Origin of the sequence: Ruegeria sp. THAF57 (genome assembly GCF_903914075.1) — a bacterium.
GTDB lineage: Bacteria > Pseudomonadota > Alphaproteobacteria > Rhodobacterales > Rhodobacteraceae > Ruegeria.
Window position 1 is genome coordinate 1 of the sequence record NZ_CAIWNQ010000007.1, and the last position, 57,671, is coordinate 57,671.

Genomic DNA, 57,671 nt, shown 5'->3' on the forward strand with positions numbered 1-57,671 from the left:
GGGATGGAGCAGCCCGGTAGCTCGTCAGGCTCATAACCTGAAGGTCGTAGGTTCAAATCCTACTCCCGCAACCAGCGATATTTGCGAAACCGCCTCAGCCATGTCGGCTTGGGCGGTTTTTGCTTTTTCGTCAATTGCTAAGGCCAAGATACCGGCAAGATCTCCATGCAGATCCATGTCATATCCGTCTTCAGTAGGTGTCAGCACCACCTTGTCGATTAGAGCGCGTAGCGCCTCACCAGCTTCGCTGCGCACATCGGCTTCATTGAGAGCGTTGGCAAGATCGCGGACTTTGGAGTGGTAGACGTCTGACATGTTGGGATGCAGCGTCGGTTGGGGCGCTGGCACCGCGTTCAAGTCATTTTCCAATTGGGTTTTCCTCGCTTCCAACTCAGCCATTTTGTCTTTGACGGTCGACGCCGGCGCTCCGTCGATCAGTGCTTGAACCAGACGAGCCAGAGCGTGATTGGTCTTTGCGAGTTCGGCTTCTTTGGATGCGCGAGACGATTGGGACCTGGTTCTCAACCGGTTGGTCTCTGCGACAAACTCCTCGCAAAAAGCATTGAACAGTTCCGGGTTCATCAATTGGTGAGAAAGCGCAGAGAGAACCCTGTCTTCAACCTTGGTTCGTGCAATGGACTTGCGATTATCGCACGTACCTTTGCTGCGCGCGCTAGAGCAGCCGATGTGGGTTTGTGAAATCACAGACATGCCGCCACCACAGACACCGCAAGTAAGAAGACCTGATAGTAGGTATTTTGCCCGTCGGGCGCGGCCCAGTGCGTGTCCCCGGTTGGTCCGCTTAGGGAGAGCTGTTCGTTTTTGGCGTGACTTTGCAGCGTCTCAAAGTTCCTGTGGAATGATGCGCAATTCCGGTGTCAGCACTGAAATCCAGTCTTCAGGCGGGTTGAGTCGTGAAACCCGGAGCCCGGTTTTAGGATCCTTAAGGTACCGAAGCCTGTACCAAACCAGGCGGCCAACATAGAGCTCATTATTTAAGATGCCGGTCCCGCGGCTTATGTTGCCGTGAATGGTGGAAGCGCCCCACGCCTTTCCTCTTGGACCAGGAACACCGTCTTCATTGAGAGCCTGGGCAATTTTGCGTGGTGAAATGCCCGCCACATAGTCTTCAAAGATGCGGATGATTATGATTGCTTGGTCTGGATTGATTTTGCGTTCACCGGTTGCTTGTGACCCGTCGGCCTCCAGGCGTCGCACGACATCATACCCGTAGCTGTTCCCGCCTCCTGATCGCCCAGCTTCAACGCGACCACGCAGACCGCGACGTGTTTTGTCTGCGAGATCCTTTAAGAACAGAGCGCTCATCGTGCCCTTCAGCCCGATGTGCAACTCAGATATCGATCCTTCAGAAAGGGTGACAATCCGAACTCCTGCGAATGCCAGGCGCTTGTAAACGCCTGCGATGTCTTCCTGGTCCCGGGAAATGCGGTCTAGGGATTCCGCTAGTACAACTTCGAACTTGCCAGCTGACGCGTCTTGAAGAAGGGATTGAATGCCTGGGCGGATCAGGCTTGCGCCTGAAATCGATCGGTCACTGTAGCTATCCACAATGGTCCAACCTTCGCTCCCCGCGCGTTCGTGGCAAAGGCGGAGTTGATCTTCGATCGATGCGTCGCGCTGATTGTCGGAGCTGTAGCGGGCGTAGAGAGCAACGTGTGGTGTTTGTTCAATCATCTGCGACTCCGTCGTTTGTAGGCATTGGCGTTGGCAACACCGAACCCCATAGCGTCAAAATATTTTTTTGCAGCATCGTTCTGACGTGCCTGATTGTAGTGCCTCTCAGAGCTTCGAAGAGTGCTATGGCCCAAAATTGATTTTGTGACACCAACGTCCTCACCGCTGTGGGTTGCCACATAAGTCGCCGCGCAGTCACGAAAAAAATGCGGTCCAATGCGAACCGCAAATTTCTCTCTTGTGCGTTTGGCGATGACTTCGCCAAGTTCCTTGTAAGGCATCACCTGAACGCTGCGACCCACCCAAAGCTCTGAACACGCCGTTTTTCGCTCTTGTGCCGTTGTTTTTTGGCTCTGATAGGTCAGCAAAATGGAGCGTCCGACGTTCAAGTAGAATTCGAGGTCAGCCCGCAGGATTTCGGGGAACGGGCCTTCCCAGTGCTGCTTGGTTTTAGAAAGCTCCGGCGGGATGTGAATGCGCCATGCGTCCCCGACTTGTTTGATGTGCTGACCGATTTGAAGTGAGCCAAATGCTCGGATGCGAAGCGGGCGAAGAGCAAGGAAGCTGATCGCAAAACCATCTCGGACCAAGAGTGCACCGTGAATGGGACGAGTCTCAATCAGCGCGAGTCCCTCATTTTGTAGGTCACGCCCCAAGTTCAAAAGGTCGCAAACGGCAACAATCTTCGAGCTTTTGTTTCGAGAAGGCACAGCCTTCCAGCGCAAATTGCGCTCCATAGTGCACAGAACGGACCTGTCTACATTCGGCCAGGCAACCCGGCAGTAGCTGAGCAGGTCTTTAAAATACGTATGTACCGATACCGGACTGACTCGCACCCTTAGAAAATCCAAATAGGCAAGTAGGGTTGCTTCGCCAATGTTTGAAGGCACAACTGGCACATTTACATGCCTTTCAACAAGAAGCCATTTAAGGAACCTGCCTACAGTCAATTCTACCTTCTCCTGGGTAAAAGCACTCCAGGAAGCAGCCGGGCCACTTCCATCAAGTACGTTGCCTGGTGTCTTGGCGGCCACCCAGGCCTGCTTATCCTCGGGTGACCATTCGCAAAAGGGTAGGGTACTGTAGCTGATCTTGAGGGGCGCTATCATGATCTGCGCCTCCCATCACGTGATCCCGAGGCACCACCAAAAACGATCTCATCGTACAGGCTTACGGCTGCCTCAGTCTCCATACCCGCATAGAACTGGATGGTAGTTTGAATCCACTTATGCCCAAGAAGAACTCGCACCGTCTCGTAATCGCCAGGTCTCTTCTGCAGGTACAAAAAACCGCAAATGTGGCGAAACTGATGGGCAGTAAGCCTGATGCCCAGCTCACGCTCGCATGTCACGGAAATCATCTCTCCGAGGCCTTGCTTGGCTCTTGGTCCACCCTGCTTGCCAGGGAACAATACGTCGCACCCAGGGGCTGCAATCTGACGCCAAATCCGATCCAAGTAGCGATCGATCATTGACGCCACGCGGTCAGGTAACGGGTAGTCCAGTATCTTATGGTTTTTGACACGCAGGTTTTGGTTAAAAACCTTCTTTGGAAGGTTCTTAAAGCGCTGGATCAACTCAGGGTATTTGAGTTGGGCCAAGGTCTCGCGATTACGCGATGTCATCTCAGTTTGCTCGTAATGCACACGACGGCATAGTTCGCTAAAGGCTTTCATTGCAGTCTCATCGAGCTTGACCCAATGGCGTGCCCCGCTGCGCAAGTCGGTCGCGTAGATTTGGGTTTGCCGGTTTGGCTTGCCCTCTGTCCTCTCCAGATACCAGCCCAGAACAGTTTTGGCGTTGTCGTACTCCACAAGCACCGCCAAAGAGACGACCCGCTCAATTGGCAAGCCCTTGAGGACGAGAATCGATGCCGCACGCTTGAGGTTCTCAACCCGCTTCTGGGCTGACACTAAGCGTTGGGGCGGAAGGGTGCGAATTTGCAAGACATCGTCCGCGATTAGGAATTTATAGAAGTCCTGGAGGTCCTTCCGAAAGCTCTCGGGAAAGTCTTCGTGCGGGATTTGAAACCCTCTCGCCCGGTTCAGACCGGACAATTGCACCTTTGGCCAAGCCGGGACCTTGGTCGCGTACTCGTTCCATCTTTTTATTAGCATCTGAAACTTCGCGTCCGCCTTCGAGAGAAGACTGTGGTTGGCCACGCGATGATAGTATTGGTCTATGGTTTCCTGAGTCACCAATGAAGGTGGCACCCCGGTCTTGCTGCACCACCTCATGAAGCGGATTAGAACGCGACGATCGGGTTGTCTCAAGATCATTTCGTTTAAGATTGCCCATTCCGCGGTCAGAGGCGCCTTTAGGCGCAAAGGTTCGAGTTCGACACCGCTCACAATGAGCGCGAGACCAAACGCCGAACGGATGTTGCTAAACCGCTTTGGGCTCATACCAAACCGTCCGGGCTGGCCCTGTTCCAACGCAATTCGAAACGCTGCGATATTGATAGAGACCCCGCTTGGCGGCATGGCGAGCATCTTCGAGACCGCTTTGACAGCTGAGTCCATCGCGGACCTCTGACTTTTGGTCAGATGGTCATTGTTTTTAAGTTGCTTGAGCACACATTCTAGTGTGACTGGCTCGAACAGTTCATGTCTCATGTTGTCTCCTGAAGACAGATGTTGAAAATTGGGAAAACACTCGCTGAAGAAAATGACGTATTCTTACTGGAGGGTTTCCACGCGCAGAGATTGACCCACTGAAAACAAACAAGAAATCGGCGCTGCCGGTATGGTGGCGTGCGACGATCGGTTTTGTGCGTGCGCACAAAACTATCGAGGTCGTAGGGCGTAACCCTTACGACGCGTCCAACCTTCACCGAGCTTAGTTTGCCGAGCTCGATCCAACGAAAAACGGTGCGATGAGCTACACCAAAGTAGTTAGCAACGTCAGCAACACTGAGCATGCCTGCCAGGCCCTCTGGGTTCGGGTTATTGGTCACCGGCTTCATCCTCCAATTTGCCTTTTGACGGGTCAGAGAGACTTTCTTGCTCGTGATCGAGCCATTGCCTGGCCGCAGAACGAGCAATGACGCGCACGACATCGTGGAGTCGATGAACGAACTCCAGATCTTCTGACGATGTCTTATGCTGTGTTTTGTCTCTCATAGTCCGGTGTCTACGAGAGGGTCGTGCGGAGGGCAGGGGCAGAACGCAGGAAAAATATTTGGTCTGTTTTGCCCCTAGTCGGAACTTTGTCTTCGTTGTTTTACGTATCTCTTGATGGCGCTTTCCTTTAACTCGGAAAACTCGGAGGTCGCTTTTGATGACCCAAGTTTTGCAAATTGCGAAAACGTTTCCGTACAAAGGTCCACAAATGGACCGTCCTCACGAATGGGTGGAGGTTTGTCAAAAACTTCCTCGTAAAGATCAAAGAGCTTTCTCAATAGGTGATTTCGGGCCTTGTCGGCACCTCGACCCTTGGGCCTATGAGTATCTTCCAAATCTCTGCTCAATGTGGAAGCAACAACCTTGAGAATCTCAGACAAGGAGTGGATTGGCGATTTTACGTAGCGCAAGTGTTGTGGATCCAGGTTGCTGGCAACATCACGGTATTCCAATAACTCGCGCTCAATGTTTGGGAATTCACCTGAACGCTCGTCAGTGCTGCTTAGCGCGACTTCTGAAAAAATTTGTTTGCTTGCTTCTGAGGTCGTCAACGCTCCAAGCAGGAAGCTTGTATCCGAAGAGATGAACAGTTCATCTACAATCCAATCACAATCCTTTGCATGTTCTGCAGCGACGTTCAGAGCCTTCGATAACTCCTCCAGGTTTTTACGAGACTCATGTCGAACACTGCGATCCCGACTGTTGAAAGACCCTTGACAGCCAGCCTCTTTAAGCTCCTTCTTGAGCTCATACAGAACTTCCGCTTCCTCGAAGATGTTTTTTAAGCCCGTCTTGAAGAAGTATGCTTTTTCGTCATCAAGCCCCAGACGAACACAAAGACATTCGATATTTAGTTCTGAAATCGCGCTTTGAACAAAGTCACTAGAATGACAACCCTTTGAAGTTTCTGACGGCATCTCAGTTCCCTTTATCGGCTACTATAGCATCAGCACAGACTGTGCCGAACTAAGAAACGAGGCGCTTATTTTGAGCCATCAATATTCACTGCGGGACCTTTACCCAAAATCTCGAAAGGTCGGATTATTCTCTCAACGACCGCGAGATACATAGCGAGTGGGGTATCAACAAACTCGGAAAGACAAAGCCGGATCTAAATTGACACCCAAAGGCTCACACTGGACACCTCCAGTTACAGAGAGGTTAATGCCGGCGAGAGTCCATTTATTTACGTTGAGCTTCAAATTGCGAATTGCCGCTTCATGGCACAAATCAGACATCTTACAAAAACACTCAGATGACCGCACCGAGCCCAAAGCGGACCAAGTGCAGCGACAAAGCACTGGACGCGAGGGTTACATGACCACGTTGTCTTACGCCATAGACTTAATCGCACAAGTCTGAAGCTTCTATTGAATTCTGGGCCTTCGTGTAAACTGGCACTGCGTGGAAGAGAAATCAGGTAATTCGGTTTGCTTCAGTACAGGAAGGCTTCGATACGTTTTGAACCAAAAACTCAGCCCTACTATTTTCTTGCTTCGCCATGGTGAAACCGAATGGAATTTTCAAAAACGACGTCAAGGTCGGCAGAATTCGCCCTTGACCAAGCGAGGGGTCGCTCAGGCAGTGGCGAGTGCAAAAAGACTAAAGCACCGCCTATCCAGCCGTCACCCACTGAAGGTAATTTCAAGCCCACTTGGTCGAGCGGCACAGACGGCTTCCATAGTCGTCGAGGAACTTGGCCTACCCCCGGAAACCATCGAGTATGAATCCAGTTTGATGGAATGCAGTTTCGGTCAATGGGAGGGTTTGGCGGAAAACGAGATCAAAAGACGATTTCCCCAGGAATGGGAGGCGCGTTGCGCTGACCGCTGGAACTGTCCCGCACCGGGCGGAGAGTCTTATGTTGACGTACATAGCCGGGTTTCTGCGTGGTATTCCGGCAAGTCTTTTGAGGGGGCTGTCATAGTTGTTGGCCACGGCTTAACCCTGCGCGTCTTTCGAGGGATCTACTTAACCTTGTCCTCAGAAGAAGTTTTTGACATGAACGAACCTCAAGATGGTTTCATCGAGTTGCGATGCGGACATTCAACCTTCGTTGAGCACTGAGGTGTCGAAGTTCGTCACTTAATCCCATAATATCGGATTTCCGCTGGCTTCAAGCCTAGAAAAAAATTTCTGAATGAAAGGGTTAAGTCGATTTTTTTCAGCGCAAAGTGGCTATCGACCTAAGTCTGGCGTAACTGCGACGCATCGGTTCAAGGTAGCAACTCGCGAATTGATTTGTTCTTTCTAGGGTCGTTTTTTAGGTCTAAGAGCAAGTCTTCCAGCTCTGGCTGTTTGAGTGCTTTCGCAGCCCCTTTCGGCGAGAACCAATGCCTTTTTCTTTGGTGCCTTTCCTTCCACCGGCGCTTCACCTTATCGACGTAGAGAGGGTAGACCGTGGCTTTCACTTGGACACTGGTACCGTCGTTAAAAACCTTGGCGTACTCAAACTCACCGATCGGCTTGCGGGAAATTGTACCTTCTACACCAGCCTCCTCCAACGCTTCAATTTCCGCGGCGCGCCAGTCTTGCTCGCCGTCCATCGGCCAGCCCTTGGGCATGATCCAGCGCCCTGTGTCACGCGACGTGATAAGGAGCACCTTGAGGCGGCCGCCGAACAATTGCAGAGGCAGTGCTGCAACTTGTTCAGTACGCTGATCCACTATGGTTCTCGCCCTTCACAGCAGGTTAAAGTGATGATTTGACCGATCCTTTCCGATTGTGACTGGCAGAAACACAAAAAACGTCACGAATTAGCGACGAAGAATTCACTGGTTGCCGACATGCCATCCCATGCCTAAATCCGACAGATGCCTTTGAACCCGGCCGGGGTAGTCAGATACGATTGCATCCACGCGCAGATCGATCATCCTGTCTATTTCTTCGTTCTCATTGACCGTCCAAACGGCAACGCATAGGCCCAGATCTTTTGCGCGCGCCACATTTTCAGCCGTTACATCCGCGTAGTACGGGCACCAAAGCGAGCCGCCAGCTTGCTTGACCAAATTTGGAATTTCATCACGACGACCACGAAAGTCAGGGCAAACCGCTTTCGAGGAATCCTCCCCAACATCATCCGCGTTATTTGGAAGCTGTGTAAGGTAAGAAGACGGCATATCAGGAGCTTGTCTCTGACATTCCTCCAGAAGGTTCCAGTCAAAACTGTGCAGCACCGCGCGCGACGAAAGACCTTTGGCGCGAACTTCCTGTAGAACTCGCCCGACAAAGTTCTCCCTATGAAGCGGATCATGGGCCAAGTCAGGATCCGACTTCAGTTCGAGCATCAGATAGGCATCGCCATATTTTGGTTCACTTACCAAATCTAGCAAGTCCATCAGCCTTGGGACACGGACGCCATCCAATTGGGCCTGGTCTGGAAAGCGTTGGCCATAGGCAGAAAGCCCGTCTAACCGTCCAATATCGAATTGCTGTAACTGTTCGAAAGTCAGTGACGAAACCTTCGGTTCCTCCCCGGTCAGAAACAGGCCATCTGCGCCGCGAAAGCTGGGGGCGTGCAGACGATGATTATGGGTTATGACCGGCACGTCATCCGCCGTAAGGACAACATCAAACTCAAGAAGCGGGACACCGATAGACAGCGAGAAATCAAAACCAATCATGCTGTTTTCCGGCAAAACGCCTCTTGCCCCTCGATGGCCCACGACCCGGATCAGGTTTCCTCCACCACGGAAGGCTTCGACTTGAGGAAACGCCATTAGCCGTCCAGCCTTTCGCCGGTTGATTGGTCAAATAGATGCATGTGCTCTGGGACGACCGAGAACCGCATGTTCGGGTGCCGGCCTTCGATCGGGTGGACGCCCGGTAGGCTTATCGTGATCGCTCCGCCGCCTATCGCGAGTTGACCATGCAACAGAGTGTTGGCCCCTAACGGTTCCGCCATTTGAATCGTCGCTTCTAGCGGACCACTATCGTCCAACAACAGGTGCTCTGGGCGGATCCCCAACTTCAACGCGCTATCGGGACCCGCAGATGGGCCAACTTCTATTTCACTGATCTTGACTGTCCCGTTTTCACGCCGCGCATCAAATACATTCATCGCGGGGCTCCCAATGAACTGTGCCGCAAACAGTGTTCTCGGTGTTTCGTACACCTCTAGTGGAGTTCCAATCTGTTCGGCGATACCGCCGTTCATGACGATCATCCGGTCTGCCATCGTCATCGCTTCGACCTGATCGTGGGTTACGTAAAGCGAGGTGATGCCCAGCTTCTCTTGAAGCTCACGAATTTCCAGACGCATCTGTACACGCAGTTTAGCGTCTAGGTTCGACAGCGGTTCATCAAACAAGAATACTGCTGGTTCGCGGACAATAGCCCGACCCATCGCCACCCTCTGACGCTGGCCGCCGGAAAGTTGTCTTGGTTTGCGATCCAGTAAGGGTTCCAGTTGCAACAGCTTGGCAGCCTCGGTCACCTTCTCGTCGATCTTGCTCTTGGGTAGACCGGCGATCTTAAGGCCGTACCCCATATTCTGGCGCACAGACATATGTGGATAGAGTGCATAGTTCTGAAACACCATCGCGATGTCGCGATCCATCGGCTCTTTGTCGTTGGCTCGTTCCTCTCCAATTCGGATTTCGCCATCGGTCACGGTTTCGAGACCCGCAACCATCCGCAACAGAGTAGACTTGCCGCAGCCCGAAGGTCCGACGATCACGATGAACTCACCATCAGCAATATCGATGTCGATGCCGTGGATGACGTCCGTTGGGCCAAAGCTCTTTTTGACGTTCTCTAGGGTTACTGTTGCCATTTCTTACTTCTCGCTATCGACAAGGCCACGGACAAAGAGCTTTTGCATCGAGACCACCACTATGACCGGTGGGATCATTGCCAGAATTGATGTGGCCATGATGACTGGCCATTCGGCCACATCATCGCCGGACGGGAACATCTGTTTGATGCCCATCACAATGGTGTTCATTTCAGGATCGGTGGTGATGAGCAGCGGCCAAAGGTATTGGTTCCAGCCATAGATGAACAGGATCACAAACAGCGCCGCGATATTGGTCCTGCTCATTGGTACAACGATATCAATGAAGAACCGCATCGGGCGGGCGCCATCGACTCGAGCTGCTTCGGCTAGCTCATCTGGGATTGTAAGAAAGAACTGCCGGAACAAGAACGTCGCCGTAGCCGAAGCGATAAGTGGGAAGATCAACCCATAGTAGCTGTTAAGCATGCCGAACCCGGCGACAACTTCAAAAGTTGGAACAATGCGAACTTCGACCGGGAGCATAAGGGTCAGGAAGATCAGCCAAAAGAACGTCGTCCGCCCGGGAAACCGGAAATAGACAATCGCAAAGGCTGACAATAGTGAGATCACGATCTTGCCCACCGCAATACCAATGGCCATCACGAGGCTGTTGAACAACATTGTAGCGACCGGGACATTAACACCAGAAAACAGCGCGGCCTTGTAGTTTTCCCAGAACTGGTCACCCGGCACCAACGGCATAGGCGGTGACACGATTTCCGGCTGGGTAACGGTGGAGGCAACAAATGCCAGCCAGATCGGGAAAAAGATGATCAGCACTCCAAGGATCATCAATGCGTGGGTCAGCCAGATCCCCATCCCGCGTTTTTCGACCATTCCGTGTTGTTGGGCTGCCATCAGTAGTGCACCCTCTTTTCAACGTATTTGAACTGGATGACTGTCAGCAGGCCGACGACGATCAGCAGGATGACCGATTGCGCCGAAGACGAACCCAGATCCTGTCCCACGAACCCATCCGAGAAGACCTTGTAGACCAGAATGGTCGTTGCCTGTTGTGGTCCACCGCCGGTAATCGTGTGGATCACGCCGAAGGTTTCAAAGAAGGCGTAGACAACATTGACCACCAGCAGGAAGAACGCGGTTGGTGACAAGAGCGGCAGCACTATGGTGAAGAACCGCCGCCAGAAACGCGCGCCGTCGATCGCGGCGGCTTCAATCACAGACCTTGGAACTGACTGCAATGCCGCGAAGAAAAACAGGAAGTTATAGCTGATGCGCCCCCATGCCGAGGCGACAACAACCAGCCCCATGGCCTCGGTTCCGTTCAGGACGTGGTTCCAGTCATAGCCGAGTTGGCCGAGGTACCACGAGACGACGCCGACGCGTGTGTTGAACATGAACAGCCACAGCACGCCTGCAACAGCGGGGGCAACGGCGTAGGGCCAGATCAGCAGCGTCCGGTAAACGCCCGATCCCTTGACTAGACGATCAGCAATGACCGCCAGAAACAAGGCGGGGATCATTGAGCAAAGCGTTACGAGCGTTGAAAACACCGCCGTAGTCACAAAAGAGGCGCGGTAGAATTTATCACTCAGCAGGAACTCAAAATTGCCGAGCCCGACGAATTGGGACGACAACCCAAAGGGATCAGGTATGAACAGAGACTGCCAAACGGCCTGGCCTGCGGGATAAAAGAAGAATACGGCGGAAATGATGACCTGAGGAGCGATCAGCGCCAATGGCAACAGCCAGCCGCGAAAGGTGACGCGTTTTTCCATCCCGATAAACCACCGATTAAAGAAAATGCGGGCCTGAAACAGGCCCGCATCGAGTTAGGACTTATTGATTGGCGGATTCGAACCGGCGCAGCAGCGCGTCACCGCGCTCTTTCGCGCTATCCATCGCTTCCTGAGCGGTTTTTTCGCCGGACCAAACGGCCTCGAGCTCTTCGTCGATGATGCCGCGAATCTGATCAAACGACCCCAAACGCAGACCTTTCGAATTTGCAGTAGGCTCTTTCGCCGTCATTTGAATCACAGCGATATCAGTACCGGGGTTTTGCTCATAGAAACCGGCAGCTCGCGTAACATCGCCTGCGTCCGCCGTGATCGGCAGATATCCAGTATTCTGGTGCCACGAAGCCTGTACGCCCGACGAGGATAGGAAGCTGAGGAATTCACCCACGCCCTTGTATGCTTCAGGATCGTGGCCTTCCATCACCCAAAGCGAAGCGCCACCGATAATGGTGTTCTGCGGCTCGCTCACCAAGGCTTCCCAATAGGGCAGCGGACGCACATCGAATTCGAACTCGGCTTCGGAGCTGATGCCAGCGTAACCCGCCGAACTTTCGGTAAACAATGCGCATTCGCCAGCCCGGAAGTTTGCACCACCTTCATTTCTGCGCCCGGTATAGATGAACTTGCCATCCTTGGCCCAGTCACCCATTGCTGTCAGGTGTGCGACCTGCGCCGGACCGTTCAGCATCAGTTCAGTGTTCAGACCGGCAAATCCGTTGTCCTGCGATGCGAACGGAACGTCGTGATAGGCCGACAGGTTCTCGAGGTGGATCCAGCTTTGCCATGCTGTCACCAGCGGGCAGTCCTCGCCGCCAGCCTTAAGCTGCTCAAGTACGTCGCCGACCTTTTCCCAGGTCGATAGGTCTGTGTCCGGATCAACACCCGCCGCTTCGAAGGCATCGCGATTCACCCACAGAACCGGTGTGGACGAGTTGAAAGGCAGTGAGAGCATTTCTCCGTCCGTTGTAGTATAGTAACCTTTGACAGCGCCAATGTACGCGTCAGGATCGAACGATGCACCGCTTTCAGCCATCACTTCATAGACGGGTTTGATTGCACCTTCGGCCGACATCATCGTTGCAGTGCCCACTTCGAAAACCATTAGAATGTGGGGCTGCTCACCGGCGCGGAAAGCCGCAATTCCTGCGTTCAGAGTTTCTGAGTAATTGCCTTTGTGGCTTTCGACCACGACGAACTCATCCTGGCTGGCGTTGAACTCTTCGACCTGCGCTTTAACAAGCTCACCCAGTCGGCCGGTGAAGGCGTGCCAGAACTGAACTTCAGTTTGGGCCATCGCCGCCACGGGGGACAACGCAGTAGTTACGGCGAGAGCGCCGAGAAATTGCTTATTCATGTTTCCTCCCATGCATCAGTGTTGATGCTTCGTTGAATACCGACCGCAACGCGTAATCAGCACACATGACGATTTCCCGACGTTAACGTCACAATTTTATAATTCAAGCATTTAATTTTTGAGAAAAAAATAACATTACATTATAAACCTGCAAAGCAAACAACGAACCAGGTTCAAAACATGAGTCAAACTTTGAGGATCCGCCAATTGGAAGCGCTCATGGCAGTTTCTACAAATGGGTCGGTCACTGCTGCAGCTACGGATCTGGGGATAAGCCAGCCTGCGGTCAGCCGATTGCTTTCTGATCTGGAAAAATCGCTTGGCTTTCAACTTTTTGATCGCCGTGAAGGTCGCTTAGTGCCTTCGCAGGAGGTGCGTTATCTGCAACCCAGCGTAGAGCGTGTTTTGGAGTTGATGAAGCAGATCTCGGACGTTAGCCAAGACATAACCCAACGCAAGGCGGGACACATCCGCATCGCATGTTTGCCCGGGTTCGCCACCAGTCACCTTCCCAACGTCATAGCCAAGTTTTTAGAACATCGGCCAGGTGTAACAATGACGATCGAACCAGACAGACCGGAACGCATTCTGGAGTGGATGATCGGTGAGCAATATGATTTCGGAATCACAGATAGTTTTAACGGGCATCCGGCCGTCGAAAGCAGAGACATCGATGTCCGCACAGTTTGCGTGTTTCCTACCGGACATGAATTGGAAGAACTCTGCGAGGTGTCACCTACGGATCTTGCGAATGCCAAAATTATTCACACAAGGCGCGACAGCGACTTTTTTGGGAAACTTTCGAAAGCGTTTCAAAGCGCCAACGTCAAACTCAATTCCCACATCGAAGTCAGGCAGTTCACGGCGGCTTGTGAATTAGCTGTAAAGGGTGTTGGGATTTCCGTGGTCAGCGAGTTGGACGCCGTCCAATACGCAGACAACGGATTGAGCTACCGACCGTTCAAACCGCTCTTGTCACATACGCTTTCCCTTGTGCGTCCAATTTTGAAGCAACCGTCATTGGTGACGCTAGAGTTCATCGAGCAGTTCCAAGAGAGCTTAGCCCCGTTCAAGGTAGGCAAACTCCATCACTGACTGTAGGGCGGCAAACGCCGATGTTCGCTACCAGTAAGCCGTACATTTTCGATCTTCATAGCTTGAAACCAATACTTGAGCATTTGGAATAGCCTCCGAGATCGATCTCGGATTAACAGTCAAAAACGGCGAAAAGCCGAGTGGTTCTTCAATTGAGCATGGATGATTTAGTTCCTAATCCTAAGGCACTTTAGCGCCCGTTTTGTCCGCATTGCAGTCATTGAAAGGAATTGAGCGAGTGGCTGCTCCGAGCCCAAAGCGGACGTTTTCGGCATGCTTTCCTTGCTAAGGCTTATGGCAGTCAAAGAAGGGTTGGCGCGGTTCCAAAAGAGACTTCAGCACACCATATTTGCCAATCCAGTCACGGGCTCATTATTTGGCCAGAAGGGCAAGTTAGAACCCGATTTGGAGAAAAAGAACTTCGAGGAATTCATTAATAAACATTTATATTTAGGTGGAATTTGAGATCAAATTGACGCAAGGTAAGCCTTTGTAATGCATCAACAAATCAAACTCTTTTTGATCGCAAAAACAACCACTTCAGAAATGTGCGGCAAAGTCCTAAGCCATCTAGAGACGTTTAATTTTAAGCCGAGGCCTCCAAATAGCCATCAGCCTTTGAACTTCAACCGTGCCTGCGCGGGCGTGAGCTTCGTCCGTATGGCCCCTACTCAAACAGGATGGTCCCAATGAACTTTATTCTGCGTGGTAGCCTGGTTACCCAAATCACCATCGGCCTAGTTGCGGGTGTTCTGCTTTCCACTGTTTGACCCTCAGCCGGGTCAGCCGTCGGCTTGCTTGGCGATTTCTTCGTCGACGCATTAAAAGCCGTTGCTCCCGTTCTGGTGCTGATCCTGGTTTGCGCTGCGATTACCAACCACAAAAAAGGCAGCGACGCCCGTATGGGCCCCGTGGTGCTCTTGTACCTAATCGGAACCTTCGCAGCTGCTCTGGTTGCGGTTGCAGCGAGCTACATGTTTCCGGTTACTTTGCATCTGACCGGCACGCCCGAGCTTTTGGACGCGCCGGGCGGTCTTGCCGAGGTAGTTAAGAATATCTTGCTTAAAATCGTGGACAATCCAGTAAATGCTCTGGCAACCGCAAACTACATCGGCATTCTAGCTTGGGCCGTTGGTCTCGGACTTGTTTTCCGTCACGCCAGTGACACAACCAAGAACCTGATGTCGGATCTGGACGGCGCGATTACCAAGATCGTCGCAGCAATTATCCGGCTGGCTCCAATCGGTATATTCGGCATCGTGGCTTCGACGATTGCTGAGACCGGCTTTGACACACTTGTCAGCTACGGCCAACTTCTGGCGTTGTTGCTTGGCTGCATGGTTTTCATGGCGCTGGTTGTTAACCCGCTGATCGTGTTCCTGCGCATCCGCAAAAACCCATATCCGCTGGTATTCACATGCCTGAAAGAGTCAGGTGTTACCGCATTCTTCATGCGCAGCTCGGCCGCCAATATTCCTGTGAACATGGATCTTTGCCGCAGAATGGATTTGGATGAAGAAACTTACTCGGTCACGATTCCAATCGGTGCTACAATCAACATGGCTGGCGCTGCGATCACCATCACTGTGATGACGCTGGCCACCGTTCATACAATGGGTATTCAGGTTGATTTCATCTCGGCCGTGTTCCTGAGCATCATTGCCTCAATTGCTGCCACCGGGGCATCGGGCGTAGCAGGAGGATCACTGTTGCTGATCCCAATGGCGGCCAGCTTGTTCGGCATCGACAACGCAACGGCCATGCAAGTGGTGAGCATCGGCTTCATTATCGGCGTGTTGCAAGACTCTGCGGAGACCGGTCTGAACTCATCGACCGACGTTCTGTTCACCGCGGCGGGATCGTACAAACAAGGAGATCCTTACCCACGAAAGCTGGCCGAGGCACAGCTACCCGCTTAGGCACTGCGCGAAAGACTTCAACCGCTGGCACTGGTCGGCGGTTGAAGAACGGTTCGGTACGCAAGTCAAGCATCGGGTGCAAGTCACTGAACGATCGTATCGAGCCCAAACCTCAGTTTCGGCATACTTTAGAATTTTTGCTCAATTGTCGGTTTAGACGCACGCTTACTTTGGTCGGGGAGTTACGCTTGATGATCAGAGACGCTAAGGTTGCAGTCAAGTAAACAGGCAGGTAAACGATATGCGCAGTGCTATCTTCCCACATTTATTTACATTTTTCCTAGGCGCTATGGTCGTTGCTCAATCCGCAACGGCAGCTTCTCTCGGACAATACGAGGTTTTTGGCGTTGAAGACGGAGACATGCTGAAATTGCGTGCAGGACCGGGAATCGGGTTCAACGTGATAGCGGGCCATCCAAATGGAACCGTTTTGCGAGTTCACAGTTGCGAGCAGACCGGCGGCACCCGTTGGTGCCGGGTCTCCTTGAAACGTGCGCGTGGTTTAAAGGGATTTGTATCTTGGGCATATTTGCGAAAACTATGATTTTAGCTTTGCAGGGTGCCACCTTAGGTATCCAGGTCTTGTCAAAAGAACCTGAATTGAGGCGGTTAGGACGTTTCCCTAACTTCGGCAAACTTTGCACGACAGGTAGCGATTGAACTGGATTGCAGAGACTGTCTTCTATTGGGGCAGTTTCGTTCCCGAGACCCAGAACTCGTTCCGCCTCGATTGGACACTCGCAGCCAAGAAATCCACGAAAAGTCTGACCCGGGCCGTGTTCTTCAAGTCGCGATGTAGCAGTAACCAGATGCTTCTGTAGGGCATGGGTTTCTGAAACGGCGCTCTGATCAGGTTAGGGTGCCGATCTCCCAGATTGCACGCAAGGTAAGCCATGCCAAGCCCGGATGCGGCCAGCGTGATCAATGGGACAAGTTCAGATACTCGATGTTTAAGCGCGGCTTTTGGGTAGTAGCTGTTCTTAACCCAGTTCGCCGTGGTCGCCTCTTCTGGTTCGTGCCAGCCAATTAGGTAGAGCCCCTCACCACCGTTATCGGTGATCCGCTCAGCATATTCTCGTGTGCAATAGGCAGCCTGCGACATTTGCACGAGCTTTCGGCCCACGACATCATCCGTCACCTCACTTGCAACTCGGAGCGATACGTCCGCTTCCCGTCGCGTCAAATCACGAACGTCATTTGTGAAGTTCATGTTCAGGGTGATGTTTGGGTAGAGATCGGCGAAAGCAGCGAAATCGTCCATCAGAGATGTCATTGCCAGACCATGGGGCAATGTGATGTAGACCGTGCCAGCAGGTTGAGCATCGCGGCCGACAATCATTCGAGACGCCGCTGTCATTTCCGCCTCAACGCGTTCGGCGTGAGGCATAAGGTCTTCCCCAAGCTGGGTCAGCGCCAAGCCTTGCTTTGAGCGATCAAAGAGGCGGCTTCCGACACGTTCCTCCATAACCGATAGCCTCCGGGTCAGGGTCGTATGGTTGACCTGAATGCTATCGGCGGCGCCCCGCAATGTCCCAGTTCTTGCAACAGCAAGAAAATACTTCAGATCATCCCAGTTGAGAGAATGGCTTTCCTTGATCGACATGAATCTTGTGTTTCATTTTTGAAGCAGCATGTCCAGAAACACCTATCTACAGATCAATTTTCGGGCGGAATACCTTGGGCTAATCAAACGCAAACTCAAGGACTATGACCGATGAACCATATACAATCTGTGTTGATCACTGGCGCAAATGCCGGATTGGGTCGCGAGGCAGCCCGGCAGCTTGCGCTTCAGAAAGGTATATCCAAAGTCTATCTGGCTTGTCGTAACCCAATCAAAGCGGAAGCCGCAAAATCAGCGCTGGAACGTGAGACCGGGCGCAAGATCTTTGAAGTTGTCCTGATGGACGTGACCAGCCCGGCTTCGGTTCGCGCCGCAGTTGCCGCACTTTCCACCCCAATCGACGCGGTAATCCTGAATGCAGGAGGCACGGGCGGGCGGAACCCAAACAGCCTAACCAGCGATGGCGTGACAAATATCTTCGCAACAAATGTTCTGGGCCATGTGGTGTTGGTGGACACATTGTTGGAGCGCCAGTTATTGACGTCTACAATTCTATATGCCGGGTCCGAGGCTGCTCGTGGTATTCCCAAAATGGGTATGCACCGCCCAAGCCTGTCCGATGGGACGGTGGACGAGTTCAAGTCAATCGCCGATGGTACCAAATTCGGCCCCGACGGTGATCCGATGCAGACCTACGGCTATGCCAAGCTCACCGCAACCCTATGGATGGGAGCGATGGCGCGTCAAAACCCTCATATTCGCTTTGTAACCATGAGCCCGGGCGGCACGGCCGGAACGGCTGGCTTTGATGACCTGCCACTTATGAAACGCATTGTCTTCAAACACGTGGGCGGTGTGCTGATGCATCTGTTCGGCATGATGCACAGCGTTGAAGCCGGAGCAAAACGATATCTGGACGGGTTGCTGAACCTGGATTTCGAGACCGGCCACTTCTACGCCAGTAGAGCTGGTTATCCCACCGGTCCGGTTGTGGATCAGGCCAGCATTGACGCATCTCTTTCAGACATCACCAATCAGGACAACGCGAACAAGGCATTGCGCCAATTCGCCTAGAACGAAGGAGTAATGAAATGGAAACCACACTGAACATCCTCGTGATCCTCACAATCCTCATGCTGTCCGGTCTCGGCATCATGTCGATGTTTGCCCCCAGGCGCATGGTTGCTAGCTTTGCCATCAAGCCGGTTGGCACTGCCGGGCTCAGCACAATCCGTTCGGTGATCGGCGGGCTGTTTTTGGCCTCAGTGACTTTATTGGTGATCGGTCTGACCACCGGGCAGACGCTGGGCTATGCGGCTGTCGCGGTCCTGATGGCGGTTGTAGCTGCCGGGCGTATTGTCGGAATTTTAGCGGACGGGTTTGACAAAGCAGTTGTGCCACCCTTGGTCGCTGAACTGATGATCATCGGAGTTTTGGTCACCGCGAATTACCAGCTTTCCGCGTAGCCGGGTTTGCTTAAATCGGACGGCGGCGAAGTTGGAATAGCCGCCTTCCGATCAGCCAAGCACCAACTCTATGAGTTAACACTCTCGCAATATCCGCTTTGTAGGCACAGCGGACATTCATTCAAGTTGCAACGAAGGTCCGCTTCGAGCCCAAAGCGGACGGAGTTGTATTGCGTTTCCGTCCATGCGAGAGAGTGACTTAGCGATTTTGCGTGAATAGGTTAGACTGTCTGGCGCATGTCAGAAACCGTTCAAGAAAGAGTACGATCACGCGGCGGCGCGGCTTTCGCCGAAGAAGAGCGCCAAGGCATGATGCTCGCCGCAAAGGTCCGCACTATTGCTCTTGCACTTGTTCTACTGTGGCAAGCCATTGATAGCCCGGAAACTGGGCCATCATATTATTTTGCTCTTCTTGAAATCTTCGCTTTTGTTTTGCTTGGTGGTTTGCAGTACATCGCAGCATACTCGCGTCTTGGCGGACGCAGCATTCCGTACGTGTTCGTTACGTTAGACTGCCTGTTACTGGCGGTAGTTTTCAGTCTCGGTTCGCCGTTTTCCGACATTTCGTGGCCGCCAGCCATTTCGATGAACTCCGCGCGTTTCTTATACTTTTTGATGTTTCTGATGCAGGCATCCTTCAGCTTTCGACCTTTCTTGGTTGTCTGGTGCGGTATCAGCATAGCGACTGCTCGTATCGGCATGTGGGTATGGTTTTTGAGCCTACCAGGTTCGTACAGTAATTTGGACTTGCCGGAACAAACAGTTGAAGCCTGGCTTGCCGGAGGCACTGACCTCAATTTTCTGTTTCTGGGATATGCGGCTACAGAATTGCTGGTTGTTGTAATATTGTCTGCGGGGTTTGCTATCGTTGTTGCGCGATCCCGGCGGCTCGTTAGCAATCTCCTTTCGACTGAGAGGAAGCGGGCCAGTCTGGCAAGATACTTTTCTCCAAATGTAGTCGACCAACTTAGCAGTTCAGGTGTTGGTCTTTCGGCCGGTAAACACCAAAAAGTTGCCGTACTTTTTGCGGACATCATCGGGTTCACAAAACTTTGCGAAAAAGCGACTGCCGATGAGGTGATTGAGCTTCTTAGAGGCTATCATGACCGTTTGGGTAAAGCGGTATTTAGAAACTCGGGCACCTTGGACAAGTACATTGGCGACGGGCTGATGGCGACCTTTGGAACTCCCAACCCGAACCCTCACGACCCTGAAAACGCACTAAAAAGCGCTTATGAAATGCTCAAAGCATTGGACGAGTGGAACACTGAAAGAGCGTTGTCCGGCGACGATCCGATCCGTGTTGGGATCGGACTGCACTGGGGCGCCGTGGTCGCCGGAGACATAGGGAATGAACGGCGCTTGGAATACAGCGTGATTGGCGACACTGTGAACATCGCAAGCAGGATCGAGCACTTAACCAGACAACTGAACACTCGGTTGGTTGTGAGCGACGATTTGGTTTGTGCAATCAAACAGCATAACCCAAACGCCAATCTTGATCCGTTGATTGATGCAGGTCTTCAGAAAATCCGCGGCAGAACGTCTAAAGTGAAAGTCTGGAAATACACCAAGTAGCGACAGCGATCTCGATTGACTGTTTCGTCCGCAGAGCGGTCATCTAACGCAAATAATCCAAAGTCTAGTATCCGAAGGAGCGGCCGTTCGCGCCTAAACCTTCGGAACCCGTTTTGAGATGACGGACGGCTGCTGCCGTCCGTCAAACCGTCAGATGTCGATCTTCTCCGCGATGCTCAACGCGTCGTCGAGTTCGACCCCAAGGTACCTGACCGTGCTGTCAACCTTGGTGTGTCCAAGCAGGAGTTGGACGGCCCGAAGGATGCCAGTCTTCCGATAGATCAGCGCAGCTTTTTCCGCCGAAGAGAATGCGTTCCGTACCCACAAGGATCCAGTCCGATGACCGACACCCAGCTGCGCACGAGACGTGCGTATTGCCGAGTCGAAATGTGCGATGAACTGTGGAACCTGCTTGGAAAGAGAAACTCGCGACCAAGCATGGCGGGCGACCTGACCCACTTAAAAATCGATCTTCGCGTGTTCTCGGACACTTCGAACTGAACTGGCCTGCCTGTCTTGCTCTGGACGATCGATACGCGGTCTCGAACTGCTCCGGCAACGACCAGATCCGCCACTTTCAGGCGAACAAGATCACAACCGCGAAGTTTGCTGTCGATAGCAAGATTGAACAGCACAAGGTTGCGCGGGTTCCCGGCGAGTTCGAGCCGCGCACGAATTGCCCAAACCTGTCTTGGCAGGAGTGGACGTTTCTGACCAATTAGTCGGTTCTTGTTCCACGGCGGCTGAGACGGTCTGATTATTGGAAGGTGAATACTGGACATGGTGAAGCCTCCATCCAGCCCTCCCGCACCAGGCATCGGCACCCTGCCAACCAGCGCACTTTACTGTCCTTGCCATCATAGAAACCGATCGCGCGCATCTCAAACTGCAGATTAAAACACTCAATGGCCGCTTCTGATAAAGTCGGACGTCCGATGAAAACGAGCCTATGACCGCAATGCGGACAAAGCTGCCTTATGCTCATCGCTTTCTGATGACTGGTCTCACACCGAAGCTGAGCTTCATTACGAGCTTTACATCCTCCGAGATGCGAACGAAGCGGGCACTGCTCAAGGCGACTAACGCACGGTATCTGCCATGCGTCGCTTGCGACCACTAAGCTGTCCTACCAGAGCCTAGTTCGCGGTCGCCTGACAGCCTCTGGCACAAACACAAGGGGCTAGACACCAGAGCTGAAGCGTGGCTGGATTGCTTAGAGATTGTCTAGTCGGACGGAGATCCCCAAAATTGAAAAGAAATGCAAACAAGCTGTTAGTGACTTCCGCTATTGCTATCGCTCTTTTGGCCTCCGGTGCGGTATTTTCTGCTTCTACACAACGAGCAAGCGCAGAGGCTGGTTATTTCTGGGATGAAACCGTTGAGTCTGTAGATAGAAGCCCTTGGATATTTGAAGGCACAAGTGTTTTTGGCGAATTAGCACGAGTTCCACCGTCAGATTGGGTACGTACTTTGGAAGAAGCGGCATACCCAACTGAGCTTGAGACTTTTGTTTTCACAGCTAGCAATAATGTAGAACAGAATATCAACGATTGGTTGCATCAAACGCATACCGATAGCTTTTTGATTTATCACGATGGCAAATTGGTCGCTGAAAAGTACTTCAATGGCATGAGAGCTGATACGCCTCACCGCATTCACTCGATCACCAAGACAGTGTTGGGTATGGCAGCAGGGCTGGCGGTTGAGGCGGGAGATTTAGATCCTAAAAAGCTGATCACCGAATACCTGCCAGAGTTGGAAGGCCCAGCATTCAAAAATACAACGGTTAGACACCTACTTGATATGACCGCTGCTGTTGATTGGAAAGATGCTTCTAGCGGCTACTTAGACGATGCCGGTGATCTGTTCTGTGCGTTTGGTCAGGACCTCTCAGAAAAAGTAGAAGTTTGTGATACAGAGTCTGGCGTTAAGGAGTACATGATTTCTCTGAGTGATCGCGAGTCCTTGGTAGAAGACGGTGAAGTTTATAGTTACCGTTCAGTGCTATCTGCGCTGCTGGGTATGGTTATCGAGTCGGCGACTGGAGAAAGCTATCTGGATGTACTGGCCGAGTTGTGGCAGGACATCGGTGCTCAGGACCCTGCATATAGCGAACTAGGGCCCAAAAGGATTGTGCAAACGAGTGGCGGGTTATTTACCAGCTCTCGTGACCTTTTGCGATTTGGCATAATGATGCTGGACAACGGTAAGGTTAACGACACTCAAGTTATTCCTCCAGATTGGATAGCTGACACGATTCAAGCAAATGATGACGTTATCGCAGCCTATGAAAAAAGCGCATATGCAGAGGTGTTTGAAGGCTTCCACTACCGTAATCAAGTTTGGGTGAAAGACAGAGAAAAAGGTGCGTTTTACGGCATTGGTGTCTATGGACAGCTTTTGTATGTGAACCAAAAAGCCAAAGTGGTTATGGTGAAGCTATCAAGCCAACCAGAAGTTCAAAACACACCTATGTACCTGGACTCTATGGTTGCGATGAAAGGAATTGCAGAGACTTTGAGCAAGTGAATTTCAAAGCCCTTATTCCAACATTTCTTCAGTGTTTTCTTCACCCTGTGCAACACCCTGAGCCTTCTGTCGCAGGGTGTTCGGCAATTGGTTCAGGTATTTCTACTTCTGAGCTCATCGAATGCCCATGAACAACAGCGGGATCACATATGGCAAATCTTTTCTCTCACGTGTCCGTTTTTTTGGTTGTGTCAAATCTTGCGGTCTTCGCAATTTCTCCGGACGCGCACGCTGCCGAGATCAGCATCGCCAGCAGTCAAATCGAAAGAAACCCAGAGCCCGGGGTTCCTTTCACCCAATGCAACATGCGTTTGGACGGTCCTATCGAAGCAGGTGATGCGGACAGGTTTCGATCCTTACTTGCCGATATTGATCGACACACGGAAGAGCAATGGCCCATCGTAACGTTGTGCCTTAACAGTCCGGGCGGGTCCATGACCGAGGGCCTCGCCATTGCAGAAGAAATTCGCCGCGATCGGCCCCGGACTGAAAGCAGCATCTCTCCTCTTGTCGTGACGCGCCTCGAAGCGGGCGCCCATTGTGCATCGGCATGCGCGTTGATCTTCATGTCCGGAACCCGCGAGTTTTCGGAAACAGATCCAATTCCGGCGCGTTCGATGCACCCCACAGCCCGGCTCGGCTTCCACGCTCCAGCGCTGGTGGTTAAAGATGGGGACTACAACAAGGCCCAGGTGAACCACGCCTTCACTATATCAGTTAACGTGATCGCGGATCTCCTGCGAATTCTGAATGTCGGTGAAAACGAAGAGGGTGAGGCTTACTCAGGAAGAGAGACCTGGATGGATGCCACATTGATTGAAACGATGCTCAACACACCGGCTTCGGAGATGCGCTACATCGAAACCGTTGACGATGCTGGCCGCTGGGGTATCGATGTCTATCCGCTAGCTCGACCAGAAATTAACTACAAGACCGCCTATCAAGGATGCGTAAATCATTGGTATTGGACAGAGGCCCGTTCCGCACGTAATCCATATGAACTTCATTTCGGCGATGATCACAACTACCCCATTGGCGAAGCGTTTTTCGAAGAGCATAGGATACGTTTAGTTTTCGAAATGGATCCTCACACCGGCGAGAGTTGCGAGGCCTCACTTGATACGGAAGGCTATGTCAGTTTCGGTATCTTTCATCCAGATTATTCGGGCGAACCGGGCTTATCCATTGCCTATAACGAAGAGGGCGAGTCTTTTGCGACGGATGCCGGAGCACACGCCCTTGCGCTGTATTCAGCAGGAACCAGGCTGGCGACCCTTTCGGACCCGACTCCCGAGAAGCGGGCTGTTGAAAAGCAACAGGTCGCGTGGGCGCCTCGCTTTGGTGGAAACAAAGTTTCGCTTTGGGAATACGACGGATCATTGATGGCCTGGGAAAGTCAGGGCAACAACCGCTGGATCTGGTACTTTGCCCCTGGAGATCCCCTTGCTGATAGCGTGGTTCAGTCGGGCGATCTCTTGTTCGAAGGAAAATTGAAAAACGGCGTGCTGAACGGTACAGTACATCATCCTACAAAAAGCTGCGGCGACCTTAGCTACGCGATCTCGGGAGAAGCCAAAGGAACCAAGGTTACGCTTGAAGGCGGCGGCCAACCCAAAATCTCCCGATGCTTGGTTCTTGATGGTCGGGATGAAACCTTTGAATTTAGCTTCATCGCTGCAGCCCCGGGCTAACCAATGGCTGTTTCGCGTTGAGCTTACGATAACCGTCTCTCCACCTTAAGAACTGGCAGAAGCACAGACCATTGCAAGTGGCATTTTTGTGCGACGCGTTTTCTTCTTGGGAAGCGTCGCAACGGGAAAGACTGTTGAGCGAGCGCCGTCCGCTTTGAGCTCGGTGCAGTCACTCGCTTTACTCAGTGTGAACGACTGCTCTGCGGACTTTGCAGCCATCCGCATTTTCACGCCAAAGGACCGCAGTCAGCCCAAACCGGACCTTCATCGTCGGCCTTTGCAAACTCCGATATGCGGACAAAGCAGTCATCTAAAACTTGGGGCTGGATTTCCTCTTGGTGCCGAGGTTTAGTTTTATTGAATTGCCATTTCGGATTTCGGTCGACTTAACAATCAAAAGCACGGAACGGTTCTGTCTGGACCGTTTTTCGACGAGGAGACAGAACACAATGAAAAGACTTCTTATCTCAAATACCCTCGCTGCCTCTCTCATTTGCAGCTCGGCTGTGGCTGTTACGCCAACGACGTCGGATTTTAATGACACAGGTGACATCTTGGAGCGTTCCAAGAAATATACCGACATCGAGTATGACATTATGGTGCAACGGGCGGCACAGGCCGCGATTTACTACATGCCGGCCGTGGCTCAAGTAGACTTCATTAAGGCGACCGTTCGCGCCGGAGGAAACTACGATACCGTCAACTATGTGACCGAACCGTTCGGCTCGGACAAAGGGTTCCTGACCGCCAACGACACCACAGCTTATGCTTGGGGTTCAATTTCACTCAAAGATGGTCCAATGATCGTCGAGGTGCCGCCGATGACCGACAGGGTGGACTACTTCGGATCGTTCATTTCGGCGTGGCACGTTCCGGTTATCGACGTAGGCTCAAAAGGCGCTGACGAAGGCAAAGGTGGCAAATACCTTTTTCTACCTACTGAGTATCAGGACATGTTTGGCACAGCAGCAGAACTTGAAGCTCAGGGCTATATCATCGTTCCCAAAATCGACACACATGACTTCTCTTTCTCTTTCCGCCCGACGCTTCTGAACGGAGCTACGCACGCTGAAGCCGGTGAGCACGCGAAAGGCATCAAAATATACTCGCTCGCTGAAGACGTGGGCGGAGATATTGCGCCCACTGAATATATCGACATGACGGAAATTCCATACGATTGTTTACCTTACTACAACATGACGTTCATCGAAGACATCAATGACGTGGTGCAGAACAATCCGATCCGCGAGAAAGACCGCGCGATATACTCGATGCTGCAAAGCATCGGCATTGAAAAGGGCGAAGCATTTGACCCTACGCCAGTCCAAAGGAAAGCCGCGCTGGAAGGCTTGGAAATCGCTTATGCGCACATGCAGAACAAGTTCATCACCGAGGGTGAGACTGTTGCACCGCTTTGGGTGAACAATGGCGAGAAAATGTCTGAATGGTCCTTTTGGAACTTCGGACCACAAGCTCAAATGGGCTTCCCGTTCGAGGACGGCGACGAGATACTCATCGACAAACGCGCAGCAACATACTTCTACGTCACGTTTCTACCCAGCCAACTAGGCGGAGCGACCTTTTACCTGACGGGCCTACGAGATTCAGATGGGAACTTGTTGAATGGGACGGACACCTACAAACTCAACGTGCCCGCCGATGTTCCCGCCAAGGACTTTTGGTCCGCTATCGTCTACAACATGGAAACCAAGAACTTTAGCCGCGGAGTCGAACGGGTCGGCGCTTCCACCAAAGACTTGGACGATATGGTCAAAAATGAGGACGGCTCGGTTGATGTTTACTACGCGCCCACCCTCGACGAGGTGCCGGAAGGTTACGAAGCAAATTGGGTCACAACACAGAGTGCCACAAATGCAAATGATTGGTTCTTCCTGTTCCGGCTTTACCGCCCGGAGGCCCCGGATTGGTTTGAGAATTGGATGCTAAGCGATGTTGTAAACATCTCTAAACCGTAACAATCTGGGTGGTGCGAACACTTGATCGAAAAGCGGTTCTGGGCCCGGTGTTGCCATTCGCCTAGATCTCAGCGGATCTCCACTTTAGGGACCATGCAAATTGGTTATACAATGACGTGATTTGTGCTGTACTAAGTTCGAACACCAACAATGATAGGCAATTGCTGAATACGTTTTATTCAACGTGATGAGCAAGTCTGCCGTCCCATTCTTCTGTTGAAACCTTGGGTTCCGGCGGGTCCGCAATGTAAGACGGTGTCATTATCTGTGTTCCGTTTTCATTAAACACATCGACAATATTTTCGCGCAAATCGGACAAAATCTTGGGCAAGCTCGATCCGCGCGAAGTATAGGCGTTAATCTCATAATTGATTGCGTAATCAGCTAGCTGCGTCCAAAGGACAAAAGGTTCGGGGCTCTTTCTTAACCCTTGGGTTCGCTGAGCAGCTTCTATCAACATCGCCTTGATCTTCTTTGGTGGCTCTTCGTATCCGATCCCTACTGTCGTGTGGACCAACAGCCCTCGGCCATCCACTTTGCGCGAATAGTTTACGACCTCGGAATTGAGTAGCTGTGCATTTGGAATGCTTATCATCTCGTTCTTTATCGATTTAATCAGTGTTTCCATTAACTTGATCTCTGTTACGTCTCCGATCTTGTCGCCAACCTGAATGCGGTCACCGACGTTGGTACTGCGTCTGTAGATGACAAACAGGCCGGCCATCATGTTTGAAACAACGGTGTTCGAACCGAGCGAAACCATAATACCCGCCAAAATCGTCAAGCCCTGAAAAGCCCGGGAATCGGAACCAGGGATATAGGGGTACGCAAACACCAGCGCGATGACGATCACCAACGCTCGGAACAACATGTTAGTGGGGGCGATCCAATGATCCTCAAAGTCTTTCAGTTCGAACGCCCCGTTCTCAAGGTTCTCAAAGAACAGGTCGAGACCGCGAATTGCCAACCTTGTCACAGCAGCAATGATTGCGAGCATGATCAAGTTGGGGACGTAGCCAACAATTGCCAAAACGACAGTTACGAGTGGCTCGCTTACGTACTTCAAGAGGATCTGGGCTATTCCCTGCGTTTCGGCAAAGGAGAGTAGCACCAATGAAAGGTAGTAGTAGAAAAAGAATAGAAAGAAGACCCACATCAATATGTGGATTGAATAGACAATAATCGACGCGATTGCCCTGCTTCTCAAGATCGATTTTGTGGCTTCCTCAACGCCTTCCGCTCTCTTCTCCAAGTTGTTTCTGATGTAGTCCAATAGCTTTCGCCGCTTCGCAAAAAACGCATACGATGCGAGGGCAAAGACTGCCGTCCAAGCAAATGCAGCCATCGCACTATCTACTCTGCCCTCATTGGACCGAGCATCTCGGTATTGAAGGATTGCTGTCTCAATCGCTTCAGCCTGAAGCCCAGCCAAGACTTCCATAGCCATTTGTTCGTGCTCGGCGTCAGCTTGGGTGGTTATCGTAACCATCTGCCCGTCGACGCGTATCATTTTCCCAAATTCAGCGTCCGAAACCTGAACCTGAACCGAAGTCCTCGTCGAAGCATCGGCGACCTGAGCAATCCGCTCCTCGATCTTTCTCGCTCGTTCGGTAGCGGGCAAAGCACTTGAGCCGCGAACCAAGAATAGCTCTTCGCCATCCAAAATCACCGGCGCTATGAATTCGGGATCTTCTCTCTCTTCGACAGGTGCGAGAATTTCGTCAGACTGAGCAAGCGCAAAAGTGCCGGCAAATAGAAGCGGCAGGAACCATAACGTAAGAGCCCTCATGATTTTGCTCCTTCTACGGGAATTATGTGCACATCGCGTTGCGGGAACGGTATGGATATACCTTCCGTGTCAAACCGCTCTTTTGCTTGACCAGTAAGGTCCCAATAGACAGTCCAATAGTCATCGGACTTGGACCATGGACGGCAGAAGATGTTGACGGAGTTGTCTCCCAACTCACCCACGAAGATTTCAGGTTCCGGTGTTTTCAGACAAAGCTGGTGACATGCGACCAAGTCCTTGAGGACTTCAATTGCTTGGGCAGCGTTGTCCGAATAAGCGATGCCAAAGACCAGATCGACCCTACGTTCTTCGGATGCGCTCACATTAGTTATTACGTCCCCCCAAATCTTGCTGTTGGGGACTATGATAATCTGGTTATCGAATGTTCTGATCTTGGTTGAAACCACCGACATCTCATCAACAAACCCAGATGAACCACCTACTTGGATATAGTCACCAGTATCGAACGGTTTGAGAACCATGATCATCAGACCGCTTGCGAGGTTGCCTAACGTTTCCTGCAAAGCAAAACCTAGGATGAACGACAAACCCCCAAGCACCGCAAACAGCGGTGTAACGTTAACTCCGAACAAAGCTAATACGACGAGAATGCCAAGGACGAAAACGGCCCAGTACACGGTGGTGGCGATGAAGCGTTTCAGCATTCTGGAAATAGTTGGAATTTTGTTCAGACCCCGTTCAGTGACCCGGCGCACCATACGCGCAACGAACATCATGGCCCAAACTGCCAGCAAAACGCCCATGCCAGCTATCAACAGGCCGACGCCCCCGTCCCACGAGAACAACCAAGACCACGCGTTCTGAAAAAGCGTTTGAAGGTCGGTTGTCTTTAAGGCTCCCGTTTTCAATGCAAGAATGTAATCAGTGTGCGGTTCTAGATCTTCCGCCTTCGCGCCTTTGAGGGCCCATGCTTCGAGCACTAAACGATAGTTGTTGAGAACGTCTGATCCAGAGTTGTTCAAGGAGGCCAACTGAGACCGCAAGGTGTCTTCCCGAGCTCCGCTCGCCGACCGAAGTTGCAAGTTTAATTGCGCGACTTCTTCGAGCCGAGAGCGCACGTAACTCTGCCAATTTCCGGCGACCTCAGAAAGTTCTTCGGACGTTAAGGGAACAAGCAGGATCTCGAGGTCATCGGCCGCAATCATCTCATCTACGACTGAATTGATAAGATCGTCGTTCTCGACTTCAACAGCCTCTTGGCCCGCCTCAGTTTCTTGCGCGCCGGCAGGGAAAGCGCCCAATAACGCTGTGAACCAAAGGAATGACCAAATCGTCAACGTTCTCAGTGCTTGTCTCATCAATCTGCCCCCTACTTCCTTAACGGTTGAAGAGAGCACACACATACGCAACAAATCCATAGTTATGTTTATGTTTGAATATTTGCCTGTGACTAATACCCCGGTCTTCGGATCGCTTTCGACAGAGGAACTCTTTCAAATTGGTGGAGTCACGGTTTTACGAACGAAACAAAATTTGCGTGGACGGATCATAGACTTGCTGTGCACGCCTAATTCCAAGCTTTTTCGATAAGGCTCACAAAACCAAATAGAATTGCCTCCTGGAGACGCCACTCACTTACCTCTCCAGGAGGCTAGCCAGACAGGTCTGGCAAACGCGCGAGCAAAGCAAACAATACATACCTGTCACGCAGCCAGATACTTGACTCCAAAATGCAACAATTCAACGATTTTTACGCGCGGCAAGTTAGATTTTTTCGCGTGTGATATAACTGTTTACTTATTAGATCTCGCAGCCCCGCCTCTGAAAGTGGCGTCGCATTGTGCGAGTAGTTGGCCACTCATTGGGGCAAAAATGAAGTTAACAAGTAGCCATACCAATCTGGTGAGCTGCGCATGCCCCCACTCGCATTCCAGATAGTCTGGGCAGTCCCATACCCAGACTATGGCCCGCGCTGTCTGTCATCCCAGATCATGACGGCGCGGGCATTTGGATCGACATTGGGTGCTGCTCTGCCTTTAGTGAGCGAATACTTTGGGCTCTAGGCGGCCGCGAAAAAGTATTCAGCGAGTGTCTTCTACCTTGCGGACAAACCATTCCTTTTTCCTACCAGGCAATTCTTAGTGGCCACGTTTTCACTTTCGAAATAGTGAATGCGTTGCGCAACACCATAGAAGTTTGATCCATTGGCGGTCTTAACTAACGAATTCAAATGCTGTTGTATCTGTATACGTTAGTTCACCGAGAGGATAATATTGGCACTTAGCGCTGGTGATATCGCATTTGTGGGTTGGGATTCCGACAACGAAAATGTCGCTTTTCTGACGACAGCGACAATTTCTGCCGGCGAAGTAATTTATTTTACTGACACAGAATGGAACGGGACTGAGTTTGCTCCTGGCGAACAGGTTATTGAATGGACTGTAACAGAGGACATTCCGGCCGGTCAGGTTTTCACCATTGATATGACACCTTTCAATCAAGGTGGACCGGATGCGGAGATAGTAGAGGGTTCGTCACCCTCGGGAGACCCGGTCGGATCAGTTGACTATCTTCGCGGTGGAGGTCTGCTCGCGCAAAACAATGAACAACTCTGGGCTGTACAAGGTACGTATGACGGCACAAAAGTTGTTCCTAATCCTGACGGGTTCATTTCAGTAATTTCGAATGAGGACGTAGGTGTAAATGGAGGCCCAATCTTAGATGGAACAGGTCTAAATTCTACAAATGGAGCAGTAACGATTGCAGGGGATGAAGACTTTATGGTCTTCGACCCAACTACCGCTCTGAATGGCAACACCTATACCGAACCTCCAGAAGTTCTCAGAGAAAATTTGCTTTCACTTATTGGAGATCCTGATAACTGGATCACTGACGACGGTGGGGGGGACCAGAACCCGGGAGGTGGTTTCACATTTGATACTGGCGGCTCTGGCGCGCTTCCCACGCCACTGGCCGACGACCAAGTTACAACGTTGTACTTTACTGGTTCGCAAGTGGCATTTGTCGACGCAATTGACGACGTGGGATTTGGCTCAAGTCAACTGTCGACCTCCTTTACATTTGAAGCCACCGACCTGATCGAAATCGATATTGTTAGCGGCGACATACAGGGCCCTCCTTTGGAAGGCGAATTCGATTACAGCCAAATCATTTTTACTCGCGTGTCCGTAATTCGAGACGGTATTCAATACGACCTCGATGTGAATGACGGATCAAAGATCAAGGAAACCGGGGGCGCTGATAGCGGCACCAAGGAGCAAGGTGACTCGTTTTTCACAACCAATGACGATGTTACACTGGACGACCCTGAATTTGGTTCGAGCATAAGCGGTACTTTGGCTTTCTCAATTGACGAGACCTTCATTGACACCGATGGCAATTCAGTTGACCCGATAATTCCAAGATCTCGTCCGGATCTGGATACAAATGGTGATGGGGATCCTGATGGCGGAACGGTCTTTAACAACGAAAACTTCAATATTGGAACCGTTCTATCTCCTCCGCCCATACCTTGTTTCGTGAGAGGCTCATTGATTGAGACGCGTGAAGGATTACGACCGGTTGAGGACTTGAAAGTTGGTGACTACGTTCTCACGCATGACAACGGTTTGCGGCAGATCCGTTGGATCGGCAAAGTCACAGTTCACGCAATTGGAAAACTGGCCCCTATAGTTATTGCTAAAGGGGCTCTAGGAAATTCTCGGGAGCTGCGAGTTTCACCAGAACATAGAGTGCTGTTATCTGGTTGGAAAGCCGAGCTATTGTTCGGGTTGGATGAAGCCCTTGTTGCTGCAAAACACCTTTGCAACGGGGACACGATCTATAGAAACCGAAGCGCCGAGCCGGTTGAGTATTTTCACCTGATGTTTGACCAGCATGAACTATTGCTTTCTTCAGGTGTTTGGTCGGAAAGCTACTATTTCGATCCTCATCGCACCGAGTTTTTTTCTTCGCCAATGGACGCGGAATTAAGCCGCCTCTTTTCTGAACAGAATCATTTTGTGCAGCGAATAAAAGTCGTTCGTCCAACGTTAAAAGGTTTCGAAGCAAAGGCTCTATTTTAGTTTTATTACTGAACATAAGACAATTGACTGCTTTGGGCTCGAAACAGCTATTCGCTACAGCTTGCATGAATGTCCGCTATGCGGACAAAGCCGCCAATCGTGCTCCTGCAATTGTTGCTGACGCACCATTTGCTCGCAGATACGGCACCATTCACGATGCAGTGCAACTGATGTCTCAAGATCGGACGTTTGTTGGTTGAGATTTGACAAAAACCGAAACCGAACATTCGCCGCAGCCATAGGCTAGAGTTTAGACAGTTGATCTCACCGTTTACTAGCTGCAGCACTTTCTGGCGTACTATCTCGCCCTAACGAAAAAGAGCCTGCATTCGCCAATTTCTCAACGTCAAGACTGCCACCCAGCCTGCTTAAGCTGAGTCATCAGGTTCTCAGCGTCCTCCGGATTGCGAAAGAGTTTGTACATGAACTCTTCGATCCGGCTGTCTGGCCATGCTTCTTCATATTCTATCATGTGTTTGCGGGCTTCGTCGGTGCGACCTGCGGCTTGCAAGGAGGCAATGAGGTGAGCCGTATTGATCTCGCTCACTGGCTCGCCAGAAGCCGCCGCCTCCAATAGATGGTCTATGGAATCCTGGTAGTCACCCAAATAGAAAAACGTATTTCCAAGCACATTACGCCACGGAAAGCGAGATCCAGCACGACCTGAATGGATTGCAGGATCAGCACTTACTTTGGCCCTTTCAAAATCTCCTGAGAAAAAGGCGACGATGGCATCAAACTCGCGAACAATGAGGTCATTAGGGTCAAGCTCGACGGCCCTCGTAGAATACCGGTTGGCTTCGTCAAATCTCCTCTCGAACATCAAGAGAAGCCCCATAGCCGATTGGCTCCAGGCCTCCGATGGGGCGAGGCGCAAAGCTTCTTCTGCATAGTAGCGGGCTTTTGCCAGAACCTCTTCTCGTTGAGGCCCTTCTGGTGCGAGCCCGCCGAACATTGCTGCGGCTTGAGCCGCACCGGCGTAGCCTCCGTGGTAGTCAGGACTAAGTTCTATTGCTTTTTCGAACAAAGTGAGCCCGGCCTTTAGCCTTGTCGGTTGGGTAGCCGGAAAAAGCAACGTTTGCGCTTCTTCTGCCAGGTTCTTAGCCTGCAAAGCAGTTGGCGACATCTCGAACAATACTGCGCGTTCAGCCTTTTGGCGTTGAACTTCATCGGCCCGATTCAGTGGGGGAGAATCAGTGTTCCGCGTTCCGAGGAAAACAGCTGCTGGAACAAGAAGCGCAACAACAACTACCCCAGAAAACAACGCGACGCGGCGTTTTGGAGGCGCCGCGTTTGGCCGCTTGGCTGTCCGCGACACTCTTTCGAACTGAGGAGAATACCCGCCTTTAGCAATCTCAATGCGCAGTGGGTCTGCTGCACCCTCTTCTGAATAGTATGCGCTTAACCTACGTCTCAGGCGGCCTGCATCGACGCGAACAACATTGGCTGTGGCGATGTCTTCCTGCGATCGTCGGTCATAAACATCCTGGGCAATCCGCTTGCCAAGGATCTTATCGCCGCGCCCTTCAACGCTTTCTGTCACCACATAGCTCAGGAATTCGCGCAGGCGGTCAGCGCCAGAAAACTCCTTGCTGGACAACACGCTCTCGAGCGCATCCAAAACTTCTTGCTTTGCTGGAAGATTCGGAGAGTTTTCTTCCATCACAAGCCTCCCCTCAATCGGCGCGTTTCAACGTGTTTTCTGTCGGTTACCTCACATTTGTAACCGTTACATGCTGTGAAATCCTATATCTAATTGCCGTTCAGCGTTAGTCAAAACCCGAGCGGAAATAGGGGAGGACCGCATTGGATATTGAGGCGCTTTGGGAAGCAGGTCTATCCGAGTGTTTCGCGGGTGAATTCGATCGGGTGCGCACACTGTTTACCCGTGATGAAAGCTTCGCGGAAATGTGCCGCGACTTTGTAGAGATCAACGCGCTGGCGGTTTCAGCGCGCTCGACGGATCAGCACGTACACGACTGTCTTAACGGCCTCAAAGACGAGATTCTAACGCATTTTGTGAATTCGAGGCCCTGAAGCGGCCTGAACCACTTGAAGGCAAAAACAACGGAGTGAAAATGAAACTGACCAAACTCGCGATCGCGCCTTTAGTGCTTGCTGCTCAGCCATTGCTGGCACAAGAAGCGCCGATTAATCATGACGCTGAATACTATATCCTGCAATCGCAGCGCAGCGCGCAGTGGGCTGAGGATGATGCTGCCGTTGATGATGCGCTGGCAGGTTTTCGCGAAGCGAACGGCGGCAAGGCGCCAAACATCATCAGTGTTCTGATTGATGATTTGGGCTTCGGCGACATGGGCATCCCGGAACTGAATGCGCTGCGCGGATATGAAACGCCAAACATAAACGATTTCTCGGATGAAGCGATGCGTCTGGTGCGCATGTACACCGAGCCGTCCTGCACCCCAACCCGTGTTGCACAGATGACTGGTCGCCTGCCAGTCCGTATGGGAATGGGCGACACTGCGGTTGATATCGCGGGCTTTGGCCTGCCGGGTGATGAAGTCATCCTGCCGGAAGTTCTGAAGCAGGCCGGTTATGCAACCAGTCACGTAGGCAAGTGGCACATGGGTGACATTGCCGAGAGCTGGGCCATGAACCAGGGCTTTGATTATGCCCAAATGGCAGTGCACCAGCAGGGCCAGCTCACAATCTTCAACGACGACGCCATCAAAGAGGGCGTGTCTGTCGCGAACAATGACTACCTTCCAACCTATACATTGGACGCATTCTTTCGTCCCGACGCATCGCACATGATGACCGTCATCGAAGGCGAAGCCGGAGGCCCGATCCGCGAGATTCGGATGGAAGAAGGGGAGCGATGGAACGCCGCCAAATATGGTGAAATGAACCAGGCATTCCAGGACAAAATGATGGAAGAGCTATCCCGCCTTGCAGGCGGGGAAGAGCCGTTCTTCCTACAATACTGGCCGATGCTGCCGCTGGACAACACACGAACCGGCCGCGAGGGGCCGCAGTCGCCGAATGGGGGTCTTTATGCGGACAAGATGCAGCTCGTCGACCGTTGGCTGGGCGATATGTTTGATGAAATGGAGACGCTGGGCATTGCTGAAAACACCATCGTTGTGGTGATGGGCGACAACGGCCATTTCACCAAGTATTCTCCGCAATCCGGCTATACCCCTATGATTTTCCGTGGCGGTAAAGCCGATACGACCGAAGGGGGTGTACGTACAGACGCCTTTATCCGCTGGCCCGGGATGATCGAGGCGGACAGCATGCTGAATAGCATCATCCATGTTTCTGATATCTATACAACGCTGGCACGCTTCGCCGGGGCTGACGAGTATATCCCACGTGACCGGCTTGTAGATGGTGTGGACCAAACAGCGTCAATCTTGTTCGACGACGAGCAAAAGGGACGCCGTGACCATGTCATCATCTATTCCGACGATAAGCCAAAGGCCATTGTCAAGGATCAACTGAAGCTGAAGCTGCCGCCTCCAGGTGAGAACCCGATCGTAGCGAAGTTCTACAATCTCTACCATGATACACGCGAGGAATACTCAGTTTCGACAGAAGTCGGCGCATGGGGTGGCCAAGAGTTCGTGCGCATACTAGCTCGGCATAAAGCGCGTAAGGAAAACTTCCCGGACGCACCCCCCGCTTTTGGGATGCCGTACGAAGGGGTTGAGAACATTCGGCCCGAAACGCAAGAAGCCGTGGATGCCTTCATCATTCGCAAGGAATCTCCCAATCAATAACAGATTTCCGGTGGCCCTGATCCTGGGCTGCCGGACATTTATTTGCCACACAAAGATGGAGAAGTTGTTTGAAACAGCTCTTTAGCACTACCGCGTTGACGGCGGTCATGGCTTGTGTCGCAGGGCCGTCCCTTGCTGATCAAAACAGTTGGGATTTCCGCGCGTTTATCTATCTCTGGGCGCCTGAATTGGGTGGTACCACGGTCACCGGTGAAAGCATGACCGTGAGTTTCTCAGACTTACTTGATAACCTTGATTTCGGTCTGATGGGTGCTCTTGAAGCGAATAATGGGCCGATCTCAATATTGGGGGATTTTCAGTACCTGGATGTAAGCGCAGATCAAGACAGCGCTGTAGGACCCGGCATCCCTGCTAGTGCAGATGCCGAAGTTACTGGTTTCGTGTTCACTGGCTCCGTAGGGTATGACTTCAGGCATACACAGGATGGTCAGTTGGTCGGTTTTGGTGGCTTCCGTTACCTCGACATGGACACAACTGCGAACCTGGCCGTTGGCAATGGTTCACAGCGCGTTTCCGGGTCAATCTCCAACACAGATGCCATCGTAGGCGTGCGAGGCGTCTTCCCCATAGCAGATCGTTGGGCTTTTTCATTCATAACCGACGTCGGCGGGGGTGATAGCGATCTAACTTGGCAAGCAGGCGTTACGTTCGACTATCAGATCAACAATTGGAATCTGAGTTTCGGATATCGCCATCTCGACTGGAATATCGGGAATTCAGATGTTGTGAGTGATCTATCTTTCTCTGGGCCCATAGTTGGCGCGAAGCTCTCGTTCTGATGACGTAGAAGAAACAAGAACAATCGTCTCCCAAATATTGGAACCCGCCTGAATGGCCTTCCTATTGCCGACAGAGTTGATTGGATGATGAATACCTGATGAGGCACAATAAATGCTGATTGTCTTGGCACTGTATTTCGGGCTCGCCTGGCTCGTCTTCTCAAAGCTCCGCCTGTTACCTTGGAACGCTGTCTCCAAGACAGTCATCTATGGTGGCAGCATTCTCATCGCGTTGGTTGTCATCGGAGCATTGAACCATACGACACCGACCGGAACGGCATCAGTCCAAGGCGCGGTGATCAATATTGCGCCCAACGTCTCGGGTCCGGTGACAGAAGTGGCTGTGAAGCCCAATCAACCGGTGACCAAGGGCGATGTCCTCTTTCAGATAGACAATACCGAATACTCCGCAGAGGTGGCACGGCTTGAAGCGGCTCTTTCTTCTGCGCAGGCTGAAGCGGACCAGCTGGGCCATGACCTAACCGCAGCCGAGGCGGATATCGCATCACTCGAAGCCCAACTAACCTTCGGCGTAGCGCGTCGCGACGATATCATCCGCCTCGCAGATCGCGGTGCATCGTCGGAGTTCCAGCTGCAGGAGGCCGTTTCCACGATTGAGCAACTTGAGGCGAACCTGCGCGCGGCGGAAGCACGAAAAGCGGGCCTTGAGAGGCGTATCGCAGCGCAGGTGGACGGCGTTGATGTTGGTGTAGTTGAAGCGGAAAACATGCTGGCTCAGGCACAGTGGGCGCTTGAACAGACAGTCGTTCGCGCACCCGCCAATGGTTTGGTGACCGGGCTGTCACTACGGCCCGGCAACAGGGTTACGACATTGCAGGGCGCGATTAATTTCGTCGTTCCGGATGATCGCGTCCTGATTGCGACCTTGCCGCTGAGCAGCCTTGGGAATGTCTCCGCAGGTGACAAGATCCGGATCGCGATGCGCAGTGCTCCGGGCCAGGAGTTTGAAACAACCATCCGCGACATTCCCCCCGCAACAAGTGAAGGAGCGCTTGATACGAGGAGTGGCCTCCCCTCTCTCCGTGAGCTGGCCGGGTCATCTGAATACATCGTGATCGCAGACATTCCGGGCGACCTGAGTGACAAGACGACAACGCTTGGGGCGTCAGGCACGGCCCTTGTGATCACCGAAGGGGCCGGAGCGATTTCCGCGCTGGCAGAAATCCTGTTCTGGATCACAAAGAAGCTGAACTACCTATGATCAAAGCGATGCAACAAAGGTATGTCTATGTCGGTAACGAGTAGGTCTTGCTGTGCCCCGAGTCCTCAAAAAAGTGCGAACGCAGGAATATTCGCGCTGAGAGCCAGTGCCGCAGCGCCGATGCTGGATGGGACAGTAGAGATCCTGGGCGGTAGTCCGATTGTCGGCACCTCACACCCATAGATACCTGACGATGGAGAAGAGACGCGTCGCTCCAAGCCTCTCAAGCCGTTTCGCATTGGTGGGGGGGCGCGATGGCATCGTCAGCAAGCCACGCTGCCTCGTCTAGAACGTCAGTGTCGGCAGTGAAGCCACGGGCCTGATCGGTTGCAGGTATCGAGACAACGCGCCCGCCACTGGCAGACTCCATTTTGCTCATGGTGGAACGGTCTATCTTTGGGTGAGCTGGGTAAAGGATGCATGTTTCCGACAACCGTTACCTTCACTTTAGATCAAAGAGACCTGCGACATATTCTGGACAAAATAAACCGAGCAATTCCTACAGGCCCCAGTTTCTTTAAGAGTCGCCGCTTAATTGCCCTGCGTGATTTACGCCGTGTTAAGAATAAGGCTTTGGTATATTCGGAGTAATCTCCAGCATGAATTGAGAGAAAAAGATATAATCTATTTACGTTATTGTTTCTAAACGCCTCGAGAGAGATGTATCTAAAGTTTGCGCGTTCACAAATCTCATGGAAGGCTGAAAATATTTCCCTTTTTTCTTTCTCGGATAGTTGAGCCTCAATAATTCGCGAGTGTCGAACCAGCCAAGATTGAAAATAGCTAATCGCCTTTTTGTCATTTTTCTTTTTCAATTCCTCAAGTATGCCAAGCGAGTGCGGAAGGAAAGAAGTGTATCTATTTCCTGATTCTACCGTCGTCTGCCCATCTCGATTAACACGGTGGAAGTACCCGGTTTGTGGCACCAAAACGGCTGACTTTGCATGGGTGCACACACTCCAATGGAAGGGATAGTCCTCATTGAAATGATCTGCCTCGGGAAATTTTAAGCCTTCCTTCCTCAGAAATTCTGACTTGTAGACTTTCCGCCATGGTTCAGGAGACAGAGCTAGCGCTTTTCTCGGGTCAATTGATTGTTCACGCCCCTTGTCCGCAGGCCAAACATCGAAATCGTACGCAGGAATCTTCTCATGCGTTTGCGCGTCGATACTCACATATGAAGAAATTGAAAAATCGGCGTCCAATTGCTTCAGAACAGACATCTGTTTTGAAAAATAACCTCGTTGAACCCAATCGTCGCTGTCCAGAAAGGCCACAAAATCTTTCGTAGTTTTTTGCAAGCCAATATTCGAAGGAATTCCAGCGCCACCAGGAGTATTAACCGGAAGTTTTATCAGAATTATTTTATTGTTTTGCTTCGATAAGTCTTCTACCACCGCTGCGGTGCTGTCAGTAGAAGCATCGTCCACCACAATGATCTCGTAGTCTTCGACACCTTCGTTGACGACACTACGGATCGCGAGCTCGATCCATTTTTCAGTATTAAATGACGGAATAATAACGGATAGAGACATCTTATCGAACCAAAATCTCTTCTGCGAGCAACGCGCTTGTCATTGCATTTCCATGAGAAAGGCCCAAGCTATCTACAAATGTCTTTTCGAGTTCGCGCGTTTGAGACAGTTTCAAAATATTGAACTTTGATTTGTAGAATGACAGACAGGATCTGAAACGGCTCCTGAGATACGCTGTCTCAAAAAACGCCCCGCCCCTATCGTTTTGAACGATAACTTGCACTGCAAAAACCAGGAAATTCAAGATATCATTGTAGCGAACATCTTCCTGGCGAAAGGCAACATCGTGGAATGAGGACACGATGTCAGAGTCCACATCCAATCCCAGGATTTTTGAAATGTTTAGTTTAATTTTCTTATCCACTTTTATCTGACCTGCTCGCTTATCGTTGTGACTGACACCGGCTTCATTGTAGTTATAAGTAAGCAGGTCCTGATCTACTCCAATAGCTGGTCTATTGCTTTCAATTACGAGTTTTGAAAAAAAATCATAGTCTGCACACGGCACCATATTAGGTGCAAATTCAATTTTCGTCTGAGCAAGGCAGCTTGTTCTGACTACAGCTGTAGGGGTCGGAATCGGGTTGTGGAACAAACAATCAACTTTTACTTTGCTCGGCTCCTCTGACACCCGCCAACGCCCTCCCGTTAACGCAACTCTGCAAGACGCACCGCATATGTCCAGAGACGGATCTCTGTCTAGGATTTCAATCTGGGTGCTAAGCCTGTCTTTGCGACAAACGTCATCAGCGTCCATAAAGGCGATGTAGTCATACCCTTGCTGGATTGCATTCCGGTTCATCCGGTTTCTGGTTTCAGCAGGCCCCTTGTTTCTATCGTTTTTGAGGGGGCGAACTCTTGGGTCCTCAAATGAAGAAGCAATCTCGAAACTTCCGTCTGTAGATCCGTCGTCACAAAGGAATAGATCAAAGTCCTCGTAAGTTTGCCCGAGAATGGATTGGACACTGTTTTTGAGCCACGGCTCGGCATTAAAGACAGGCATGCACACGGCCACCCGGCGTTTCCGCTCATTTGCCATATCGTCAGTTCCCACCACTCCTAGAAGGCCTTATTTTCCCAACACAAATGATCAGGATTGCAGTCAATCAACGATCAAACAACTTCGCTGATATTCTGCATTCGACCCTTCCTCAATATTGCTTAACTGGTTGGTGCGCAATGGCTTGTCAGCCTATTCGAAGCTGCAAAAACGAGAAGGCTAAAATTGTTAGAAACAGGTGCCGTTAGTTTTGAACAGGACAACCAGAGTTATATCCGATTGAATTGCAGTGCATGTGTAGTCGTGCGAGCACTTACACTCATCATAATACACCTTGTGTTCAACTTGCGAAGGGCAAAATTGCCACGCTGCGCGGGGCGCCGCTGACAAACGAAGTAAGATCTATTACCGCTCAGTCGCGTCAAGAGCCTTCCCTAAAACCGGGAGTTCCCTCTATCAGTGATACCCTAAGCTTGCCCGGCTTTTCAAACATTGACAATGTGTCACGAGCGTTGGATTAAAAGTATGTGCTAACGGACGTTGAGAAGAAACATACACACTGAGCATCAGGGCATCCAAGTACGCGCTTCAACAGGCAAGCTAAACCGAATAATTCAGCCACAGATATAAAAGAGCAGAGAAACAAATATGGATATTGCCGAATACTTCCGAGGGAAGCGCATTGTCATTACAGGAGGCGTTGGGTCCGTAGGCCGAGAAATTTTTGCTTGCCTAATTGAACTTGAACCAGAGCTGATCCGTGTAATCGACAACAACGAAAGTGCGTTGTTTGAAATGGAAATCGAATACCGGGGCAATAAGGGTGTCGAGTTCTACCATTGCGACATCACCGACGAACGAGAAATGAGTCGCACATTCTCTGACATGGACTTGTGTTTCCATTGCGCCGCTCTCAAGCATGTGCCGTCCTGCGAACGAAGCCCGTTCTCGGCGATCAACGTGAATATCCAGGGTTCCGAAGTTGTGGGTCGGGTTGCCATTGCCCAAGGCTTGGAGAAAGTTATTTTCACGTCCTCGGACAAAGCCGTAAATCCGACCAATGTGATGGGCACCTCCAAGCTGATGGGAGAGCGCTTGTTCACTGCCATGAACTTCCTTCGTTCAAAAAAGACGAAAACGGTCTTTGCCTGCACAAGGTTTGGCAATGTTCTGGGTTCACGTGGTTCGGTTGTCCCGCTGTTTGCTCAACAAATTGAATCTGGTGGTCCTGTTACAATCACTGATGAGCGAATGACTCGTTTCGTGATGACAATGAAAGAAGCCGCAGATCTGGTCATCGAAAGCATGATGCTGGCACGAGGCGGAGAGATCTTTATTACGAAAATGCCCGTGTTGAAGATTGTTGATCTGGCGCGGGTTATGATCGCTCGGCTCGCCCCAATCGCCAACGTGTCGCCATCTAGTGTGGAAACTAAAGTAACAGGGTCGCGACCTGGAGAGAAACTTTGGGAGGAACTTTCTACCGACGAGGAAAGCAACCGACTCCTTGAGAGTGAGAAGTTTCTTATCGTGCTTCCATCCGGACATACTTCTGAGCAGCGCCAAGAGTACAAGTATGATTGGATCACAACACAGCCAAGTACAATCATCTATCACTCGGATCGATCTGAGCTAATGTCGGATTCTGAAATTGATGACATGTTGCTGCGCGAAGGTGTTCTTCCGAACAGGTTGAGAAACCGAGCGCTCGAAAACCTCTAACACATTTCAACTCAACTATTTCGGGAGGATCCTTCCATGCGTGTTCTTGTTCTTGGCGGTGACGGCTACATTGGTTGGCCAACCGCAATGAAGCTTTCGGCGGCAGGTCACGAGGTGATGGCCGTAGACAATTATCTGCGTCGTCGCCTCATGATGGAAATCAACACTCCGGCCTTGTTTGATGTGCCAAATCTGCAAGAGCGGGCAAGGCTGTGGAACGAGAAATCTGGCAAGGACGTTTCAGTCCGCATCGGCGACCTGGACAACTGGGATTTTATCTCATCAGTTTTCGAAGAGTTTCGCCCGGATTCTATTATCCATTATGCAGAACAGCCTTCTGCTCCGTACTCGATGCTGGATCGCGCTGCGGCGCGCCTGACGCTTGATAATAATCTTGGCGCGACCTTCAACGTTATTCACGCAATGAACGAGTACACTCCTAATGCACACCTGGTAAAGCTGGGGACCATGGGCGAATACGGTACGCCGAACATAGACATCGAGGAAGGGTGGATCGAAATCGAGCATAAAGGGCGCAAGGGGACCTTCCTGTTCCCGCGCGCTGCTGGTTCTTTCTACCACACGACTAAGGTGCTCGACACCGACATGCTATGGTTCTACGTGCGGGTGTGGGACCTAAGGGTAACTGACCTCATGCAAGGTCCTGTCTACGGTGTTGCTACCGAAGAAAATGATAATGATGATGCTCTGTATTCCTTCCTAAACTATGACGAGGTTTTTGGCACTGTTTTGAACCGCTTCATGGTTCAAGCAGTGGCTGGGTATCCTTTGACGGTCTATGGTGCCGGAGGTCAAACGCGCGGCTATTTGCACCTCAAAGACGCACTTCAATGTGTACAGCTGGCCGTTGAAAACCCGGCTGATAAAGGCGAGTTGCGGGTATTTAATCAGTTCGTAGAAACTTTTTCGGTTAACGATCTTGCATCACGTGTACAGGCGTCTGGGAAACGCTTGGGGCTGGATGTGGAAATTCGCAACCTGGAAAACCCTCGCAAGGAAATGGAGGATCACTATTATAATCCTGCGCATACAGGTCTGCTTGATCTGGGCCTCAAGCCCAACATCCTGACAGACGACGTCATGGACGAGATGATGCAACTTACTACGCGTTACAAAGATCGGATTGTAGAGGAGCAAATCTTCCGGGGCGTCAAATGGAAGAAGTAGATTGGCTGGATGGCGAACGTATAAAGCTGATCAGCTTTGTTGGAGCCAAGTAGCAAAATCCGCACCGCGTGATTGCGAATTATCTGACCACAATAATAGAATTGGATAGCGACGAAGGTTGGGAGTGCCGCGCTCCCAAACCCGCTAAGTCACGTCGATGACGGACGCTACTTGGAAGTTTTGGCTAAGTGACATTCTTAGAATTGTTACGTCGCGCTTCTCTTTTTAAAGCAAAGAAAACTATTAACGGAATGCTTATCGGCGCTGTCAGAATAACGTAGGGAATTGCAAGAATGACGGAAACTTTCTTATACTTTGAGATCTTTCTCAGTTTTTGATCGTTCTGCTGGCGAAGGACTTTAATGTCTTCTTTAAGTTTGTTTTGACCTTTTTCTTTCCTCAAACGAAGCTTAGCTTCACGGTCTTCCAAGTCTTGTATCTTGATATAAAAGCGTCGTTCTATTTTTTCCTCAAGCAAATCCCGTTCCAGGGTAAGTTTGTCTATTACCTTTGCAAGTGAATCTCGTTCCAAAGTAAGCTTGTCAAATGCTTCTTGGTTTGCAAGTTGCTGCGTGCTTACTTCTCGAACACGGTGTTCAAGAATTTCTAGGTTTGCATTCATTTCCGGTGCTTCCTTTTCAGAAGTGTCTGCCAGGCAAGTAAGCAAGGCCAAACGCATTTCCTGTTCAACATCTAGAGAATTCGTGGGAACGTCAGGGTTCAGTCGGGAAATCTCGTCTGCCAAACAAGTCATCAGTCTGAAAAACTCTGGCGAGTTCCGATCCACAAGGTCAGCCAATCGGCATCTTTTCTTAAGGGTAAGTGCATCCACCACCTCTTCCACTTCTGACAACGCGGTCAAGTCAGCAGATCGGCTGTGGTCTAGGGTAGGGGTGAAGGCGTCCTCGGCTTCGCTTCGGCAAGAAGTTTTGTTCTGACCAATTAGATCCGCGAGAAATTCAATCTGCCCTTTAGAGTCAACTGCCCACCTCTCGTACGGGATGAGAATAGTGTCGTCTGGAGCATCACGTAGAATATAGTAGAGACGTTGGAGATAGCTTTTCCGGGCCTGATTCTTTGAGAAATTGTAGCTTCGCATGAGTGAGTTCAGCGTTTCGGCCGCACCTCTGGTCGCCCACACATAGTGTGACCTGACCCGTGCTTCGGATGCCGCCAGATCACACATTGGTAGATACTCCGACATAACTGGAATTTTGGCTATGAACCCCATGCGCCCGGAAGTCGCAGACCGCTGCAATAGATAGTCACTGAGTTCACATCGAGCGTGCTGCGTAGCGGGGTGCTGTTCCCAATTTTTTGGGCGAAAACCTTTCTTGTGACCAAGAGCAGTCTTTAAGTCATTCATTTGATCGCGCAACTGCATTGATTCACCAGTCCCGCGCAAGTTATTCGCGCTAGCTGGTACTGGATCATCGGGCATTTTTGCCCCCAGCTCCGAGAGGGCTTGGGTTGTCAGAGAAGTACCGCTCCGACCGGTGCCAATAACAAAAACCACTTGTGATGACATACTCGCCTCCCAGGGGCGTTAGAATACTAAAACGCGCCACCGCAAATGGCCCACCAATCTAGCATCATATTCTGTGAACGTAACCGTTTGTAAGACCGAACAGGGGTTAGAAGCCATTTTTACAGGTCTTTTCTTCAAGTCGACCGAATAAGTTGCCGCCGCAAAGAACTTCAGCGCGCAGGTCTTTCGCCATCCACGTGTGGTTTTTCACGTCGGCGTCTCGATAGACTACCATCGAGGTAGAATCTCCAGAAAACACCCGAACGCCACTTCTAATCAACCCTCCGATCCATTCTGAGTCGTTGGAGTTGCGGTATTTCATAGAGAAACGGGAAGAGACCCGTGCCTTGTCTGCTGAAAGCGTCGCTCCCGACACGTGTCCGCGCATCGACTGCAAGCGAAAGCAGCGATCAAAAACGATACTACGGGCAAACGTTTGACCTTCTCCGTCGAAGTAGAAATATGCCGATTGTCGTCCAACGACTTCGGACTGAGTTGAGCGAAAATATGCTATTGTCTCTTCAATGTAGGTTGCGCTGTAGAAATCGTCATCGTCCATTTTTGCCCAATAGCGACCGGAAGAAATTTCTATTCCCCGGTTGAGGCACTCACCGATATTTGCAGCTTCGGGCATGGCAAAGAAATGCTCATTTTCATTCATCTGGGGCAAGTCTTCTGGGATATTTTTTGAGTTAAAAATCAGAATAAGCTCTTTGTTCCGCCAAGTTTGTTTCCGAAATGTTTCCAAACACTGTTTTAGAAGATGTGGGCGTTTGGTCACCAAAATAGAACTAACGCGCGGAGTGTCGAAACCTATCGGGAACGGATCCTGGCCGAGCACCGCCGCGCGTTCTTCACTGTTCCAAACGTGATTTCGTACTATGTCCCGCATTAACCCGCGCCAACGCCGCTCGCGTTCCCATTCGCAACCGTAACGCCCCAGCAGTTCCATGAAATCGATCGGTCCAAAGATCTTGTCGAGGCTGGTCAGAAGCGCAGAGTCAGACCTCGGTTCGCCGAACAGAACTGGAATCGCACCAGATGCGATCGCGTCGATGGCAAGAGATTCAAGCATCGAGTCTGCCCGTACACTTTCGGCTGGTAGGAGTACGACACCGGACGCTTGGAGCATCTGGCGCTGCATTGCCCGGTTGTGCTCCCCAACAACCTTTAGGTAGCGCCCCCCAAGTCGCGTGTCCAGCGCGCCGCGGGTAAAGCCATAGTGGAACTCCGAGAGAGCTGTCTCGCCAGGTAGGGGTGCTGCGATCAGGTCGGCGAAGTCCGATTTTTGAAATACATCCGAAGCAGCCGGGCAGAGAATACGTCCGGGATCACGCCGGTACAAACTCGCTAATGAGCACGCGGCTAATTCGGTGGCACGGCGAACCTTAACAAATGGCGCGCCCAGAGCACCCCAGTCTTCATTTGATCCAGATTCCACTACAACTTTGTCGACGGCACATGCACATTCGGTCCAAACGCCCGCCGCTTCAGGATAGGTTGTAACCCAAAGGTGTACAGGAACATCAGCTGCTTTTGCCGCCGCCAGAAACGCCGCGCCTCGTTCAGGCAAAGCGCCGTCCAAACTTGAAAACGCTAAGGTCCAATCAGTTTCATCCGTGCCCGGCTCGCTACTGGAAGAGGTTTCCACAACAATTAAATCAAGGTTAAGGTACGTCAGTTGTTCGACGTGGCTTGTTTCTCGGAGCCAGAAGACCTTCGACATTCCAAAAAGACGCTCATAGCCTCTTCCTGATCCAATGAACCCAATTCTATGAAGTTTCGTCACCTCACTGCGAAGTTGTTTCATGCGGAGTTCAAAATCACTCTGTTCGCTGGCCTCAGTAAATCGAAGGAAAAAATCATTCCAAGCTTCATTGGGTGAATATTTTGACTTTAGGGCACTGATCTGGGTCTGGGGTGAATTTGCGATCAGGGCAGCCGTATCTCTTTCCAAGAGTAAACTAGTCTTCAATTGCCTTAGCTTCTCTGGGATTCTCTCTTGTGCAAATTCGAGCGCGCGGTCGGCATCATTTGATGACCAAAGCACTCCTGAGGCGGATAAATGGGTTCGCTTCAGTGCGATCTCTTTAGTTAGCGGATGTAATTCCATACGCACGGCGTCAGAGGGTGCCACAATGAAACGTGTCGCAAGTGCGGCGGTGTAGACATCGTCCCTAAAGTCGCCTGCGGGAAGCGTTTCAATTTGGAGTGGATCACCACCCAACTGGCCAGATTGTGCGCAAGTTGCGTCGTGACCAACTCGGCAACTAGAGCGATCAAAAAACCTTAGTTCGATAAACGATGTAGTAAGCTTGCCTTCGTTTTCGCCATCCGTTCTTTGCACTGCTAGTTTGATTTCGTAAATTTGCCCCGGAACGACATCAAAAACAGAAACGTTTTCGAGCGGTGCGTGGTCTATGTTCATCGGATTTCTTTCGTTAATTTCGGCGAGGGTCGCGGCAAGGCCCCACTACGTTGGTACATCCTATTTGTTTTGCCCTGGAGATTAAAGCAAACTGTCTTTGCTCTCAGTGGTTTGTCGGAGTTACTCTTCACGTGCTAGTAAGTTCAGCTGCTCTTGCGTAAATCAAGAGCTTAGAGGTATCTAGCCACACAGATAATTCTCGCCGACAATTCCCTGCAGGCACTACGTGGGGCTGCCTTGTTTGGTGCCGTGACCTTCAGGGTCGAGCGATCCAGATCGATCCCTTGCCGGGCATAAATCTGGGCCTGGCGATATAGTGGCGTGTGATCCGCGTATTTCGAGACGATCACATGGGCGATGGGCGCCTCGCTCGGAAGCGCGCCGGGGATCAGATGCGCCGGAGTCGGAGCCTGAACGATGCCCTCTTTGCAGGAGCGGCAGGCATACTTCGGGCGGAGGGAAACAATGACCCGGAACTGAGCCGGAATAATATCGAGCCGCTAGCTGACATCCCCGCCAATGACGTGCCGTTCAGAGCCACAATCGCAGACCGTGCTTTCCGGCTCGATCGCCTCTTCGATGCGCTGCAGATGTTTCGGCAACGCCCCTCGGTTGCCCCGGCGCAGTCGAGACTTTCGTCCGAAAAGCCGGTCATCAGTAAGCTTTGTCCCAACCCCACCTTCCTGAAGTCTGCCTGATCTGCGATTCCGGTGCGGAGTGTAGATTTTGGTTGGAGGTATTTATGGGAGTCCATCGGGAGCTACGATTGGAGTCCGTTGCGGAAACTCTGGTTCCTGGGGTGACTGTGAACGAGGTCGCCCGCCGTAGCCGGGATGCGGCCGAACCATTTGTTTGAATGGCGTCGTCTGGCGCGGGAAGGTAAATTGGTGGTGCCGAATTTGGCCGGTGCGGATCGTGGTGGCGACGAGGCCTGTGGATTTCCGTAAGGGTCATGACGGGCTGGCGGCATTGGTGCAGAATGAGCTGCGTAAGGAGCCTTTCACCGGGGCTGTTTTTGTGTTCCGCTCGAAGCGCGCCGACCGGTTGAAGCTTCTGTATTGGGATGGCACCGGGTTGGTGATGACCTACAAGCGGCTTGAGGAAACGACCTTCACCTGGCCCGCGATCCGGGATGGTCTGATGTCACTGAACCACGCCCAGTTCGAGGCGTTGTTTGCCGGGCTGGACTGGCGGAAAGTGAAGGCGCTGTCGGCGCGTCCGCCGGCTGCGGCGGAGTGACTCGTGTCCTCGTTTGGGCGGGTCCCCGAACCGACCTTCCGTATTGAAACGTCGCCCAACAACGAAACGTGGGGCTGGAAACAGGAAGGGGACGCCGGGTCGCCTGAACGGTGGGCGGAACTGGCACTGGTCCGCGCCTACATGATCGAACGCGGTCTGACGGACGCGCTGCACGACGCAACCAGGTATCTGCGTCTGCCTTGGGGCCACAACTCAAAGCCCAAATACAAGGACAGCAAGAACCGCGCGCCTGCGGTGGGCTTCACGGACTGGCATCCTGACAGGGCAGTCAGTTTGGACGAGATCGGACGCGTTCTGATCGGCGGGGCCGACTGGCGGCAAGCCGAGGTGCCTCTGGCCGCGCAGACGTCCAAGGATTTGGCTGCTCTTGGTGTCGGCGCGCGTCCGCGTGACGCGTCTATGGACGACGCCATTGTGCGCATGGCTGAAATCGTGGGGCTTGAGCCGCGCGAACGCACGAGGGGCGTGATTGACGCCATGTGCCCGAACTGGCAGGCGCACGGCGACCGGGCAGAAACCGGGTTTAGTTTCATCGGCTCCGATGGGGCGTGTTTCTGTAACCATGCGTCCTGCGACAACATGCGGACACCTGATTTTCTGGCGATGGTGCGGACGCAGTACGAGGACCACGTATCGGCGCTGATCGCCTCCGGTAAGAACGACGAGAACCTTTCGCCGTCGGCGTCTGGGTTTGAGGCGGGCGTGGGCTTTAAGACCGACGACGAGACAGCCCGGCGGGTTGTCCAAGCCGAGGCCGAGGCAATGGCGTCCCGCAATCAGCGCCGTCGTGAGCAAGCCGCCGAGGACCACGAAGACGGTCTTATGCGTCTGGCGTCGAGGTTCATCTGGGTGAAAGGTGCGGAAGCGTTCTTTGACAAAGAGGAACGCGCCTTTTACAGCCCTACGGGTATTGCCCGGCACGAAGCCGTCACAGAAATCATCCCAGCGGGATCGACGGGGAAGAAAGCCGCTGCGAATGTGCTCGCAAACCGCAACGACCGCACGGTTGCGGTTGGCCTCGCGTATGTGCCGGGCGCATTGGAAACGTTGGTCGAGGTGGAAACCGAGAACGGTATTGCCGCGCCCCACGTTAACACGTGGGTGCCGTCACGCTACGGAGCGGTTCAAGGCGCCCCAGATTTGTGGCTGCGGGCAGTTGAGCACGTGCTGCACGACGGCGTGTATCGCGAGTGGTTCTTGAACTGGCTGGCATGGATCGTCCAAAACCCTGCCGGGCGGACGCCGATTATCCCGCTCCTGATTTCGGGCCAAGGGGTCGGAAAAGATACATTGCTACGCCCCATCCAGCAACTCCTGGGGACGCACAATTGCACGAGCGTCACGACGGGACAGATCACCGGGGCATTTACCGAATTCCTGCGCAAGCGCCTCCTGATCTTGCAGGAGGCGAAGTTTGATGCCGGGGGCGCAGCCTACAATCGCGTGAAAGACTGGACCGGCAACGCAACCGGGTGGGTAGAGGTCAACGAGAAGTATCGGCGCCCCTACCGCCTCCGCTTCACCGGTGTGTTTATCGCCCTCTCCAACGACGAAGGGGCGGTCAAGGGCATTGACCACGACGACCGGCGCTTCGCACCCTTCATTTCTGACGCTGGCCGGTTGGACGCGGTGTTCTCGCCGGCGGATCACGCGGCCTTGGACAGCGCGGATGAAATCGGGCGTGTCCGACAGTTTCTCGAAGGCCGCAGCTTGTCCGGGTTCAACCCGCATACAGCACCGAACGACGCGTCGGGGTCGAAATCCCGGATCATCGCCGCTGGTATGCCTGCCGCCGCGCGTGCTGCCTATGAACTTGTCATGAACGGACCTTTCGCGGAGCGCGAAATCATCGCTTTTGATGAGGTTATGTCAGCTATGCAGGGGGTTGCTTCGCGCGCTGCGGCGAACTCCGCGACCTGGGGCAACGTCCAAGCGGGCCTCGCAGCGGCAGGTTGCCTGCGTATCCGTCCGCGAGGAGCAGACCAAGTGAAGATCAGCGGGCGCAACGTCCGGCTATGGACCGGTCCCAAGGCATCGGCTTGGTTGACCGATGTGCAGGCACACGGGACGGCTGCGCCCAAGAAATTTGCAGACGCGTATCAGGCCGATTTTGATAAGGCCCTCAGGGCACTGACAGCGGCGCTGCCGGGCGGCGCATAGTGAGCCGTTTTACCTACAAAAATCAGTCTCGATTTTTTCGGTTAAGCCTCGGAAAATCGAGACTTTTGCCAAAACCTTCCCGGGCGCACGCTCACGGGTGCCGACCGCAGGGGCTGACCCACTCAGCCTGTGCAGCTATTGGATTGCTTGCAACGGCAAAGCACGCTTCGACGCGGCAGTGAAGCAAATGGGTGTCGTAGATACCTGATAGCCCCTACGCCGTTCAGCGGCGCTCACAGCGCCGCTGACACCTTATTACGTCCGCACACCAGCAACCAATGCCAGCCAGCGTTTGCACGCCTCTGCGTCCGCCGGGCGGGTTAGATAATCCCGCAGGGTCCGTAGCACTGCCAGTTGTCTCGCTTCGCCTTCCGTCGCGGCCATGATCGGTTCCAGAACGGCCGCATTCTCACGATACACCCGCGACAGATCCGCGAACTCATCCTCACCGGCAGGCTGCATCCGTGGGCGTCCGGGGCGTCCGTAGCCTTTCCCGCGTTGGACTTTGGGTGCTTTTGGCCGGTCCGGCAACACGCGCCGCGACGCACCCGCCTCCTGCCCGGCGCCGACCGCCCACGTCCGAGGCGCAACGTCGGGTTTTGAGGCACGTCCGCTAACATCTGTCGGACGCGGTCCCGCGTCTGCGACTCGCCGGGACAAGTCCTGCGTCAACGCTTTATGCCAAGCCGCCCCGTTTTGCCGGTCGATTTGCATTCGCCGGTAGCGCCAGCGCAGCCAATCGGCCACGGCAGGAGGCAGCGTGTCCACGTCCACTGCGCCAAGCGCGTCGCGAAATGCGCTTTCATGCATGCCCAAGTCAATCGTGCTGCCTGGCAACCACGGGTTTTTCTTCCATTGATCCCCTAGCCGGTTAGCGGCACGACGGGCTTCGGCACGGTTCCATTCCTCGGCGGACACACTGCCCGCTTCAAATCGGCGTTTCTGACGCTCTCGATAGGCACGCGCAGCGTGAGGTCCGCAATGGCTAAGGCACCGGCCTTGCTTGCTTTCCTTGACCGGGGGATTTGGGCAGGCCTCACCTGCTCTGAGGCGCGCGCCACAAGTCAAAACGTTTGGTCCACCCAAGCGGTAGCAGGCGCCCCTTTCGTGGAACAGGTTCTCGTGTTCTGGCGACGTGAAGTTCATTGATTTTGGCGATTGGTGCTTTGGCGCTCATGGGATGTGTTATGTAGTAACATAAATGACCCTATGACGCTACAAAACTCATATTAATTAGCGGTGCAGTTGATCTAAACGAACTCGTGAAGATTGAGGACACATCTGTGTCCGTTTTGTTCCGACAGCCGTCATTTACACCGTGTGCGGCGAATGACTGCTTCGAGCCCAGTGCGGTCTTTCGGTATTGAACAGGACGCCCGCTTACTGAAGTGACCTTATCTGAGCCTCGTTTCAACAATTCCCATTCCATGGGTAAGCAATGCCGCCGGCCACAAATCCTAGCCGCTCAAACGTGGCATATTTCGCTCCTAAGTTTGGTTTGGGCAATTGCCTTGAAAAACTTTTCTGCGAAAAAACACTGTAGATTGAACCGGGAAATTGGGAGACACGTATCGCTATCCGGGCGTTACCCGTCAGTCATCGAAGCGGAATTAGTTTCGTTTTGACGCAGTTTACCCAATCTCGGTTACGCACTTGGCCCGAAGATAGACCAGCCTGTGGCACGAACTGGTGGACCTGAGATCTATGCAGGCGAGGATATGGCTAGCGCGCATCGACACATGAAGATCAGCGGAGACGAGTTTGTCGCAGTATTGGACGACGCCGTGAACACACTAGAGGCAAACGACGTTGGTCAAGGGGAGCAAGAGGAGGTCTTGTGGGCAAGTCATTGGGATTTGAGTATTGCGTGAACGGAGTGCGCACAGAAAAGTGAAAATACGGTCATTGGATTATTTTTGTGTGGAGCAAGTATCGCCCGGGTCTTGTTGAACGTCCACTGATGGTACCAAATGACAGGAGGTTGAGAGAATTTTCTTGGTCTCATTCTTACTGTCGTACTGCGTACGATCGCAGAGGGAAAAAGAGGTGTGTTATATGGCAAAACTATCTGCAGGAACCTTCTTCCTTGCTGTGGCAGTTTCAGCCACTAACGGTGCGGCAGCCACAGCGGTGGAGTGTAGCAACGCCGGAGGGTTAACTGAAATGATAAATGGAGAAGTGGTATGTTCTTTTCCTAGCAAAACTTGCCCAAGTGAATGGAAAACATATCAGTCGCTCAGAAAATGGCGCCCCAAAACTTGTGGAGGCACGCAATGCACGGGCAAAGATGAATGCACAACGAAGCAGGGTTGGTCAACAAGTCCACCAATGTGTGTCTATGAGAGCGGTAGAAATTCTGAAGGCGATTGCACCAAGAGAAACAAATGCGAGGCGGATCGAGTTGTTCGGGTAGCCTGCACCAAATGAGTTTGAGGTGTTACTCCAGCCACCGGTGGCTGTTTCCTATGAACTGACGCCGTTGGGCCGCAGCTTACTCGAGATTCTAAAACCGCTCGTATTCTGGTCGCATGAACAGATGGACGAAGTCAGACAGTTTCGCATGCAGTTCGACCGCGAACAGGCAAGTTAACTTCAAAGCGGACCTAATACTGACAACCTCGGACGGCAGCTTTGTCCGCATAGCAGTCTTTCACGCCGAGTGCAGCGAATGTCTACTTCGAGCCCGAAGCGGCCATTGCTGAGCCTCAGGCCAACGTCCGCTTGTCGGCAGAGGCAGAAGCCATTGCATAAGCTCTGCCTCGACTGATCACCTGCTGAATATCTTCGTCATGACATCCATCGATACCTTCACTGCCTTGGGTTTGTATTAGATGTCCACATGAGAGATTTCATCACACTCCCGTGCCTCAAGCTCATTCGTTAGCTTTTCGACACACTGAGCTGAGTAGTGCGCTGTGGAGGCAATTGTGAAGTAGAAACGCTGATGTGAAGGCCCGCAAAGGCGCGTAGCCGCCAGGGTGTCAAGGCCAGCATTGTAAGCACAGTGCCATCCCGCGGATACATCAACCTGTGCTGCTTTGTTGGTGCTACTTCTGCATGAACCGTTGCCAGAGGCATTCCCGCCCTGAACAATGCCGAATTGTGAAACAAACATCGAAGTTTGGGAACCCGATTACCTCGACCCGCAGGGCGCTTCAAAATTTAGTGGTTTAGTCAAGCGCCCTAAGGCGTTTGAGAAGCGAAGAGGTGTCCCAGCGACCGCCCCCAAGTTTTTGGACATCCTTGTAGAATTGATCAACCAGCGCGGTCACAGGCAGACTTGCGCCGGTTTCGTTGGCTGTATCAAGACAAATACCCAAATCCTTGCGCATCCAGTCGACCGCAAATCCGTAGTCGAAATGGTCTTCAAGCATGGTTTCGTGTCTATTGTCCATCTGCCAACTACCAGCGGCGCCCTGGCTGATAACTTCCACAACGCAACGCCCCTCAAGGCCCGCTTTCTCGGCGAAGTGCAGTGCTTCGCTCAATCCCTGAACCAATCCTGCGATCGCGATTTGGTTGCTCATTTTTGTTAACTGCCCGGCGCCGCTCTCTCCGATACGCCGGCAGATTTTCGAATATACTTGCATGATAGGTTCGGCGGCGTCGTATACGGGCTGATCGCCTCCGCACATAATCGAAAGTACGCCGTTTTCTGCCCCTGCCTGACCGCCGGAGATTGGCGCATCTAAAAAGCCCAGGCTTTGTTCTTTCGCGGCAGTGTAAAGTTCGCGCGTAACCTTGGCAGAGACAGTCGTGTGGTCAACAAGTATCGCGCTCTGCGACATGCCATTGAATGCGCCTTCTGACCCAATGCAAACGTTTCGGAGGTCATCGTCATTCCCGACGCAAGTCATGACGAACTCTGCACCTTCGGCGGCTTCACGGGGTGTCGCGCGCGCAGAGCCACCATGTTCCGCCACCCACGCATCGGCTTTGGCGGTCGTTCGATTGTAAACCGTAACGTCGTGCCCCGCGGCCTTCAGGTGACCGGCCATCGGATAACCCATTACGCCTAATCCGAGGAAAGCTAGTTTTGCCATTGAAGTGTCCTATTCTACAAAAGGTCTTGGGGTGTTTTGCCAGCGAAGAACGCATCTAAGTTGTCCAGCGCGCGAAAACCCATGGCGTCACGGGTTTTCCTCGTCGCGCTTCCAATATGCGGTAACATGAAGATGTTCTCGTAAGCGGCGAACTTTGGGTTACCACCCGGTTCTGTCTTAAAACAATCAAGGCCTGCCGCAGACAGCTTTCCGGTTTCGATCGCGTCCAACAGCGCGTCTTCGTCAACAAGGGCGCCGCGGGCCGAATTTACGAGTATTGCTCCGTCCGGCAGTTCGGCCAAACGTTTGGCGTTCATCAGGTCAAGAGTTTCCGGGGTAGCAGGGCAATGAAGTGACAGGAAATCGGCGACTGGAAGCAGAGTTTCGATGTTTTCATGGTAAATTGCTCCGTTTTCCTGATCGGACGACAGGCGGGTACGGTTGAAATAATGGATTTCCATATCAAACCCACGGGCTTTTTCTGCGAATGCCCGACCCACGCGCCCCATCCCGATGATGCCGAGGCGCGCACCTGTGACTTGCTTGCCAACCATGAAAGATGGGCTCCAACTGTCCCAGGTGCCCGACCGCATCAGGCGATCGCCTCGAACCGCGTGTCGTGCCGCTCCGAGCATGAGCAGCATGGCCAATTCTGCCGTTGCATCAGAAAGGACATCGGGTGTGTTTGTCACCGCAATTCCTTTTGCCGCCAAGGCCGGAAGATCGCAGTGATCAACGCCCACGGAATGGTTTGCAACAATCTTCAAGCGCGGGTCTAGCTGCGACACGACTTCGCTTGAGAAATGCTCCGAATGGCAGGGCATCATTGCGTCGACTTTCGCACTCATGGCTATGATTTCTTCCGCAGTGCCGGGTGTGTCGGCCTCGTTGAGGATTACGTCATAGTCCCGGCGCGCGCGATCGACGGTTGCGTCGGACAGCCGGCGTGGAAGCCAAAGGACTGGTTTATCGCTCATTGGATCAGTCCTTTTTGATTGCGTCTTCCCATAAGTTGTAAAGCGCTAATGCTATGACAAAGACTGCGATGCACAAGAACGGCAGACCACCCCAAAACCCGGCAAATCCTGTCGAGATACTGTGCGCGAGACCAAGAACGAAAACCATCATCAGGCCGGTGCCTACTATGCCCATGAAAATGTTTGTCAGACGTGACATACGTTTTACTCTCCCTTTTGTTCCTGAGCTCGTAAGCTGCGTTGAACCCAGGATGCCGTGCGTAAAAGCCGGCCATCCTCTTCGATAGCCCCAATAAGCTGAACGCCGATGGGCAGGTCGTTCTGCCCGACCAGCAAAGGCAGCGAGAGGCATGGCAAACCCGCAAGTGTCCAGGTCAGACAAAAAACGGAATCGCCGGTGTGCCCCACAGTCAGTGGAACAGCTTCTCCTGTTGCTGCCGGGGCCAAGATTGCATCGAATTCGTTGAAATACTCTGCAAAAAAGCCTTGAGCAGATGCCATGACGGACAAGGCATCTTCGTATTGGGCCTCGCTGATATTTGCACCGCGGTTTATTGCGGAGTGCATCTCGGCGCTGATTTCCGACCAATGGGCATCTGAAACTTCCATCATATTCTGTCGAATTTCGTAGTCATAGATCGTTTTGTGTACGTTGATGAGATCAGCCAGTTGAGGGGATACCGAAAAGCGCTCGACCCGGCCGCCTAGGCTGTCAATCACTGCATTCAGACCATCAAGGGCATCTGCATCGAGGCGGTCGTTGAACGGAAAATCCAGCCAGGCGATGTTCGGCTCGACCGGAACGTCCGCCTTAGCGCCGGTCAACATTTCCGCGCGTGGCCGAGCAAAGCTGGCAGGATCGCTTTGGTCATATCCGGCCACCACATCTGCCAGCAAAGCGACATCCTCAAGCGAGTTGGCAAACCCCCCAACGTGATCCAAAGAAACCGACGTCCTGAAAACCCCGCTGCGCGAGATCATTCCACGGGTCGGCTTGAAGCCAAAAACGCCGCAGAACGAGGCCGGACGGATGACCGACCCGCCGGTCTGTGTCCCGATAGCCAAAGGTACGTGTCTGGCTGCTACGGCTGCGGCCGATCCGCTTGAAGACCCCCCAGGTGTTCTATTCTGGTCGAAGGGGTTGGTGGTGTCGGTCGGGTGCATAAAGGCAAACTCGGTTGTCTTTGTCTTGCCCATGATGACAGCGCCAGATTCTCGAAGTAGTTCAACTAGCCTTGCATCTGTTTCAGGTTGTCGGCCCTCAAAGATCGGTGTCCCCCGCTGGGTGGGCATATCTTTTGTGTCGACAATGTCCTTCAGCGCTACGGGCACACCATGCAGCGGACCAGTTGCCCGGCCTGCCTTTCTGATGCGATCCAACTCGCGGGCCTGATCCAGCGCTAAGCCTGCGTCAAGGTAAGCCCACGCGCGCAAAACACTGTCGGTTTCCTCGATACGCTTCAGGCAGTCTTCAACTAGTGCTTCGGAAGAAAAACGTCCCTCCCGAATGCCCTCGGCGGATTGGACCGCCGAGAACAATGACAGATCATGCTTGGTCATGGCACCCAAACCCCAAATAGGTAGTCAGGCAACCAAAGCGCGATGCCCGGGAACTGGTACATGAGCACCATGCAAAGGATCACGATGGCCAGATAGGGCATCAAACCTTTGAAGATCTCCATCAGTTGGATCTGGTTCTTGAGAA

At 52.3% G+C, this 57,671-nt stretch carries 46 protein-coding genes and 3 pseudogenes (1 of these 49 running past the window's edge); 20 read left to right on the top strand and 29 right to left on the bottom strand.

The annotated features are described in order from the left end of the window. Window positions 1–30: 30 nt before the first annotated feature. The 6 genes from RUESEDTHA_RS21050 to RUESEDTHA_RS15605 form a co-directional block, all read right to left on the bottom strand. Window positions 31–780: a zinc ribbon domain-containing protein gene (locus RUESEDTHA_RS21050; RefSeq protein ID WP_370456807.1), complete on the bottom strand. Its 750-nt coding sequence runs from the start codon at window positions 778–780 to the stop codon at window positions 31–33. Window positions 781–843: 63 nt separating this feature from the next. Continuing rightward, on the bottom strand, window positions 844–1,695 hold the full coding sequence (locus RUESEDTHA_RS21055) for a recombinase family protein (RefSeq protein WP_370456804.1): 852 nt from the start codon (window positions 1,693–1,695) through the stop codon (window positions 844–846). Beyond that, on the bottom strand, window positions 1,692–2,804 hold the full coding sequence (locus tag RUESEDTHA_RS15590; protein ID WP_180887678.1) for a site-specific integrase: 1,113 nt from the start codon (window positions 2,802–2,804) through the stop codon (window positions 1,692–1,694). The genes RUESEDTHA_RS21055 and RUESEDTHA_RS15590 overlap by 4 nt, the downstream gene beginning before the upstream one ends. Further along, a complete protein-coding gene (locus RUESEDTHA_RS15595; RefSeq protein WP_180887679.1) occupies window positions 2,801–4,309 on the bottom strand; it encodes a tyrosine-type recombinase/integrase in 1,509 nt (502 codons plus the stop codon). Before RUESEDTHA_RS15595 ends, RUESEDTHA_RS15590 begins: the two co-directional genes overlap by 4 nt. Further along, a complete protein-coding gene (locus RUESEDTHA_RS15600; protein ID WP_180887680.1) occupies window positions 4,306–4,650 on the bottom strand; it encodes a helix-turn-helix domain-containing protein in 345 nt (114 codons plus the stop codon). Before RUESEDTHA_RS15600 ends, RUESEDTHA_RS15595 begins: the two co-directional genes overlap by 4 nt. A 240-nt stretch (window positions 4,651–4,890) precedes the next feature. Continuing rightward, window positions 4,891–5,733 (bottom strand): hypothetical protein, encoded by an 843-nt coding sequence (locus RUESEDTHA_RS15605; RefSeq protein ID WP_180887681.1) that lies wholly within the window; start codon window positions 5,731–5,733, stop codon window positions 4,891–4,893. A 544-nt stretch (window positions 5,734–6,277) separates the two neighbouring features. On the opposite strand from RUESEDTHA_RS15605, the gene RUESEDTHA_RS15610 reads away from it, so the two are divergent. Further along, a complete protein-coding gene (locus RUESEDTHA_RS15610) occupies window positions 6,278–6,883 on the top strand; it encodes a histidine phosphatase family protein (protein ID WP_180887682.1) in 606 nt (201 codons plus the stop codon). A 149-nt stretch (window positions 6,884–7,032) separates the two neighbouring features. On the opposite strand, the gene RUESEDTHA_RS15615 is transcribed toward RUESEDTHA_RS15610, so the two are convergent. The 6 genes from RUESEDTHA_RS15615 to ugpB form a co-directional block, all read right to left on the bottom strand. Continuing rightward, window positions 7,033–7,482, bottom strand: a complete 450-nt coding sequence (locus RUESEDTHA_RS15615; RefSeq protein ID WP_180887683.1) for an NUDIX hydrolase — start codon at window positions 7,480–7,482, stop codon at window positions 7,033–7,035. Window positions 7,483–7,587: 105 nt separating this feature from the next. Then, window positions 7,588–8,535, bottom strand: coding sequence for a glycerophosphodiester phosphodiesterase family protein (locus RUESEDTHA_RS15620; RefSeq protein WP_170426881.1), 948 nt, complete (start codon window positions 8,533–8,535; stop codon window positions 7,588–7,590). Next, on the bottom strand, window positions 8,535–9,590 hold the full coding sequence (locus RUESEDTHA_RS15625; protein ID WP_180887684.1) for a sn-glycerol-3-phosphate import ATP-binding protein UgpC: 1,056 nt from the start codon (window positions 9,588–9,590) through the stop codon (window positions 8,535–8,537). Before RUESEDTHA_RS15625 ends, RUESEDTHA_RS15620 begins: the two co-directional genes overlap by 1 nt. A 3-nt stretch (window positions 9,591–9,593) precedes the next feature. Further along, window positions 9,594–10,430, bottom strand: a complete 837-nt coding sequence (gene ugpE / locus RUESEDTHA_RS15630; protein WP_170427154.1) for a sn-glycerol-3-phosphate ABC transporter permease UgpE — start codon at window positions 10,428–10,430, stop codon at window positions 9,594–9,596. Between the two features lie 20 nt (window positions 10,431–10,450). After that, on the bottom strand, window positions 10,451–11,332 hold the full coding sequence (ugpA, locus tag RUESEDTHA_RS15635; RefSeq protein WP_170426879.1) for a sn-glycerol-3-phosphate ABC transporter permease UgpA: 882 nt from the start codon (window positions 11,330–11,332) through the stop codon (window positions 10,451–10,453). Between the two features lie 61 nt (window positions 11,333–11,393). Next, entirely contained in the window at window positions 11,394–12,704 is a 1,311-nt protein-coding gene (gene ugpB, locus RUESEDTHA_RS15640; RefSeq protein WP_180887685.1) for a sn-glycerol-3-phosphate ABC transporter substrate-binding protein UgpB, read from the bottom strand. 180 nt (window positions 12,705–12,884) lie between these two features. On the opposite strand from ugpB, the gene RUESEDTHA_RS15645 reads away from it, so the two are divergent. From RUESEDTHA_RS15645 to RUESEDTHA_RS15655, 3 genes and pseudogenes are all read left to right on the top strand, one after another. Continuing rightward, window positions 12,885–13,799, top strand: a complete 915-nt coding sequence (locus tag RUESEDTHA_RS15645; RefSeq protein ID WP_180887686.1) for a LysR substrate-binding domain-containing protein — start codon at window positions 12,885–12,887, stop codon at window positions 13,797–13,799. Window positions 13,800–14,587: 788 nt separating this feature from the next. Further along, window positions 14,588–15,718 (top strand): annotated as a pseudogene (gene sstT / locus RUESEDTHA_RS15650) (serine/threonine transporter SstT); the annotation flags it as partial. A gap of 289 nt (window positions 15,719–16,007) precedes the next feature. Then, window positions 16,008–16,262, top strand: coding sequence for an SH3 domain-containing protein (locus RUESEDTHA_RS15655; protein WP_255431790.1), 255 nt, complete (start codon window positions 16,008–16,010; stop codon window positions 16,260–16,262). A gap of 138 nt (window positions 16,263–16,400) precedes the next feature. On the opposite strand, the gene RUESEDTHA_RS15660 is transcribed toward RUESEDTHA_RS15655, so the two are convergent. Continuing rightward, on the bottom strand, window positions 16,401–17,321 hold the full coding sequence (locus RUESEDTHA_RS15660) for a LysR family transcriptional regulator (protein WP_180887688.1): 921 nt from the start codon (window positions 17,319–17,321) through the stop codon (window positions 16,401–16,403). A 111-nt stretch (window positions 17,322–17,432) separates the two neighbouring features. Between RUESEDTHA_RS15660 and RUESEDTHA_RS15665 the strand changes: the two genes are divergently transcribed. The 3 genes from RUESEDTHA_RS15665 to RUESEDTHA_RS15675 all read left to right on the top strand — a co-directional run bounded on the left by RUESEDTHA_RS15665 (window position 17,433) and on the right by RUESEDTHA_RS15675 (window position 20,326). Beyond that, a complete protein-coding gene (locus RUESEDTHA_RS15665) occupies window positions 17,433–18,356 on the top strand; it encodes an SDR family NAD(P)-dependent oxidoreductase (RefSeq protein WP_180887689.1) in 924 nt (307 codons plus the stop codon). A gap of 17 nt (window positions 18,357–18,373) precedes the next feature. Further along, window positions 18,374–18,748: a DUF4345 family protein gene (locus RUESEDTHA_RS15670; RefSeq protein WP_180887690.1), complete on the top strand. Its 375-nt coding sequence runs from the start codon at window positions 18,374–18,376 to the stop codon at window positions 18,746–18,748. A gap of 237 nt (window positions 18,749–18,985) precedes the next feature. Further along, window positions 18,986–20,326, top strand: a complete 1,341-nt coding sequence (locus RUESEDTHA_RS15675) for an adenylate/guanylate cyclase domain-containing protein (RefSeq protein ID WP_180887691.1) — start codon at window positions 18,986–18,988, stop codon at window positions 20,324–20,326. 150 nt (window positions 20,327–20,476) lie between these two features. Here the strand turns inward: RUESEDTHA_RS15675 and RUESEDTHA_RS15680 are convergent. Beyond that, window positions 20,477–21,108 (bottom strand): annotated as a pseudogene (locus RUESEDTHA_RS15680) (tyrosine-type recombinase/integrase). A 466-nt stretch (window positions 21,109–21,574) separates the two neighbouring features. On the opposite strand from RUESEDTHA_RS15680, the gene RUESEDTHA_RS15685 reads away from it, so the two are divergent. The 3 genes from RUESEDTHA_RS15685 to RUESEDTHA_RS15695 all read left to right on the top strand — a co-directional run bounded on the left by RUESEDTHA_RS15685 (window position 21,575) and on the right by RUESEDTHA_RS15695 (window position 26,522). Then, the gene (locus tag RUESEDTHA_RS15685; protein WP_180887692.1) at window positions 21,575–22,855 is read left to right on the top strand and encodes a serine hydrolase; all 1,281 of its coding nucleotides are present in this window, start codon (window positions 21,575–21,577) and stop codon (window positions 22,853–22,855) included. A gap of 149 nt (window positions 22,856–23,004) precedes the next feature. Continuing rightward, window positions 23,005–24,546 (top strand): hypothetical protein, encoded by a 1,542-nt coding sequence (locus tag RUESEDTHA_RS15690; RefSeq protein ID WP_180887693.1) that lies wholly within the window; start codon window positions 23,005–23,007, stop codon window positions 24,544–24,546. Between the two features lie 449 nt (window positions 24,547–24,995). Then, window positions 24,996–26,522 (top strand): DUF1214 domain-containing protein, encoded by a 1,527-nt coding sequence (locus RUESEDTHA_RS15695; RefSeq protein ID WP_180887694.1) that lies wholly within the window; start codon window positions 24,996–24,998, stop codon window positions 26,520–26,522. Window positions 26,523–26,697: 175 nt separating this feature from the next. Here RUESEDTHA_RS15695 and RUESEDTHA_RS15700 read toward each other — a convergent pair whose 3' ends face one another. Then, a complete protein-coding gene (locus RUESEDTHA_RS15700; RefSeq protein ID WP_180887695.1) occupies window positions 26,698–28,311 on the bottom strand; it encodes a mechanosensitive ion channel family protein in 1,614 nt (537 codons plus the stop codon). Continuing rightward, window positions 28,308–29,630 carry a mechanosensitive ion channel family protein gene (locus RUESEDTHA_RS15705; RefSeq protein ID WP_180887696.1) on the bottom strand — a complete coding sequence of 441 codons (1,323 nt, stop codon included), beginning with the start codon at window positions 29,628–29,630 and terminating at the stop codon, window positions 28,308–28,310. The genes RUESEDTHA_RS15700 and RUESEDTHA_RS15705 overlap by 4 nt, the downstream gene beginning before the upstream one ends. Window positions 29,631–30,545: 915 nt before the next feature. Between RUESEDTHA_RS15705 and RUESEDTHA_RS15710 the strand changes: the two genes are divergently transcribed. Then, window positions 30,546–32,357 (top strand): Hint domain-containing protein, encoded by a 1,812-nt coding sequence (locus tag RUESEDTHA_RS15710; RefSeq protein WP_180887697.1) that lies wholly within the window; start codon window positions 30,546–30,548, stop codon window positions 32,355–32,357. A 346-nt stretch (window positions 32,358–32,703) separates the two neighbouring features. Here the strand turns inward: RUESEDTHA_RS15710 and RUESEDTHA_RS15715 are convergent, their stop codons facing one another. Next, a complete protein-coding gene (locus tag RUESEDTHA_RS15715) occupies window positions 32,704–34,020 on the bottom strand; it encodes a tetratricopeptide repeat protein (protein WP_180887698.1) in 1,317 nt (438 codons plus the stop codon). 143 nt (window positions 34,021–34,163) lie between these two features. On the opposite strand from RUESEDTHA_RS15715, the gene RUESEDTHA_RS15720 reads away from it, so the two are divergent. The 4 genes from RUESEDTHA_RS15720 (at window position 34,164) to RUESEDTHA_RS15735 (ending at window position 38,125) form a co-directional block, all read left to right on the top strand. Continuing rightward, entirely contained in the window at window positions 34,164–34,394 is a 231-nt protein-coding gene (locus RUESEDTHA_RS15720; protein ID WP_180887699.1) for a hypothetical protein, read from the top strand. 41 nt (window positions 34,395–34,435) lie between these two features. Then, a complete protein-coding gene (locus RUESEDTHA_RS15725; RefSeq protein ID WP_180887700.1) occupies window positions 34,436–36,103 on the top strand; it encodes a sulfatase-like hydrolase/transferase in 1,668 nt (555 codons plus the stop codon). 68 nt (window positions 36,104–36,171) lie between these two features. After that, window positions 36,172–36,903, top strand: a complete 732-nt coding sequence (locus RUESEDTHA_RS15730) for a hypothetical protein (RefSeq protein WP_180887701.1) — start codon at window positions 36,172–36,174, stop codon at window positions 36,901–36,903. A 112-nt stretch (window positions 36,904–37,015) separates the two neighbouring features. After that, window positions 37,016–38,125 (top strand): HlyD family secretion protein, encoded by a 1,110-nt coding sequence (locus tag RUESEDTHA_RS15735; protein WP_180887702.1) that lies wholly within the window; start codon window positions 37,016–37,018, stop codon window positions 38,123–38,125. A 223-nt stretch (window positions 38,126–38,348) separates the two neighbouring features. Here RUESEDTHA_RS15735 and RUESEDTHA_RS15740 read toward each other — a convergent pair whose 3' ends face one another. The 3 genes from RUESEDTHA_RS15740 to RUESEDTHA_RS15750 all read right to left on the bottom strand — a co-directional run bounded on the left by RUESEDTHA_RS15740 (window position 38,349) and on the right by RUESEDTHA_RS15750 (window position 40,714). Further along, a complete protein-coding gene (locus tag RUESEDTHA_RS15740) occupies window positions 38,349–38,504 on the bottom strand; it encodes a hypothetical protein (RefSeq protein ID WP_180887703.1) in 156 nt (51 codons plus the stop codon). A gap of 73 nt (window positions 38,505–38,577) precedes the next feature. Then, the gene (locus RUESEDTHA_RS15745) at window positions 38,578–39,660 is read right to left on the bottom strand and encodes a glycosyltransferase family 2 protein (protein ID WP_180887704.1); all 1,083 of its coding nucleotides are present in this window, start codon (window positions 39,658–39,660) and stop codon (window positions 38,578–38,580) included. 1 nt (window position 39,661) lies between these two features. Next, window positions 39,662–40,714 (bottom strand): glycosyltransferase family A protein, encoded by a 1,053-nt coding sequence (locus RUESEDTHA_RS15750; protein ID WP_219635867.1) that lies wholly within the window; start codon window positions 40,712–40,714, stop codon window positions 39,662–39,664. Between the two features lie 594 nt (window positions 40,715–41,308). On the opposite strand from RUESEDTHA_RS15750, the gene RUESEDTHA_RS15755 reads away from it, so the two are divergent. Next, the gene (locus tag RUESEDTHA_RS15755; RefSeq protein WP_180887706.1) at window positions 41,309–42,382 is read left to right on the top strand and encodes a polysaccharide biosynthesis protein; all 1,074 of its coding nucleotides are present in this window, start codon (window positions 41,309–41,311) and stop codon (window positions 42,380–42,382) included. 36 nt (window positions 42,383–42,418) lie between these two features. Continuing rightward, window positions 42,419–43,570: an NAD-dependent epimerase/dehydratase family protein gene (locus tag RUESEDTHA_RS15760; RefSeq protein ID WP_180887707.1), complete on the top strand. Its 1,152-nt coding sequence runs from the start codon at window positions 42,419–42,421 to the stop codon at window positions 43,568–43,570. A 184-nt stretch (window positions 43,571–43,754) separates the two neighbouring features. On the opposite strand, the gene RUESEDTHA_RS15765 is transcribed toward RUESEDTHA_RS15760, so the two are convergent. From RUESEDTHA_RS15765 to RUESEDTHA_RS15775, 3 genes and pseudogenes are all read right to left on the bottom strand, one after another. Next, complete coding sequence (locus RUESEDTHA_RS15765; RefSeq protein WP_180887708.1) at window positions 43,755–45,098, bottom strand: hypothetical protein; 1,344 nt, start codon at window positions 45,096–45,098, stop codon at window positions 43,755–43,757. A gap of 106 nt (window positions 45,099–45,204) precedes the next feature. Then, window positions 45,205–47,526 (bottom strand): glycosyltransferase family A protein, encoded by a 2,322-nt coding sequence (locus tag RUESEDTHA_RS15770; RefSeq protein WP_180887709.1) that lies wholly within the window; start codon window positions 47,524–47,526, stop codon window positions 45,205–45,207. A 257-nt stretch (window positions 47,527–47,783) separates the two neighbouring features. Beyond that, window positions 47,784–48,149, bottom strand: a pseudogene (locus RUESEDTHA_RS15775) (IS66 family transposase zinc-finger binding domain-containing protein); the annotation flags it as partial. Window positions 48,150–48,459: 310 nt separating this feature from the next. On the opposite strand from RUESEDTHA_RS15775, the gene tnpB reads away from it, so the two are divergent. Together tnpB and RUESEDTHA_RS15785 are read left to right on the top strand one after the other, a co-directional pair. Then, complete coding sequence (gene tnpB, locus RUESEDTHA_RS15780) at window positions 48,460–48,765, top strand: IS66 family insertion sequence element accessory protein TnpB (protein ID WP_219635869.1); 306 nt, start codon at window positions 48,460–48,462, stop codon at window positions 48,763–48,765. Between the two features lie 3 nt (window positions 48,766–48,768). Further along, the gene (locus tag RUESEDTHA_RS15785; RefSeq protein WP_180887710.1) at window positions 48,769–50,946 is read left to right on the top strand and encodes a primase-helicase family protein; all 2,178 of its coding nucleotides are present in this window, start codon (window positions 48,769–48,771) and stop codon (window positions 50,944–50,946) included. Window positions 50,947–51,201: 255 nt separating this feature from the next. Here the strand turns inward: RUESEDTHA_RS15785 and RUESEDTHA_RS15790 are convergent, their stop codons facing one another. Then, window positions 51,202–52,092 (bottom strand): hypothetical protein, encoded by an 891-nt coding sequence (locus RUESEDTHA_RS15790; protein WP_219635871.1) that lies wholly within the window; start codon window positions 52,090–52,092, stop codon window positions 51,202–51,204. 1,288 nt (window positions 52,093–53,380) lie between these two features. Here RUESEDTHA_RS15790 and RUESEDTHA_RS21060 point away from each other — a divergent pair. Beyond that, complete coding sequence (locus RUESEDTHA_RS21060; protein ID WP_180887712.1) at window positions 53,381–53,536, top strand: winged helix-turn-helix transcriptional regulator; 156 nt, start codon at window positions 53,381–53,383, stop codon at window positions 53,534–53,536. Window positions 53,537–54,116: 580 nt separating this feature from the next. Here the strand turns inward: RUESEDTHA_RS21060 and RUESEDTHA_RS15800 are convergent. The 5 genes in view from RUESEDTHA_RS15800 to RUESEDTHA_RS15820 are tightly spaced (at most 14 nt apart) and all read right to left on the bottom strand, a layout consistent with a single transcriptional unit that may run on beyond the window. Further along, the gene (locus RUESEDTHA_RS15800; RefSeq protein ID WP_170486371.1) at window positions 54,117–54,989 is read right to left on the bottom strand and encodes an NAD(P)-dependent oxidoreductase; all 873 of its coding nucleotides are present in this window, start codon (window positions 54,987–54,989) and stop codon (window positions 54,117–54,119) included. Window positions 54,990–55,003: 14 nt separating this feature from the next. Beyond that, window positions 55,004–55,966, bottom strand: a complete 963-nt coding sequence (locus tag RUESEDTHA_RS15805) for a D-glycerate dehydrogenase (protein ID WP_170566152.1) — start codon at window positions 55,964–55,966, stop codon at window positions 55,004–55,006. A 4-nt stretch (window positions 55,967–55,970) separates the two neighbouring features. Then, complete coding sequence (locus RUESEDTHA_RS15810; RefSeq protein ID WP_170486369.1) at window positions 55,971–56,165, bottom strand: hypothetical protein; 195 nt, start codon at window positions 56,163–56,165, stop codon at window positions 55,971–55,973. A gap of 5 nt (window positions 56,166–56,170) precedes the next feature. Continuing rightward, complete coding sequence (locus RUESEDTHA_RS15815) at window positions 56,171–57,526, bottom strand: amidase (protein ID WP_180887713.1); 1,356 nt, start codon at window positions 57,524–57,526, stop codon at window positions 56,171–56,173. Then, window positions 57,523–57,671: the 3' end of a TRAP transporter large permease subunit gene (locus tag RUESEDTHA_RS15820; protein WP_170486367.1), read on the bottom strand. It continues 1,216 nt past the right edge of the window; 149 of the gene's 1,365 nt are visible here — the last part of the coding sequence; the start codon falls outside the window, past its right edge — the gene reads right to left on this strand; the stop codon is at window positions 57,523–57,525. Before RUESEDTHA_RS15820 ends, RUESEDTHA_RS15815 begins: the two co-directional genes overlap by 4 nt.

Excerpts from the sequence above, each read along its gene's own strand:
- RUESEDTHA_RS15790 (WP_219635871.1), bottom strand. The coding sequence starts at position 52,092 with ATGAACTTCACGTCGCCAGAACACGAGAACCTGTTCCACGAAAGGGGC.
- RUESEDTHA_RS15595 (WP_180887679.1), bottom strand. The coding sequence starts at position 4,309 with ATGAGACATGAACTGTTCGAGCCAGTCACACTAGAATGTGTGCTCAAG.
- RUESEDTHA_RS15755 (WP_180887706.1), top strand. The coding sequence starts at position 41,309 with ATGGATATTGCCGAATACTTCCGAGGGAAGCGCATTGTCATTACAGGA.
- RUESEDTHA_RS21055 (WP_370456804.1), bottom strand. The coding sequence starts at position 1,695 with ATGATTGAACAAACACCACACGTTGCTCTCTACGCCCGCTACAGCTCC.
- RUESEDTHA_RS15735 (WP_180887702.1), top strand. The coding sequence starts at position 37,016 with ATGCTGATTGTCTTGGCACTGTATTTCGGGCTCGCCTGGCTCGTCTTC.
- RUESEDTHA_RS15670 (WP_180887690.1), top strand. The coding sequence starts at position 18,374 with ATGGAAACCACACTGAACATCCTCGTGATCCTCACAATCCTCATGCTG.
- RUESEDTHA_RS15660 (WP_180887688.1), bottom strand. The coding sequence starts at position 17,321 with ATGTCGATCAAGGAAAGCCATTCTCTCAACTGGGATGATCTGAAGTAT.
- RUESEDTHA_RS15810 (WP_170486369.1), bottom strand. The coding sequence starts at position 56,165 with ATGTCACGTCTGACAAACATTTTCATGGGCATAGTAGGCACCGGCCTG.
- RUESEDTHA_RS15645 (WP_180887686.1), top strand. The coding sequence starts at position 12,885 with ATGAGTCAAACTTTGAGGATCCGCCAATTGGAAGCGCTCATGGCAGTT.
- RUESEDTHA_RS15805 (WP_170566152.1), bottom strand. The coding sequence starts at position 55,966 with ATGAGCGATAAACCAGTCCTTTGGCTTCCACGCCGGCTGTCCGACGCA.
- RUESEDTHA_RS15815 (WP_180887713.1), bottom strand. The coding sequence starts at position 57,526 with ATGACCAAGCATGATCTGTCATTGTTCTCGGCGGTCCAATCCGCCGAG.
- RUESEDTHA_RS15725 (WP_180887700.1), top strand. The coding sequence starts at position 34,436 with ATGAAACTGACCAAACTCGCGATCGCGCCTTTAGTGCTTGCTGCTCAG.
- RUESEDTHA_RS15740 (WP_180887703.1), bottom strand. The coding sequence starts at position 38,504 with ATGAGCAAAATGGAGTCTGCCAGTGGCGGGCGCGTTGTCTCGATACCT.
- RUESEDTHA_RS15675 (WP_180887691.1), top strand. The coding sequence starts at position 18,986 with ATGTCAGAAACCGTTCAAGAAAGAGTACGATCACGCGGCGGCGCGGCT.
- RUESEDTHA_RS15770 (WP_180887709.1), bottom strand. The coding sequence starts at position 47,526 with ATGAACATAGACCACGCACCGCTCGAAAACGTTTCTGTTTTTGATGTC.
- RUESEDTHA_RS15655 (WP_255431790.1), top strand. The coding sequence starts at position 16,008 with ATGGTCGTTGCTCAATCCGCAACGGCAGCTTCTCTCGGACAATACGAG.
- RUESEDTHA_RS15690 (WP_180887693.1), top strand. The coding sequence starts at position 23,005 with ATGGCAAATCTTTTCTCTCACGTGTCCGTTTTTTTGGTTGTGTCAAAT.
- RUESEDTHA_RS15620 (WP_170426881.1), bottom strand. The coding sequence starts at position 8,535 with ATGGCGTTTCCTCAAGTCGAAGCCTTCCGTGGTGGAGGAAACCTGATC.
- RUESEDTHA_RS15625 (WP_180887684.1), bottom strand. The coding sequence starts at position 9,590 with ATGGCAACAGTAACCCTAGAGAACGTCAAAAAGAGCTTTGGCCCAACG.
- RUESEDTHA_RS15665 (WP_180887689.1), top strand. The coding sequence starts at position 17,433 with ATGAACCATATACAATCTGTGTTGATCACTGGCGCAAATGCCGGATTG.
- ugpA (WP_170426879.1), bottom strand. The coding sequence starts at position 11,332 with ATGGAAAAACGCGTCACCTTTCGCGGCTGGCTGTTGCCATTGGCGCTG.
- RUESEDTHA_RS15715 (WP_180887698.1), bottom strand. The coding sequence starts at position 34,020 with ATGGAAGAAAACTCTCCGAATCTTCCAGCAAAGCAAGAAGTTTTGGAT.
- RUESEDTHA_RS15705 (WP_180887696.1), bottom strand. The coding sequence starts at position 29,630 with ATGAGACAAGCACTGAGAACGTTGACGATTTGGTCATTCCTTTGGTTC.
- RUESEDTHA_RS15760 (WP_180887707.1), top strand. The coding sequence starts at position 42,419 with ATGCGTGTTCTTGTTCTTGGCGGTGACGGCTACATTGGTTGGCCAACC.
- RUESEDTHA_RS15695 (WP_180887694.1), top strand. The coding sequence starts at position 24,996 with ATGAAAAGACTTCTTATCTCAAATACCCTCGCTGCCTCTCTCATTTGC.
- RUESEDTHA_RS15800 (WP_170486371.1), bottom strand. The coding sequence starts at position 54,989 with ATGGCAAAACTAGCTTTCCTCGGATTAGGCGTAATGGGTTATCCGATG.
- RUESEDTHA_RS15700 (WP_180887695.1), bottom strand. The coding sequence starts at position 28,311 with ATGAGGGCTCTTACGTTATGGTTCCTGCCGCTTCTATTTGCCGGCACT.
- RUESEDTHA_RS15605 (WP_180887681.1), bottom strand. The coding sequence starts at position 5,733 with ATGCCGTCAGAAACTTCAAAGGGTTGTCATTCTAGTGACTTTGTTCAA.
- RUESEDTHA_RS15590 (WP_180887678.1), bottom strand. The coding sequence starts at position 2,804 with ATGATAGCGCCCCTCAAGATCAGCTACAGTACCCTACCCTTTTGCGAA.
- RUESEDTHA_RS15765 (WP_180887708.1), bottom strand. The coding sequence starts at position 45,098 with ATGTCATCACAAGTGGTTTTTGTTATTGGCACCGGTCGGAGCGGTACT.
- ugpE (WP_170427154.1), bottom strand. The coding sequence starts at position 10,430 with ATGGTCGAAAAACGCGGGATGGGGATCTGGCTGACCCACGCATTGATG.
- RUESEDTHA_RS15745 (WP_180887704.1), bottom strand. The coding sequence starts at position 39,660 with ATGTCTCTATCCGTTATTATTCCGTCATTTAATACTGAAAAATGGATC.
- ugpB (WP_180887685.1), bottom strand. The coding sequence starts at position 12,704 with ATGAATAAGCAATTTCTCGGCGCTCTCGCCGTAACTACTGCGTTGTCC.